Raw genomic sequence first — 57,671 nt, 5'->3', positions numbered from 1 at the left:
ATCATCTCTGGCTGATCATTCTCTTTAACTAAAGTTTCAACATTGTGCACCGCCCCTCTCAAGGTACCATAAAGTCCATCTTTGGCATGTAGGCCAATCTCTCTTTGTAGGTTAACTATCTCAACAAAAATGTTTTGATATTCATGCACACTGCTGTCAAAACTATCCAACGCATTGGTCGGAATGTTGTAATCGTTAAACGTCGACTTAAGCCCATCCATTAGGTTGTATACGTCCTCGGCATTAGTCTTGTGATTGTCGAGGTAACTCAAATCAAGACGTGAAAAAAAGTCTTTTTCTTCTTTACGTAAGCTTAAAACTTCCTTTTCAAGCTCTATGACGCTCTGCGCTGCGTGAGACAGATCATCCAAGGTACTGGCCGAATACTGCTGCAGCGCAAACATCGCAATCACAGAAGAGATGGAGATGGCTGCACTTGCGAGTAATTTATGACGGATGAGCATAAAAAGATCCTTAGATTTGTTCAGGTGCATTTACCCGCTTTAAGGCAAATAGCAAAATATTTTTGAGGTGCCAATAATCATTATAGTAACTATCGGCCAAACCATTAGTTGTATTAACTATTTTTATTGTAATAACTGAGATGATCCAGACGATATCAACCACTAAGCCAGCCTTGTACGAGAGAATATAAATTCAATTTTCAATTGCACTTACCATTGTATACAATATCCCGCAAAAACAAGGAGGATACATGCACACTCTTCACGCCAAAGATGTCAATACAGCGTTAGATTTCCCAAGCTTGATAGACGCCCTACAAGAGGCGTTTGCTAAACCAGCCGGAACGCCACAACGGCAGGTATTTCCACTAGACCAGAATGGCATGCACAGTGACGCCTTTGCCGTGTTGCCAGCATGGAATGACAAAACCATTGCCGTAAAAGCCTTTACGTATTTTCCTGACAACCCCAAAAAATCACCACAATTGGCAAGTTTATACTCAAAAATTCTTATTTTTAATCGCCTAACAGGTGAACCACAAGCCTTAGTTGACGGTACCAGTGTGACCTATTGGCGTACTGCTGCGGTTTCGGCGCTCGGTGCAAAATACCTTGCCCGCGAAAACGCTCAACATCTACTGGTTTTCGGCACGGGTAACTTGGCCACCTATATGGCTCTTGCTCATGCCACGGTACGTCCTATCACTACTATCACCGTCTGGGGACGTGACCCCAATAAGGCCCAGAACACGGTCAATGCGATTAAAAAGGTTCGCCCTGAGTTGGAAATAAATGTGTGTGACAACATTGAGCAGTGCGTACGCAGTGCAGATATCATAAGTTGCGCAACTGGCTCACCGACACCGCTATTTCCTGCTGAATGGGTCAAAAGTGGCACCCATGTCGACCTAATCGGTAACCATAATCACGACCGACGTGAATGCGATACAGCACTCATTACTGATAATGAGGTTTACGTTGACTCAAAGCTCAATGTCTTTGCCGAAGCAGGCGAACTGCTGATACCAGTAGATGAAGGGGTGTTCAGCCTAGATCGTGTAAAAGGTGAGCTCTCGCAACTGTGTAGTGGCACGATTCGTGGCAGACAAACGGATAGCCAAATCACCGTATTTAAGACAGTAGGCACTGCCCTTGCCGATCTTGTCGGTGCACAGCTAGTATTTGAAAAACATAATAGTTAACCGACTAACCAAACGATGAGAGAAGGAAGTATCAACCACGACTCCTTCTCTGCTTCTCTGCTTCTCTGCTTCTCTGCTTCTCTGCTTCTCTGCTTCTCTGCTTCTCTGCTTCTCTGCTTCTCTGCTTCTCGCCTCAAGCTAACGAAAATTGCCTCGTTAGCACCAACTGTTATACCTTTGAGAAAAATATTTTTAATACCGCTTTAAACCAATTCGATACTTGCCTATGTCTAATAGGTATCTCATCGCTGACAGGGAAAATAAGTTGAGCGCATCAATACCATTATCATCAACGCGGAAAAAACTTGATGCGACCTTGGTTGAGCTAGCTAAACAGGGTGACAAAATCGCCTTTCGCGAACTCTATCAACAACATCATCAACGGGTATACGCACTCTGTTTCCGGCTTGCTGGTCAAAAAGAGTTAGCCGAAGAGGCCACCCAAGATACATTTGTACGTGTATGGCAAAAGTTACCTCAGTTTAAAGGAGAGAGTCAGTTCACTACTTGGCTTCATAGCTTAACGGTCAACCAAGCCCTGAACTGCATCAACAAACATAAGCGTTTTTGGGATCGTTTTTTACCAGAACAGCTTCATGCAGACAGTGGAGCTAGCGTTATAGACTATGACGGGTTAGATAAGTTGATCATTAGGCTCCCTGAGCGGGCACGCATAATCTTTGTGCTTTATGCGCTAGAGGGATACCAGCACGATGAGATAGCTAAACGCCTTAATATTGCTTCGGGTACCAGCAAGGCGCAGTACCACAGAGCAAAAAAGTTGCTACAGGAGATGATCTAATGGCCAACAATAGCAATCAACTGGCGCAGTTAATCGACGACGTGCCCAAAGAAATGGCGCCAGCAGAAGACCTGTGGCCCGGGATCGCACGACGACTCGATGCACCGGCGGCCTCGAAACCGAACCAACTATGGCGACCTTTTGCATTAGCGAGTCTTTTGCTTCTTGCCTTAGTGATAGGTAAACCCTTTTCAACACAAGAAACAGCAGTCCCAAATCACGACGCGCTATTAGCAACTTTAGCGGGAATTAACACACAACATCAGCAGCAAGTCACCGAGCTGGCACAGCAAGCAACTCATGTCGACTGGCAAATAAGCCCTTATGGGCAACCGGTAGAAAATGGCATCAAACAACTGAAAGATGCCGCTAAACAGATCTACCAAAACTTACAACTAAATCCGACAGATAAGCAACTGTGGCAGCTATGGCTATGGACACAGCAAAGAGAAATAGAACTAATTAAACAGGGGCAAAACCTCCCTGTCATTCAACACAAAGCAGGAGAGATAATATGAACCTACCCCTTAAGAAATCCCTATTGGTCACCACATTTGTGGCGCTCAGTCCTATTGCCATGGCCGCACAATCGATTGACAAGCGCATCGACGTTGACGATACACTCAAATTAAATCTTCAAGTGCATCGCGGTGAAGTCACCATTAAACCTTGGGATAATGCTGAAATTCAGATCACTGGCACTCTAGACGAGCTTAGCGAAGGTTTACTGCTGGAAAAGCAGGGAAGCTCAGTCACCATCGAGGACAAAATGCCTCGTCAATACTCGGGTAACAACAAAGATGGATCTAAATTGACCATCATGGTGCCAAAAAGCCTTAAGCTTAACGCCGACAGTGTTTCAGCAAGTTATACCGTGAACGGACTTAATGGCGATATCAGCATTCAATCTGTTAGCGGTGATATAAAAGCGACACAGCTTCAGCAAGATATCACTTTAATCACGGTATCGGGTGACATTGTGACCGCCCAACTAGATGGAAAAACACGTCTTGAAACTGTCTCAGGCAATATCAATGACCAACAGAGTCTTGGAAAGGTAAGCTATAAATTGGTTAGCGGCGATCTTAGCGCCAATAGCCAAGCGAGTGAGGCCTCTATAGAGACAGTATCAGGCTCAGCCAGCGTGCAGTTTGTCGAGGTGAACCGTTTCAATGGTCAAAGTGTGAGTGGTGACTTAATCCTGTCTTTTAACCGCTTATCATCAAAAGCCAACATTGACAGTGTCAGTGGAGATATTAGCCTCACCCTGCCAAATGATATGGACGCTAGATTCACAGTCAATGGCGGCCCAGGTGGCGATATCGACAACTCGTTAACCCAAGATAAGCCACAAAAATCAAAATATACCGCAAGTCGTTCACTCGACTTCCAAATGGGTAATGGAAGTGCCGATATAGCCCTAGGTACCATCAGCGGTACCATCAGCTTAAAGCAGAATTAGTGTTTAAGTTAGCGCCAATTTAGCCCTATCAGACTGAGTGCTCTGTGCCTCTCTCTGATGGGCACAATCAACTAAAAACTCAACAAACCCTGCGGCAACAGGGCTCAAACTAATGCCTTTTAAATAAACCACGCTAAAATTGGCTGTCAGTTTTGCCATATCATCGACCAATAAACTCACCAAGCTACCATCATCTAACTGCTGGCGAACCGCAAGTTCTGGTGTAATAGCCACCATGTCGCAGCTCAGCATCGACGTCTTAATTGGCTGAAACTGATCAAACTTGACCAAGCCAGCAAAGTCATGGCGGTCCTTGTCAAACAGGTCACCAAACTGTCGCTGAATGCTTGGCGGCATGGAGCGCGGCATCGCCAATGGATACTCGCGTAATGACTGCAAGGTGATTCCTGACATCTCGGCTAACGGATGATTGGCTCTGACAAAAAACTGCACATCAAATTCAGGCAATGGTATTACCGATAGTTCATCACGCTTATCGAAATCAGTGGCTCGGGTCTCAGCGATAAACATTGATAGAGCGCCATTGACCAAACGGTCATACAACATACTCGGGGACTCGACGATGAGGTCAATATTAATGTGAGGATAGAGGCGGATAAAATTGCCCACCGCAGGGCCTAATAATGCATTGGATGGAATAGGGCTGGCACCAATGATGATATCCCCCGCATCTAGGCCATTGAGCGAGCGAATACCTTTATTAAGTAAGTCGACATCATCGATAATTTTTTGTCCATGACGCACCACCAGCTCACCAAAAGGCGTCAGTGATACAGACTTAGAGTTTCGCTCTAACAATTTAACCCCTAGGCGCTCCTCCATCTTTTGAATACTACGAGAGAGCGATGGCTGCGCCAGATTTAACTGTGTCGCGGCGCGATGAAAATGCTTCAGTTTGGCCAACACTAGAAAATGCCTTAAATGCCTTAACTCCACAGAATCTCCCTCTACAAATTGTTTGCTAATTAATGGTTAGCTTATAAGAACCAACTCAATGAACACCAATGACCTTTCCGTATTTAAGAAATGTAAAAATCGAATATCACTCAGGTGATAGTTGGCCCCTAATTAATATCGCCCGACCAAAAGTTAACAATTTGTATCCGCGCAACATGTCTCAACAACTAAAAAATGAAGAACTTAACTGCCTAAACTGAATCGTCGCCCAACAGTGCCACCTTTAAAGCAAATGAATAACATGCATTCATATCAACAACTTATAAAGACCACCTTGTGTTCCTCGCTTTGAAAAAACGGATGATAATCGGTCAGACGCCGCTTTGCTAATGCAAAAAATGCATCAAATGATGACCAATTTCGCATTGGCCTAATGTTGCGCAAATGTTTAAAAATCGTACCCGACAGGAATACAAGCTGAGTTCGCCTGCACAAGAACAATAACTATCAGGAGATTGACTGTGAAATTTAATACGATTTCGATAGCCATCACGAGTGCCCTCTACGGTGCGTTAGCGATGTCGAGCGCACATGCCATCGACGAAGCACGCATAAAAAGCATTAACATCATGGAGCTTTATCAAGCTCAACAAGAAGCGAAAACTAAGGTTGGAATCCTTACATCCACCCCACTTAGACGCGGAGAGATGCGCAACATTCATTTCTCCCCAAAGCAGGCGAAAGATAAGTTTGAAGTAGAAAAAGATCTTGTCGGCACACATACCTACATTATCAGATTACACGGTAACTCAGTGGCGACCTACGAGGGCGATATCCCAGGGTTACAAGCGACTAAAGCAAGCAGCAATAACAAAAACAGTAAACTCTTCACTGCCGGAAAACCCACAGGGGCAAGTCGGAGTGCGATTAACGCCTACACCAACCACCTATTATCGACGCAGCAAAATCTGATTCAAAAAGCAGGCTTACAACCCAAGCAACAATTTACCCTAGCGGCTAATGCCATCACAGTGGAGATGACCCAAGCAGAGGCGATACAGGTTGCGGCAATGTCAGAAGTTGCCTACGTACAACGCTCAAAAATGTATCAATTGCATACCGATGTTGGACCAGAGCACGTGGGTGCCATAGGCGTATGGGATGGTACTAAAACCGCTGACGGCAATGCTTACTTAGGTGAAGGCATGGTCGTGGGGATCATAGACACTGGGGTAAACACAGATCACCCCTCATTTGCCGCCTTGGGTGGAGATGGGTTTGCACATACCAACCCATTAGGCAAAGACAACTACTTAGGTGATTGCGCTTTAGAGGAGTTTGCCAATCGTTGTAATGACAAATTAATCGGTGTCTACACTCACAAGGATATTACCGCTGAGTATGTGGATGAGTGGGGCAATCCTCTTGCACCGGAGTTTGGCGAAGACTTTCAGGGCCATGGCAGCCATGTAGCCAGTACCGTTGCCGGTAATATTCTGCATGATGTTGATGTGGTAGGTTCACAACTGGGCGGTGGAGCTGGTAACCCAATTGGCGTCAAAATGCCTACCATCTCAGGGGTTGCACCACACGCTAACATCATCTCCTATCAGGTCTGCATGGTCAGTGGGGGCTGCTCTGGGGCTGCCATGCTATTTGCTATCGAGCAAGCCATTAAAGATGGTGTCGATGTCATCAACATGTCCATCGGCGGCAGCGAAAGCTTCCCTTGGGACGATGCCTTTGAAATGGCCTTTTTGTCTGCTCGTGAAGCAGGGGTTGCCGTTGCATTATCAGCGGGCAATTCTGGCGAGGCATATGGCACTGACTCACTCTATACGGTTGATCACACCTCTCCTTGGGTACTAAACGTCGCTGCAACGACCCATGCCCGCTCAATCGTTATCGAAGATAAAGCGCTTGATGAGTTTATTGGTGGTGACGATGCCCTGCGTCCAGACAGACTTGATGCTGCCGGTATCTCAGAAGCCTTTAGCGGCGTATTTGTTCTTGCTGCGGATCACGGTGATGCACGCTGTAATAGCTCATTCCCAGACGGAACTTTTGATGCGACCCATATTGTCGTTTGTGAACGTGGTGATATTGCTCGGGTTGAAAAAGCAGCCAATGTCGCAGCAGGGGGGGCAGGCGGTTTTGTCCTTTATAATACTTGGAGTGAAGGGGATCAAGTCTCAAACGATACCTACGCGATTCCTGGTGTACACATCACTGCTACTCAGTGGTACGGTAATTGGCAGACTAAGGGCTTACAACCATGGCTAGCTTCAGGCAGCGCTCTTGAAGGTACTATCACCGCCTCCAATGCTAAGCGCGTCATTAATCCTGACGATGCTGACTGGCTAGCCAACTTCTCATCTCGCGGGCCATCTAGCACTGTCGAGGAGATTTTCTCTCCGGGTATCGCAGCACCTGGTGTCGACATTTTTGCGGCATGGAATGATGAGAACCCACTGAATTCACAGGCAGATACCCGTAACTACAATGCCATTAGTGGCACATCAATGGCGAGCCCACACGTTGCAGGTATAATGGCTCTTGTTCGTCAAGCCAATCCCATGTGGAGTGCATCCGAGGTGCAGTCGGCACTGCAGATGACCGCTGACAGCAAGGCGATTAAAGCAACTCATCCCTATGATAAAAAAGTTGAGGTGGCAGGCCCTTACCGAGCAGGACATGGTCTGGCCAATGTAGAGCGCGCTATTAATAGTGGCTTAGTGATGAATGAAACGGCTGATAACTTCCGCCGTGCTAACCCACAAAATGGGGGCCAAGTCCGAGAGCTAAACTTGCCTCAGTTGATCAACAAAGATTGTGGCTTGAGCTGCAGCTGGATCCGTACCGTTAAAGCAACGCGCGATGGTACCTGGACGGTTAACACTAACTACAATGACCGTGATCCACTTTATTGGAACTTCACCTTAGACCCAACCGCCAAGGTCACGGTAACGCCAGCTAACTTTACCCTAAAAGCAGGAGAAAGCATTGACTTAACCGTTACAAGCCTGTTCAAAGAATCAGACATGGCTTGGTATGACGGTACAGTGCAAACCGCTGTTGGTGAAATCGAGTTTGTCGCTCAAGATGCGTCGATTCCTTCTGCCCATTGGCCTTTCTTGGCGACCTATAAAGGCAAAACCTTACCTAACACAATCAATATCACCGCCCACGACGATCAATCTAAATATTTGATTGCCGATGTCCCCTTTGGCGCACCAGGGTCAAGCCTGAACGGCGTTGCTTATACCCCCGTCGAGGCAACAATTTCAGAGATCTCTCTGCCGCGCATGCCATTTGGTGTGTCAATGATGGATGAAGAGTTCTATTGGGATCTAACCCAGCCAAACATCAAAACACTCAAAGTTGATGTGCCGGAAAATACCGCGGTGTTTCGCGCCGAGCTACTTGGTCGCATCGACTCTGAAATCGATCATCCATTAAATCCATACCTTGATACAAATATCTATATCTTCAAGGATTTCAATAACGATGGTCGTCTACATCAGTCTGAAGCCATTTGTGGTTCAATGTTGGGACAAACTACAAAAGGCGAATACTGTGCCTTAGAAAACCCTGAAGCGGGTGAATATACCATCATGGTCATCAGCGCCTATCCACTATTCCCATGGGAAAATGTCGATACCGTTGAACTGGCTCACGTGGTGATCCCTAAGGAGCAAACCTCTGCAGTAAGTTTGAACTTTGAAGATACTAGCGCACTTAACTCAACCTTAACCATCGACTGGGATATGGAGATGGAACAGGGTAAGCGTTACTACTCAGCCGCTGCAATATCAGCGGGTGATAACGCCGAAGGCTCACTCGCATTAGTGCCTTTACATATCACTCGTGGCGTCAATAGTGTCTCAATTAATAGCTCACAGGATGCCGCACGGGTTGGCGATATCATAGATGTCGATGTGGTGATTCAACCTAACCTATCAGGCAGTGATCGTAATATTGAACTGAGTGCAAGCCTCTCTGCTGGCTTAAAGTTAGTTCCAGGTTCTCTCTCGCCACTTGATGGACTCATAGAAACGGCTAACGGCTTCACCATCAGCAAGGTGCAGCATAATACTTCAGGTCTCGATACTAACTACAAGGTCACCACCAACCTTGATGATGCCATGTGTCGTACACCCGTTGATATCGACTATCCCGATGGCACGCCTGTCGATGGCGGCTATTTAGACCTAGCTAAATTCGGGTTCAATGTCTCTTGGGGAAGTTTCTTTGAAGTCAACGAATGGGGCTGGGGTAACTGGGTACATGATACCGAAATCCCATTGATGACAGGTACGATGGCACCGTTCGATAACGCCGATTACTTCACCACCGACTCGATTATCTTGAGCTCGAAAGGTTGGTTACAACTCGATGTACTGCAATATAACCCATGGGACTTTGTGCCAATGGATATGTACCTAGAACTGCCCACCAATGAGTACTCTACGCCGCCAGACTTTATCGTTGCCCCCTTCTGGGGTGGGCTCGATTCCACCGACCCAATGGCTATGTTTGCTCCTCAAAAGTGGAACCTAGCTAAATACGAGCCAAACTGGGATATTGAACAAGAGAAAGGCGTCACGCTTGCCTTCGCCGATGATTACACCATCATCGAGTGGAACAAAGCCGCCACGCACGATAAGAGCTGGGATGAAAACTGGAATACGCTTATCACACCACGTGAAGACAGCTACGACTTCCAAGTATTCTTGAAAGCCAATACCAGCCATAAACCTGGTGAATTTGAAATCGTCATGGCCTATGACAATATCAACTTTGCCAGTGAAGCAGGTGAAGGTTCAATAGGTGTGCGTGGCTATAATGGTCCTCGTGGTACTTATGGCCCACTTAAAGGTCATACAGGTCAAAGCTATGCCTTTAATGACCTAACCGACAAGGTGTCAAACAACTTAGTGGTCTGCTACGACATCTCAGGTCCAAGCGACAGCATGGTTGTCGTTAACATGTTGGCAGAAGTTACCCATGACGCGTTAGGGGTTAACCAAGTCATTAATGTCAGCGGCGATGTGGAAGGTATTGCTCACGCCAATGCCGAACAGATCATTAGTGTTGCCTCAAACATCATCATCTCTGATATCAGCGATAAGATGGTTGAGGAAAACATGAAGCTTGAAGGTATCGTGGTCAACTACGCCGACAATGATGGCGGCCTATCAGCCAACACTATCACTGTCAGCGGCGACAACATCACTGCCATTATCAATGGTCATGAGTCGGGCTCTACCTTTGATATTACACCAGCCGCTGATTTCTGGGGCGAAACCATGGTGACAGTCACGGTGTCAGATAACTTGTTCCCTAACGACAAAAGCTCAACAAGCTTTATGCTGACCGTTAACTCTGATGGGGTTGAACCAACACCACCAGCACCTGAAAACCCGATTGCACCGGTAGAACCAGCATCTGATTCAGGTGGTAGCTTAGGTTGGCTAGCGCTAGGTTTATTAGGGTTGTTTGCTGGAGGACGTCGTAAACTTCATTAGTAAAATGCTTTAGTCGAGAACGTTTCGACCTTGTCAATGGGCCCTCAATGAGGGCCTTTTTTATCGATGTCAATAATCACTTATACTAGCTCAGTCTCAAGACTTAGCATATCGACACGTTGCAGCAAGAAACGGATAAAAGTATTGATCGATTGGCTAACTTGGCAGCCTGCTAGGCTGACCACACTAAATCTAGCTTCAAACTCTGGCATCGACTGCGGTACCAACTGAATCAAAGTTCCCCTTTTTAACTCTTCTCGCACAGCGATTTCTGGTGTTAGGGCGATAAGATCGGAGTCAAACATGGCGCCTTTAATGGCATGAAACTGATCAAAACGCACCAATCCAGCAAAATCATCTCGTGCCAGCATAAACAAATCTTCAAACTGCTCTGCCACTTTACAAGGTAAATGCCTTGGTACTGCTAAGGGATAATCACGAAACGAAGGCAGAAACAGTCGCGGCAATTGCGCTAATGGATGACTCGGGCGTGCACAGAAAATAACTCGAAATGGTGCCATATCAATGGTTGTGAAAAGCTGATTCTGCGCTAAGTCGGTACTTCTGGTCTCTGCAACAAACAGGTCCAACTCGCCCTGGAGCAATTGCTGAGATAGATCTTCCCAATGAGTCACGCGTAAATCGACACTCATAGAAGGAAAGGCGTGTAAAAACTGCCCCATAATTGGCCCAACGATACTGTTTGAAGGGATCGGACTTGCACCGATTTTTATCTCCAATTGATTCACGCCGTGAAATAGATCCAAATCTTTTTGTAGGGCATCGTCCTGTTGTAAGATCTGTTGGCAATGTACCAACACTAATAACCCTAGCTTCGTAATAGCGATGTTTTTGGAATCGCGATCAAATAGCTTCCCCCCCACTAACTGCTCTAAACGTTGAATGCCTCTAGTTAGAGAAGGTTGTGTAACATTTAGCTTATCTGCTGTGCGACTAAAGTGCTGCAACTCAGCCAACACAACAAAGTACCTCATATAACGAATATTCATTAAAACCTTCAAAATATTAATTAGTGTCAATCGGCAATTTTTAGTATGAGCAATGAGTAATTAGACACTTGATGAATCCATAAACAAGGGTCACCCCACACATTACCAACACGTAAAAATAACAATATCACCCCAACAAAAACAACTATGAATCAGTTTGTATCAATCATTACAAATATCAAACCAAATTAAGAACCAAATAAATCCAATTTACTTACAATTAATATCTTTTAAATGTCAAATCATTGTTTATATAGAATTTTATTTTCACACCCTCAAACACCCCATAACCTAAACGCATTGTTCAATACGGTTAGGTAATTAGATCGCTTCGTCGATAAAAGATAATAATGGCACTGAAGGGTGTCTTTGAACGGTAATAAAATCACAAAGAACATTGAGGAAATAAAAACAATGAAACTAAAAAAAGTACATATAATGACCCTGGCGGCCATTTATGCCGGTGCTGCAGGAGCAAGTGCTGACAGCACCAATGCAGATGTTTTATATTCTGCGAATATTAAGCCAATCGTGATCACCGATGCGATAAAAAAATATAACGACAATAAGTACAAAGATCGTGTGTCAGGTGAAGTCGTTGCTGAAACCCGAAATAGTAATGGCCGAAATGTGCATCGTGCTATTTCAAGTACGGATCAAAAAGTCCCTTTTGTTTATGAAGATAATATTTCTGGTGAACAAACCTATATTATTCAATTAGCAGATAAGCCAGTTTCATTATATCAAGGCGGGGTGGCCGGATTAAATGCTACGACTCCTCGAGCCAGTAAAATCCCGGCGGCATTAAGCCCACAGCTGCATGATAAAGTTGATATCAATAGTACCGATGTACAATCATATCGTAGTTACCTTAGTGAAAAACAAGCTAGCGTAAGCTCGCAAATTACCAGCTTGGTAGGTAACACTAAAACCATTGCTAACTATCAACTTGCCTTTAACGGTATGTCGATGCGTATGACCCAAGACCAAGCAGCACGAGTCGCTGATTTGGATGGTGTTGTTAGCGTAACTCGTGAAATCATCTATCAGTTACAAACTGATGTTGGCCCACAACATATTGGTGCTGACAAGTTTTGGACCGGTGAAGTTACTGGTGAAGCGTTTACCGGTAAAGGTATTGTTGTAGGCGTGCTCGATACCGGGATTAACACCGACCATGAATCGTTTGCAGCACAAGGCGATGATGGCTACGTACATCAATTACCAGCACGATATGATGGTTACATTGGTGATTGTGAGCTAGAAGAGTTTGCCAGCATGTGTAATGACAAGCTTATTGGTGTGCGCTCTTACCCTGTGATTACCGATTCTTATAGCGATGAAAGTTTTCAACCTGATAAAGGCTGGTGGGAAATCGAAGGCCCATTAAGACCTGCTAATGGCGAAGATTACAACGGCCATGGTTCACATACTGCTTCAACCGCTGCCGGTAATATCATATTAGATAGTACCTATATGGTACCTGATGTTGGTGTAACCAGTGACGGCAAACCAACGGACTTAATGTTACCGCGTATTTCAGGTGTCGCGCCGCACGCTAACGTCATTATGTACCAAGTGTGTCACCCAGGTGACGGCAGCTTTAATAATTATACAGGCTGCCCTGGTTCTGCATTACTTGCGGGGATTGAAGATGCAGTCGCCGATGGCGTAGATGTGATTAACTACTCAATTGGTACCGCTTATGGTGCTTTCCCATGGGAAGACCCAATGGAGATGGCCTTTTTAGCCGCTCGTGAAGCCGGTATTTCGGTATCAGCCTCAGCGGGTAACTCTTTTGACCCTTCTGAAGCAAATGTACGCCGCGGCGCAATTGATCACTTATCCCCTTGGGTGACTTCGGTTGCAGCAACCACTCATACACGTGAGTTTAGTGTTGAAGGGAAAATGATCACTGATGCCACAGGTGGCGAACAAGAGCTACCAGAACTTGTTGGCGGCGGGATTACCGAAGGTTACACAGGCCCTGTGGTTGAGGCGAAAGCTTACGGCTGGGAATATGAAAAATGTAATGAAGCCTTCCCAGCCGGCTTTTTTGATAACTCTCCTGAAGGCATTCCATATGACACTGCGCCAATTGTAGTTTGTAAGCGTGGTGATATCGCTCGTGTACAAAAAGCCATTAACGTAGCCGAAGGCGGTGCAGGTGGTTTTATTTTACGTAACGCCAGCTCGAGTGAATCGGTTAATAACGACCCTTATGTGATCCCCGGTATTCACTTGCCTTATAGTGGTTATTATGGTGATGCTTCAACTAACTGGTTTGGTTTATCAAGTTGGTTATCTAAAGGCAGTGATCATCAGTTAACCATCACGGCTTCAAATGTGGTGACGACTGAACGTGTGCCTAATGCGTTAGCTGACTTCTCATCTCGTGGACATAACTTTGATAACCCTGAAGTCATGTCACCAAACCTTGCCGCTCCTGGTGTTGATATCTATGCAGCTTGGGCTGATGAAATGCCATTTTCTGGTGTTGGTATTCCAGGTGACTACAACACCATTAGTGGTACTTCAATGGCAGCACCTCATGTTGCAGGTGCAATGGCATTATTAAAGCAAGCACAGCCAAGTTGGACACCGGCACAAATTCAGTCAGCATTAATGATGACAGCGAATTTAGCTGAAGTGACTCGCACGGTTGAAACTTACCCCTTTGTTGATTTAGAGCCAGCAGGGTTTAGTGATGCAGGTAGTGGCGTGATTAACGTTGCTCGCGCATTTAAAGCGGGTTTAATCATGGACGAAACCGGTGATAATTACCGCGCGGCTAACCCTAAAAATGGCGGCACAGTGAACACCCTCAACGTGCCATATTTTTACAATGAAAGCTGCAGTGGCACTTGTACCATGATGCGTACATTCACTGCGACAGCTGATGGCAGTTGGACTGTGGATGCTGAGTCGCTGGCAATGGATGGCGCAGATATGCTGTCGCTTGAAGTGTCACCTAAGACATTTAGTCTTAGCAAAGGTGAAACACAAGCCATCATGCTAACGGCTAAAGTGTTAGAAGTGCAAGCTCCGGGTGCTGATTCATCATCTCTACGCTTATTAGGTGATGTGACCATTACCCCTGACAATACCGATATGCCAATGCAGCATTTACCGGTTAGCATTCGCTACAGTGGTACCAGTATGCCTGAAAATGTGCTCGGCAATATCCATCGTCAACAAGGGCATATTTTAACCCCTGAAATTAACACTGAAGAAATTCAAACCTTTAATAGCCGCGTTAATGGCTTAGTTAAAGCTGAACTTTTTGATGTGCAAATGCGACGCAGTGAAGTGCGTAACTTTGATTACAGCGCCCAAGAGCGTATCGATGATGGCCAAGTGGTCAAGTTTTTTGACGTACCAGAAGGCACTAAGCGCATTGTTTGGGAAGTGATAAAAGCCGACTACAACGCTTATGCATCAATCGATATTGGTTTAGACGTCAATAACGATGGTGAAATCCAGTGGAATGAAGAAGCCATTTGTTATTCTCGTATCAATAACAACGATTACTGCGCCATTAATAATCCAACTCCAGGGACATATTGGGCTTATGGTTCTAACTATAAGTATACTTATGAAGATGAGGCTAACCTTGCTGATAATATGATCTTCGCTTTAGCTATCATCGGTGATCAAGATGACGCTAATCTGACTGCCGTTGGCCCCGATTCATCAAATGGCATGGACCCTTACCGTGTACAGTTAAACTATGATTTAGCTGATGCTGTAGAGGGCGATGTTTACTATGGTTATGTGGGCATAGGTAGCGACAGCTATAACGATGATAACTTAGGTTATATCCCAGTACAGCTTATTCATAAGGGTAGCGATACCGAAATTGAAGCCAGCCATACTAGCGCCAAAGTGGGTGATATCGTTGAGTTTGAAGTCAGCCTAGCACCTAACTTGCTAGGTGGTGAGCGTCAGTTAACCCTAAGTACTGAACTCGCTGCAGGCTTCCAGTTAATTGAAGACAGCATTCAGGTTGCTGGCTTAGCGCAATACAGTGACAACATGACAATTGATGGTAATACCATTGCCTTTAATACTGTGCAACCTTCATCATTAGATACCCCTCGTCACTATGTGTTTACCACGAGTTTAGAGGATGCGACGTGTCGTATTCCTGCGCAAATGCAGGGCGCGAGTGACACCTTTGTGGATGTACCAAGTGAGTTTGGTTTCTCAGATTTAGGTATTACTGGCTACTCTAACCAATATTTGAGTATTCCAATGTCAGCGAACGGCTTACCTCATGTACCTTTATACGGTGCAGAGCAAGACATGCTGCATGACTTACTCGAAATCTCACCATTTGGTTATGTGAAATTTGACGAAATGCCAGATTTCTATAATTACCATTATGAGTTTAATGATGCCTTCCAAACCTTCCCTGACACTATTGTTGCCCCATTGTGGCGTGGTGATGTGATGATGCCAGAAGTGGCATTCCGAGAAGATCTTGGCATGGCAACTAACCGAGTTTACGGCGCGGTCATTGATGACTACTACGTGTTCCAGTGGAAAGGTGGTGCAGAGTTTTACAACCGCTTTACCGGTAACCGTAACCCAGATGCATCTGCTTACTTTGATGTTGAAACCATTATCTCAACTAAGTTAGATTTTGCCCCTGGCGCTCATGAAGTCATGTTTGGCTATCAAGCGATTCAAACGGCTAATGCTCATTTTGGCTCAATTGGTCTACATGGTTATTACGGTGAGCGTGGCACCTACCAGCCTGTCGGTGGTTGGTACAATGATGGCTTTGCCTACAATAACGTTGATGAAAAAGTGGCTGAGGGCATGCTGGTTTGTGCTGATTATCAAGGCCCTGAAAGTTCTGCATTAACAGTTAGCTTCTCTGCCCGCGTCTCGGCAGCAGCTGTAGGAATGGATAATGCCGTTACGGTAAATAGCCAATATGCGGATTCAGAGTTAGTGACGGTATCGCATACGGTTTCATCGCCAAGCAACATTCAGGTGGCTGGTATTGCTGACCACAGCATTGATGAAAACACCTCAATCACTTTAGATGTTATTTATGCAGATCGTAAAGCCACTGCAAACGGCATTATGGTGGCTGGTGATAACATCACTGCGGTAGTTGAAGGCGATAGCATTACGATTACCCCAGATGCCGATTGGTTTGGTGAAACTATGGTATCGGTAACTGTGCATGATATGGCCTACCCATCGGATGCAGCCTCTACCAGCTTCATGCTAACAGTAAGCTCTGATGGGATTGAAAATGGTTGTACCGATTCAAGTGCAACGAACTATGATGCCAACGCCAATACCGATGATGGTTCATGTACCTTCCCGGCGCCACCAGTGGAAGATAATACCTCTTCAAGTGGCGGTAGCTTAGGTTGGCTAGCGCTAGGTTTATTAGGGTTGTTTGCTGGAGGACGTCGTAAACTTCATTAGTAAAATGCTTTAGTCGAGAACGTTTCGACCTTGTCAATGGGCCCTCAATGAGGGCCTTTTTTTATTTAACCATCACTTCAACGTCAATACAGTGACTATTAAACTCAGGTCAAACATCACTCAGTAATCATCTCGCGGTGATGTCCTTCTGTTGACGCAGTAATACCATACTGAAACAGACAAAAAAGCCTTCATAAAGAAGGCTTTTAATAACTAACAGTAAATAGTTTCAATTAAGAAATTACTTTTCCATCGCGTGGCAATCAGCACACTCTGTAATGGTTAGTTCTGGAGTATGCATCTCCATATCGATAGTGTGCGCGTCGTTAATGCCATGGCAATCAGCACAGGTCGCAAGCGTCGCTTCAGACTCTGTATGCATTGTTAAATCGATAGTCTCATGACAATCGGTACAATCAACGGCCGCGGCAGAACCAGCAAAAAGTAAAGCAGTTGCTAAAGTCGCTAAGTACTTCATAAAAACTCCTGAGTCAGCGGTATGGACTCACTGACGAAATAGTAAAAGTGAATGTTGCTACCCTATACTTGTTCACGATAAGAGCCTTTAGCTCCCACCACGACCGCAAAAATAAAGCCAGCTACGAATCTATGTGACTAGATTTGACCACAAAGATTAATTGAAACTTAAAAGCGCGAAATGGTGAGCGAAATTGCCGCCAACATCAAACTTTATATCTGCTGTTTGTGACAAACCTCATAACATGGCGTCGGGACGAAGCGAACCATTTGAGCTAAATCGCACTCAATAAAAAAGCTGCCTGAAGGCAGCTTTTTTTATTTGGCTTACTCTAATGGCTTAGAATGATGTCCGCTTATAACGACGATACTCAGCGGTCCAGAAATTATCTTCAATCGCTTGGCGCAACAACTCATCACTACATGGCAATGCATGGCCTTGCTCAACAGCCACTTTAGCGACCGCAAACGCGATATGCTTACTCACCTCATGAATATCTTCAAGTGATGGCAGTAACGAGCCCTCGCCCTCTTTTGCCAAAGGCGAACACTCTGCTAAGGCTCGACTTGACGCCATTAACATCTCGTCACTGACACGGTTAGCACCTGAGGCGAGCACACCGAGGCCGATACCAGGGAAGATATAACTGTTATTGCACTGAGCAATTTCAAAGGTTTGCTCTTCTATCACCACAGGCTCAAACGGGCTCCCCGTGGCAACTAATGCCTCACCTTTAGTCCAATGCAGAATATCTTTTGGTGTAGCTTCGACGCGGCTAGTCGGGTTTGATAGTGGGAAAATTATTGGACGTGCGCAATGAGTATGCATCGCCTTAATGATCTCTTCGCTAAATAAACCAGGGGCGCCCGATACACCGATTAATACTGTCGGTTTACCGTTGTTCATGACATCTAATAGTGAGATGTTTTCATTGTCAGTATGCCAAGCATTTACTTCTGCCGCTTTCTGAGCCAAATTATGCTGGAATGGCAATAGATTAGGCATATTGTCTTGTAACAATCCCCAACGATCAACCATAAACACTTGCTGGCGCGCTTGTGCATCACTGATCCCTTCTGACACCATCTGTGCCACAATCGCTTCAGCAATACCGCACCCAGCACTCCCTGCACCTAAAAACGCAATACGCTGTTGGCAAAGTTGCGTATTAGCAGCCTTACAGGCAGCAAGCAGTGAGCCAACAGTGACGGCTGCAGTGCCTTGAATGTCGTCATTAAAACAGCAATATTGATCTTTATACCGCTCAAGGAGTGGCATCGCATTCTTTTGAGCAAAGTCTTCAAACTGAATTAAGGCATCGGGCCAACGACGATGTACCGCTTGCATAAAGGCTTCGACAAATTCAGCATACTCTTCACCACCTACACGCTGATTACGCCAGCCCATATACATAGGATCTTCCAGCAGATGCGGATTGTCGGTGCCCACATCCAAGGTAATAGGCAATGTGTACGCGGGGCTAATACCACCACAACTGGTGTAAAGTGAAAGCTTACCAATGGGGATCCCCATGCCACCAATACCCTGATCGCCCAGTCCCAAGATACGTTCGCCGTCGGTGACCACAATAATCTTCACCTTTTGACGGGTTGAGTTATTTAAGATGTCATCAATGCGGTCTTTATTCGGGTATGAGATAAACAGCCCGCGATTACGGCGGTAGTTCTTCGAGAAACGCTCACAAGCTAAGCCCACGGTAGGCGTGTAGATAATAGGCATCATCTCGGTAATATGGTTCTGCACCAAACGATAATAAAGCGTTTCGTTAGTGTCTTGAATATTTCTAAGATAGATGTGCCTATCGAGATCATTACCAAAGTTCTTGTATTGGTCATAGGCACGTGAAGCCTGCTCCTCAATGGTTTCAATCACATGAGGCAGTAGACCTTCAAGGTTAAAAAAGATCCGCTCTTCTTCAGTAAAGGCACTGCCTTTATTAATCAAGGGAGCCTCTAGAATGGCTGGACCGGCAAAAGGAAGATATAGCGGGCGTTTATTATCGTCCATTGGTAACCTTTTCTCTGTTTTTGTAATGGTTGAAGTGGCTGTCGCTTTAATTTGGCAAGATTACCACAAAGTGTGATCTTTGTTGTCTTTTCGGCGATCATTTTTTGATTAACTTCACGTGCCAGCTGTTTTAAACAACGTAAAAAACACCAAAAAAAAGCACAGCCTAAGCTGTGCTTTCAATCGCTATTTTGGGTTTACTTTCCACGATGTTGAATCGACAACCCTGTTAAGAAGTTGCGTAAAACTTGGTCACCACACTCTTTAAAGTGCTTATGGCCAGGCTTTCTAAACAAAGCACCCAGCTCAGATTTACTCATATTGAAATCGGCCAACGCCAAGGCGCTTAAGATATCGTCTTCACGTAGCTCGAGTGCGACTCTCAGCTTTTTGAAGATCAAGTTATTGTTTAATTGTGATACTGGCTCAGGGATCTCTGCGCCCTCTTTCAAACCACGCTTCTCTATGATTAATCCATCAAGAAAAAGACATAATGTCTTATCATTACAAGGCTTATAGCCCTCTTCAGCCTCTTTCTTTAGCAGATCGAGTAGAGTGTCTAGCTCCATCTCATGCTTTACTTTAGCAAAAATCTTAATCATCTTTGCGTTTTTGTAATCAAATACAAAACGGATGCGGCGTAATATATCGTTGTTAATCATAACTTAATTTCTTCACTTAACGGATCCCGCGGCGGCGTGATCATCTTTGGCCGACATTATAGCTGAGTTTTCTCTCAACTAAGGGTTTATTTTCTCAGCGATGTGAGACGAAATAAGTTGCTCACGCAAAGTATTGCGCAACTTATCATGCAGGCCAAACACCCTATCCATGTCATCAAGTGGCCAGGAGACATTTTCCATCACCACTAAGTAAGTCTGGCTTTCTGGGTAACTCAGGCTGAGGGACTGATATCCCGGCAAATAACCAGAATGGCTATATTCAGCAATAGATTGTTCACTGATTTGCACCCCGTAACCATAATAGAGATCCTCCCAGCGGTGCCCGCGCTTTATACCTGGCGTAATCATCTGTTGATAACTCCTTGCAGAAAGCAACTTGCCATCATGAAGAGCTTGCAAATACTCCACTAATCCTGCAGCGGAGCCAAGCATTCCACCACCGGGCAGTAAGGCATTACTGATCTCGTATTTTATCGGCTCTAAGACACCATCCCCTTGCATAGCAAACCCAGGGGCTAACATTGCCGCGTTGCCGGACAACTTCACACGCTCTATTGCACCTAAACTTGCCCTAATTCCAGTGAGGCTATGTGTGTCAAGATACTGATTGACCCGCTGTGCAAAGGGTTGCTGGTATTGATAAGCAAGTACTTGGGCCAACACCTCATATCCTAAGTTTGAATATTGAAACTGGCTACCTGGCGTAAAGCGATTATTTTGGCCAATTGGCGCTATGCCGGAACTGTGATTAAGCAGCTGGCGGATAGTGATATCTGGGTGGTAGAGCGACTGCTTAGCCTGTGCTAAGTAATCATTTAGCGGCTTATTTAGCGCCAATACCCCCTCATCAACGGCGTTAAGCACCACTGCAGCGGTGATCATTTTCGACTGTGACGCAAGCAAAAACGGACTAGCGCTGCTCAACGCTTTTTGCCCTTCAGTTGTCTGTTGATATTCATAAATGGGTTTGCCACCTTGTACCAACAATATCACCCCATAAAAAGGCCGGTCGTTGGTCACGATGAGCTTATCGAAAGCGCGCGTCAGCACCTCCACATTGATAGAGAATTGAGTAACCCTCGAATTTTCATTGGCACTAGCAAACAGCGGTAAGGCGCACACCAACATACAGGTGAATCGCCACCGTTTATCTAAGAACAACATCTATTTATATCCCTATATTTACCACCAAAAGCGACTAATTACCCATTTTCCAGTAAACAAATACCAGTGCAAAACCTAATAAATACGCCATACCGAACCAAGACAGAGCCCGCATTTTTACTCCATAACGGTCGGCTGATGGCAATGTCTCTGCCGTCATTAAACGGTAATTAAGCCAGGCAAAAATGATGGTGGTCATAAAGGCGAGCGTCATGACAAACTGCAGCAAAGGCAACAAGGCCCCCTTGAAAAACAGAATAATCGCCAACCCTAATAGACACACCAGCAGCATAATGCCACTGAGCAATCGGCTTTGAGCCGTGTTTGTATCATGACGCAATAACTGCCAACCCAAGGCTAATGTCCGGCTGTAGCCATCAATCACTGTGACCGTGGTACTGAAGATGCATAATAGTGCGACGGTACCAATCAGGTAGCGGCTCTGCTCACCAAGCACTTGGCTATAAAGGGTGATCAACTGATCAGCAAACTTAGCGCCAGAGGGAGAAAAGTGTTCGCCACTACCATGCATCACTAATGCACCGAGTGACAGAAACACCACCGCTAAAATAGCAGTCGTGACATAACCTAAATTAAAATCAAATAGTGCTTGTGCTTTGGTGACGGTTTGCTGCTTTTGTTTTTCAAGTAGCCACAATGAGTTCCAACAACTGACCTCAATCGGCGCTGGCATCCATCCCATCATCGCCACTAAAAAGCCAACATGCGCCCATTGCCACGGTGAGGGTGACACAAACCCTGGCGGTAAAATAGCTGGTGCATTAAACGCTAGCGCCGCGGCAATCAGGGTTGAAATGGTGAGTAGTAACATAATCACCTTGGTCACCTTATCCAACAGACGATAGTGACCTAATATCAGCAATAACAAACTAGACAACAATACAATCAGTGCTAACAATTCAATAGGTAAAGGAACGAATAAGGTTAACATCGCTGCCGTTAACATGGCGACACCCGCAGTGCTGGCGACAGCAGCTATACTGTTTAGCAGGGTAAACAACACTAAATAGCCACGGCCTTGCTTAAGGTAACCATGCAATAGACTCTCACCTGTCGCGGCGGTGTAACGGGCGCCGGCAGCAAAAAACGGATACTTAAGTAAATTAACCGCCAAAATAACCCACGCTAGCTGCCAACCAAATTCAGCCCCAGCGCGCGTTGATGCAACCAAATGTGAAGCACCTATCGCCGCAGCGGCCATCAATAAACCAGGACCAGTTGCTTTAAAAATAAGATTCATTTTCAGCCAAACTGTTGGCAAGGATGCGGTATCTTGCAAACCATTACTCACTTTTACAATCCCTTATGATTTTGTTGCTAAGCGGTTTTCTATACGCTTTAATGTTTCACTGATCTCTTTTAAACACGTCAATGTTTCATCAGGTGTTGGCATACTCTCTTGCACCGTCTGCTCTGTTAAGGCACTTTTTTGCGCCAACACCTGCGCACGAAACTGCTCAACGTCCTCAACCCCTTGCAAATTAATCAGTGCCCCAGCGCCCGATTGCCCTGCGGTTTCAATGGTTAACTTATGGATATTAAAGAAACGCATCAATGGTCCTTGAATAAGCGCCATGTCGGTAATTTTATCTAATGGAACGGTATTTTCCGTACGGGTAAAAATCCCTTTTCTTACGATGAGTTTTTTAGTGGTTAACTCAGCGCTCATATTGTCGATGTATCGCTTGGTTGCCCACAAACCAACGGGAAACCATACCAGCAGCAAGGGGATGCCCACTATGGTGATACACAAGAGTATTGCTCCAGATACCAGCCAGTAGAGTCCGAGATTTGTCTTAAACTCTGCTTGCAACAGCTGCTTATCTTCCATAATTATCGCTCCTAATACTTACCCAATTATCTACTTCAAACTCATCACTATACAGATTAATCAACCAAAATCATGAGTTTGTTGTTCATAACATGTAGTTATAAAAGGTGTTGACTTTGTTATATAAGAGATTACTTTAGTAACGTTGTGATAACAACGGGTGGCAGTAGTTTGCGGTAGTCACTGAACTAAAATTATAAATAATACATTAGGGACAATCATGAAAAGACCTCAATACTGGCGTAGCGCATGCGCTATCGCTGTGACTATCGCGCTAACTCCTCCTGCCTATGCCGCCGACACCGATGATGAACAGAAAGTTGAGCGAATTGAAGTAACAGGCTCACGTATTAAGCGTACCGATATCGAAGGACCTTCACCGATCCAGTCGATCAGTAAAGATGATATCGCCAACATGGGCTTTGATAACCTACAACAATTACTTGAAAAGATGCCCGCCAACGGAGCTGGCGCATTTTCAACTAGAGGTAACAGTCAAGACTCTACCGCCAATGGTGGTGCATCCATCAGTCTTCGAGGTCTAGGCCCTGATGCAACGCTGGTGTTAATCAATGGACGACGCGTCGGTACCAGTGCATTTGCCGAAGGCATTACCAACTCGTTTGTCGATATTAATAATATTCCCGTTTCTGCCATTGAGCGCATCGACATTCTAAAAGATGGCGCATCAGCCATCTATGGTTCGGATGCGATTGCAGGGGTAGTTAATATCGTTCTCAAGAAAGATATCGAAGGTATCGAAGTTAATTTAGGCTACGGTGATGCGTCAGGGTCTGGCTATGATGAAACCACTGCTAGCTTAGTTTGGGGCGTAAAATCAGACAAAGGCAGCGCCTCAATTATTCTCGATTACTTTAAAAACAATACATTGGCAGCCAGTGAAATGGGCCGCTTCGGTACCGCAAATCAATCACCTTATGGTGGCGAAGACTTCCGTTCATCACGGGGTTTCCCTGGCTACTTCTATGTAGACGGCGTTAAGACCATCGACCCAGATTGCCCACCAGAAAATGCCACGGCAAGCGGTAGTTGTCTGTTTGATTACGGCCCCTATAACTTAACAATTCCAGCCGCTGAACGAGTTGGTGCTATTGGTCAGTTTGACTATCACTTTAATGATGAACTAAGTGCTTTCCTTGAAGTGTCTGTGCAGCACAACACCTCCGAAGCTGGCGGTGCACCAACGCCATTAGATGAAGATGCAGGGCTGACAGTTCCGGGTTCTCACCCAAATAACCCTTGGGATAAAGATATTGAAATAGGTCGTTACCGCACCGTGGACGCGGGCCCACGTCGCTGGGACATTGAATCAGACTCCATGCGCTTAGTTGCAGGTCTTCGCGGTGCCATCAACGAATGGGACTGGGAAGTCTCGGCGCAAAAAGGTCGCAGTGAGTCCACCCAGTCTGGCGATCGCACGCAAGGTTGGGTAAGAACTGATTACATGCAGGCAGAAATCGACGCCGGTAACTACAACCCATTCGGTGGTACGACTAATCCGCAGGATGTTATCGACCGCATTACCACCAGCCTGGTAAGACAAGGTGTCTCCAACATCACCTCCTATGATGCCAGCATCACAGGTCAAGCTTTCACCATTGGCGATCGTGATATCATGATGGCAGCGGGCGCTGAGTACCGGGAAGAGGATGTTAGCGATATCCCAGATGAGCAGTTCCAACGCGGTCTAATCTTTGGTACCGAAGCCGTTTCAGCCGCAGCAGCCCGAGACCAATATGCAGCCTATGTCGAATTTTCAATTCCGATGACTGATAATTTCGAGTTACAACTTGCAGGCCGTTATGACCACTACAGTGATTTTGGCTCTACCACTAACCCAAAAATCGCTTTCCTTTGGGGCATGACCGATGCGCTAACAGCTCGAGGTTCATGGTCTACAGGTTTTAGAGCTCCCTCTTTGGCACAAATAGGCCTAGGCCCATCGAGAGAAAGCACGTTCTTTATTGACACTTATCGTTGTGCTGCTGACGGCGTAGATTGTACCGCATTGGATTACAACACTGAGTTTGCCGGCAACGCAGGCCTTGACGCTGAAGAGTCAGAAACGTGGAACCTGGGTATGATCTGGGCACCAAGCCAACAGTTTGATATCGGCTTTGATGTCTACAGCATTACCCAAGACAACAAAATTGATAAGCAACCACTTGGTGATATCTATACTGCCAATTGTGACAATCAAAACAGCACTGTCTGTGAACGTTTAGCACCGCAAACAGGCCAAGCATTAGGGCCTATCAGTGTTATTCACTCAAGCTTTATTAACCTGAGCTCACAAGAGGTTCAAGGTGTTGATCTCTCAGCCCATTATGGCTTGGAACTCGACAGCTTTGGTGACATTAAGTTTGGATTGGAATACAGCTATTTGCATAGCTTTGAAAAAGACAACATGGATTACACTGGCGAATACAAGTTCCCGCAGCATCGTTGGTTAGCAACAACTAACTGGCAGAAAGACAACTTCGCAGCCAATGTCAATTTCAGCTATATCGGTGAATTTGAAGACACGCCTGATATCGATTTTGATGGTGTACTCGACTTTGAAGATAATCAGTCTCGCATGATCGAGTCACAACTGCTCGTCGACATGTCTGGATCATACCGTTTCAACGATACCTTTAAACTTACTTTAGGGGTTAATAACGTGTTTGATACCGACCCATCATTCGCTATCGGCGATGGCGACTCGGATCTCTACGGTTATGTAATTTCTGTTCATAACCCTATGGGCCGCTATATCTACACTAAGCTCTCGATGAACTTCTAATTTTTAGGCTTTGTTAAGCAACACCTAGTAACAAAAATGGCATCCTATGGATGCCATTTTTTCGACTACAATCAATCATCCGTTGTGTAGCGGACGTTGTTTTAAGGGAATAATAGATGATCACTTTATATGGAACGCCAAGAAGTCGCGCGCTGCGTGTGTCTTGGCTGTTAGAAGAGCTAGGCATTGATTGGACCTTTTCATTTATCAACTTTTCGAAGGGGGATAATCGCAGCGACAGTTTCTTAGCACTCAACCCAAGCGGTAAAATTCCGGTGATATCGGATGATGACTTAGTGCTCACAGAATCTGCAGCCATCTGCCAATACCTTGCAGAAAAATATGGTGAAGGACGCTTTTTACCCTCAGCTGGTACAACCAACGCTGGTCATTATCATCAGTGGGTAAGTTTTATTATTTGCGAATTAGAACAACCGTTATGGACCATGGGCAAGCACAAGTTTGCCCTGCCGGATGAGCAACGTCAGCCCTGTATTTTACCGGTAGCTAAATGGGAGTTTGATAAAGCTGCCGCCCTCGCTGAAGCCATGATGCCCAACACGCCCTACTTACTCGGTGACGAACTCTCTGTCGCCGATATTCTATTAGCACATACACTCATGTGGGCTACGGTATTTGAACAAACCCTACCACCAAAACTGACCGCTTTTAGAGACAGACTACAAACCCGGCCAGCACTCGCAAAAGCACTGGCCAAAACTGAAGCTATCGCTGCTCAAGATACTCCATAATCAACAAGATAAGTTCATTGCAGTGGCAGTAGATTTTTGATTGCCACTGCCATTCTTCAAATAGATCAATAAGGTATTGCCCTTAAGGTCAAAATCAACGTCGCCAACCCAATCAAGCTTCTCTATCAGTTTCAGCTCATAACGTCCCATTGACATAGGGCATTGCAGATAGAAATAGTGATAGGCTTTGCCAAAGGCACCAGGGTCCGCTGTTGTCATATAGAGTGTATGTTCACCAAATGTTTTGACCCTCTGTTCTTGGTCACCACTCTTTGCAAACGTCAATGACATAAACACCCCCATAGCAAGCAGCACAACTTGAGCCATCGCCAACAGGTACCCAAGGGCTGCAGCGACGCTAACTGCCCAGCGCTGTGTCATGGGCAAAGACCAAATGCCGTATCTCTTATCCAGCAGATAGAGGCCAGCAACCACTGCAATTAATTTTAGTAATAATAAAGGTATTGTCAGCGCATTCATTAAAGCGGGGCTATAAAAGTCCCCCCCGAAAAACCCCGGTAGCACACTGTGCAACAGCGGTAGAATGATGAGTAATGCAATGGTGACTAACAACTTAACATCCTGTTTTATCATAGATTCGCCCTGTATATCCTTATGCTTCCCATTAAATTTCCCCCTCGCTAATCGTCACTGCGAGACAATGTAGCCATCAAGGTGCTATGAGAATAAACGTACCACAATCGCCATTTAAGCTTAACGCTCTGCTCATAAAAGATATTTAAACAAAAAAGGAAGCCACTGGCTTCCTTTTTTCTCAATATATTCATTTACTCAGCCATTAAATCTGAGTGGCCGCCCATTTCGCGCGACTTTCGCGGCTCTCTTTTAGGCCTGCTGTTTCACGGTAAGCTTTATAGGCTTCAACATCTAATGCGACTAAGGTGACATCCACCTCAAGCACTAATTTGCACTCTTTCTTAATGCGCCATGCTGCTGTGTTGTACAATTCGGTCAAAGGCAACGCACTTAAAAATTCAGGATTGTAAGCGGTATAGATAGCTTGAGTCGGGTAAACAACAAAGCTTAGGGTGCGCTTAGGTTCTTTACTGAATAGCTCTTCAATACCATCACAGGTATTGAGTACCTGCATCTCAATGGTTTCATCAAGCTCAAGTAGTTTTTTTGCCGCCAATCCTGAGACATCTGCCTCCCCGGCTTCCCACGCCAGTACTTGCTCTTCCGTTGACTTTGATAGGTCTGCAACCTGCGCCGCACTTAACCCAAGTGAGTGTCTTAGGTACTTTATTTCAATTGCATTTAATTCTGCTTTCTTTGACATTGTCTTTTCCAATTCGATAATAATTCTTATGAGCCTAGGCGTTGATCCAAACTTCTTCAGCCCACTGCCAGAATGACTCCCAGCACTCTTCATCCAGTTCCCCGTCACGCCAAAGCATCACTTGCCCTTCTTGGTCAATGCAGTAAAAGTCGTCGCCCATCTGACAGATAGCGATATACTCCCGCGGCAGGCCGATAGACCAGGCATAAGAGGTCACTTCAGAGAGATAAGTATGCGAGTGTGGATCACTGGCGGTCACCGGCTCTAAACTGCCATGAATTACATCACTGGCAAATAACAGATACTCTTTCAACTCTGATGGCAGAGGGATCAGGATCTCCTCCTCCACTTCCACAAGCTGCTCGAACGTTGGCAGCTCTAATGGTACAGGAACGGTTTCGCTTAATTCCTGTAGTTGCTCGATGAGGTCATGCATGGTGTGTTCACTGCTAAAATGGCTATTGGGCGCAAGTATATCGCCTTTACTTTAATTTTGTTAGCGTGCTATGCCGCTGCCTCGATAAGATTAGCGCCATCAATACGCTTATAATACAACCACGCTTTGTGATACAACTTATGTGAAGATTGACGTAGCTGAGTTATTTTAGCCAACTCAATGTCATTCAGTGCTCGATTTTGCTGCTTAGCTGCCGTTTCGATAGCTTGCACCGCCTCATATACCAGATGCTCATCGCCACTCTTAATCTCGGCAATCGCTTTAAGATGAAGCTGTACCTCGGCAATCATGTCTGTTTTAGGCAGCTGAACCAACAGATTTAGGTCACGATAACCAGAGGCCTTAGGTGCCGCGAAACGGTTTTTAACCTGCACTATGTTGGCTTGCTCTGACAATGACTCAAAGGCCATCATCACACTGTGAATATCGTCCGCAACAATAGTGGCTCTGGCAAGGTCGGTGATGCGGCTAGCATCGCCATCAAATTTGGTCGCCACTTTTTGCGCAGCGCGCTCATAACTTTTAATGCCAGGAAGCTGCAGTTCATATTGCTGCTGAGCGTTTAGCTTACTCAACATATTTCCTAACTCTTCTTGGGCGTTGTGAGCATTGGCATACAGCTGGTCGAAATCTGCAATGGGTTGGTGAATAGCTTGGCTGGGAGTGCTACTTAATGCCTGTAAACCTGCAAGGTTTTTATTGAATGCACGACGCTCGGCAAAATGACGACTGTCTTTAACCTCATTAGGGGAATCGAAGGTGGTCGCAAATCCACTGCGGGTTGACAGTAACAACAGAAATATAAAAAAGGTGCGAAACAATCTATTCATAACCATCCTCGGTAATTCATCAGCCTTGAGTTTTTTACCTATCGATAGTTAATCTAGCCCGCCATCACTTAACCAATGCTGAATGGCATATGAAGAATCGTTCATCAAAGAAATCGTTAATCTATACCCATAAAAAAAGAGCGCCTTTTGCGCTCTTTTTAGTACAACTATCAGTGTTTACATTACCAGATTTTTACACGCTTCTCAGGCGCAATGTACATGGCATCACCCTCTTTCACGTCAAATGTGGTGTAGAACTCAGGCATGTTTGACAGTGCACCGAGTGAACGGAACTTAGCAGGTGAATGCGGGTCTGTGGCTACACGGTTACGCATAGATTCTTCTTTTATCTTAGCGCGCCAGATCTGGGTGAAGCCAATAAAGAATCGCTCATCGCCAGTTAAACCGTCGATAACAGGGGCTTCTTGACCATTCAATGACATTTTGTAAGCTTTGTAGGCAATTGTTACACCAGAAAGATCACCGATGTTTTCACCAAGAGTCAGTTCACCATTGACGTTTAGATCGTCAAACACCGCATAACCATTGTACTGGTCAACTAAAGCTTTACCACGAGCAGCAAACTCTTTTAGGTCTTGCTCAGTCCACCAGTCACGCATGTTACCTTCACCATCAAACTTCGCACCTTGATCGTCAAAACCGTGGCCCATTTCATGACCGATCACCGCACCAATACCGCCGTAGTTAACCGCATCATCCGCTTCCATATTAAAGAATGGAGGCTGTAAGATTGCCGCTGGGAATACAATTTCATTCATGGTTGGATTGTAGTAAGCGTTCACGGTTTGTGGCGTCATGTGCCACTCCCACTTACGGATTGGTGAACCTAACTTCTCAAGCTCTTTTGCATGAGATAGTTCGCTGGCACGCATGCCGTTGCCCACTAAGTCATCGGCCTTAATAACCAACTTATCGTAATCTTCCCAGCGATCTGGGTAACCGATTTTAGGATCAAACTTAGCCAGCTTATCTTTAGCAGCCACTTTAGTGTCAGGGCTCATCCAAGATAGGTTTTCGATGCTTACACCGTAAGCGCCACGCAGATTCTCAACAAGTCCTTGCATACGCTGCTTAGCTTCTGGCGTGAAATGACGCTTCACATACACCTTACCAACAACTTCGCCTAGTAAACTGTTCACCGCACCAACACCGCGCTTCCAACGAGGCTGTTGTTCAGCTTGACCATTAAGGGTCTTTGAGAAGAACTCAAAGTTCTCAGCATCCAATTCTGAACTTAAGTTACCCGCGAAGTGAGTTAGCGTATTCCACTTCATGTAGGTTTTCCACGTCGCTAAATCATTAGCTTTAAGCACTTCATTGAAGCCTTCAATAAAGCTTGGCTGGTTGATAATAATATCAGTTTGCTTATCGGCGCCTAATGTCTTTAGGTAGCCCGCCCAGTTAACATCTGGTGCAAGCTTAACAAGATCTGCAACTTGGTATAGATTATAGGTCTTAGTGCTATCGCGGCTTTCAACCACATCCCAATGACGGCTAGCAATCGCGGTTTCTAATGCTAGCACTTGCTCAGCACTCGCCTTAGCATTGTCAAAACCCGCTAAGGTAAACATCTTCTCAATATGAGCAACGAAAGCTTTGCGGATGTTAACGAAGCGCTCATCTTCATTAAAGTAATAATCTTTTTCAGGCAAGCTTAGACCATATTGCCAGATATGCGTCGCGTAACGACTAGAGTCTTTCGCATCGACATTGATATAAAACGCTAACGGCGTACCGCCACCAATAATCTGACTATGGGCGAAGTATTCAACCAACTCATCTTTATTTTGTAGCGCAGCAATCTTATCTAATTCGCCCTGAATAGGCTTAATACCAAGTTTGTTTAACGTTTCGGTATCCATGAATGAGCGATAAAGATCGGCAACTTTTTGCTCGTCACTGCCAGGTGTTAAGTTTGGCGTGGCAGCCACTTCTTCGATGATCGCTTTAACATCGTCACGAGACTTTTCACGTAAATCATAAAAAGCACCAGTGCTGGTGCGATCACTTGGGATTTCGGTGTTCTTAATCCAAGTGCCGTTTACGTAGTCATAGAAATCGTCTTGCGGACGAACTGACTTATCAAAATTAGCAAAGTCGATACCTGAACTAAGCGCTTTTTCTACAGCAACAGCCGCTTCAGTTTTAGCCGTTTCTGGCGCTTTAACTTCTGCTTGATCACTATTACAAGCGCTAAGGCCGACGATTAGGGAGGCGCATAAACCTCCAACAAGAACTTTCTTCATGTGAATTCCTTTTAAAATGCTTAGTTAATTTATTGTTTTATTTAGCAATGCTACTGTCATGGTAAAACCAAAGTGGTGCAATATCTGCCTTAGGATACGTATGTTAATGTTTTTAGACCGATGTAAACAAGTCTATCGCCGTCAGAAGCTGGAATTATCGATGCTTGATATGTAAGTAAAGGTTTCCTAACCTCCAACCCCTTAGCCTACTTCACTCCTTTAAAGTGCCTTAATCATCTTCGCCGGATTCCCCACAACAAGGGTTCTTGCAGCCACATCTTTCGTGACCACAGCGCCCGCACCAACCACGGCTTCATCACCAATGCTCACCCCAGGTAAAATGATGGCACCGCCTCCAATCCACACTCGTTCGCCAACATGAATTGCCAGCGCAGTTTCAATACCCTGACAACGCTGAGCGGCATTAAGTGGGTGACTCGCTGTATAAAACTGCACATTCGGTCCGATCATGGTTTGTGCCCCAACGGTTATCGGCGCATTATCTTGCAAGGTCACGTTGGCATTAATAAACACCCCCTTGGCAAGATAAAGGTTAATACCATAGCTGATAAAAAATGGGCTTTTAATTATCGCATTACCGGAAACATTAGGTAGCAGCAATGAATCAGTCTTGCCAGCAATATTCAACTGGTGATTGTAAGCCTGCTGCTGTTGCCAAAAATGCAGTAGCTCACTGTCGAGGCAGTTATACTCCTCACCACTGATCATCTTAATGAAATTTTTATTGTGACGAACGGGTTCCGTTATTGGCATACTATTCTCCTTATCTAACAGGATAATCGCTGAATAAGTAGGATTTTACTACGCAAAGACTTTCCCTTTGTGAACGCTGGCTTCATAATGACCGCCTTGAAAGTCAATAACTGAGTTAACCTGTGCGTTTAGACAAATTTATCTGTGAATCAACCGCGCTTACCCGCTCTCTCGCCAAAAAAGCACTGCATCGAGGTGACATTACCTGTGATGGTGAAGTGATCAAAAACTCGAGTTTTAAAGTCACGGATAAACATACTATTTGTCTCGATGGCCAGCAGCTATCCGTGATAGGTCCACGTTTCATTATGCTTAATAAACCAGTCGACACCATCTGCTCGACTATTGATGAACAATACCCATCGGTTTTAGGCCTGCTAGATGTCCCTAAAACTGACGAGTTACACATCGCAGGACGTCTCGACGTAGACACAACAGGATTAGTACTTATCACTAGCGATGGCCAGTGGTCACATAAAATAACCTCACCTAAGAAAGAGTGCGGTAAGCGCTATCTTGTGCAGCTTGCCGATCCAATCGACAATGCGCTCATTGATACTTTCGCTCAGGGCGTGGCTCTGCGAAGTGAAGAGGGGTTAACCAAACCGGCAGTGCTGGAAATCATCGACTCACACCAAGCACGACTGACTATTACCGAAGGTAAATATCATCAGGTCAAACGTATGTTTGCTGCGGTAGGTAATAAGGTCGTGGGACTACATCGCGAATCTATTGGCGAGATAGAATTAGATAATGACTTAACCCCAGGGCAATGGCGCTATCTCACCACCAAAGAGATTAAGTCAATATAAGGCTTATTTAAGCCAGATAGAAAAGAGCCATAGGACTGGCTCTTTTTTTATCCCTCAATCACACTCTTGATACTATTGAGCAAAGCTCTATCTGTGCGTGCTTTTTTCAGCTTCTTTGCGCTCTCTTTCAATGATGCATCAGACAAACGCGTGAATATATTGTTGTACTCGTTTTCATCGATCGCCTCATCGCTATCAGCAAGCTCTGCGATATCTTGGGCGACGCGGCTAAGCTGCAACCAAGCATTGGCAATATAGAAACCATGAAAATCCGCTTGAGGTAACAAAGCCATGGCACTGGCAGGCAGAGCCTCCCACGCGGTGATAAATTTCTCATCACTATCTTCTAAAAGTTCATTGCACAGATTTGCATAGGCTTCAAGCAGGTTAGCAGGCACTTTATCCATTGGGATTACACTGTTACAAACATTTAGCGCCACCAGCTCTGCACGTTGTTTATAGTCAGAATTCATTTAAGTCTTACTCCACATAAATTAATCAACCGCAGTATACGGCATTAGTGTCTAGCGGCTAATACTGCCCCTAACGGCTGTACTCATTGCAACGTCCAGCGCCATAAGGGTTGCCTTTATACTCGCCCCCAATACAAATTGCAAAAAATGCGCGCCGCTTACCTTAATCCCCACAACAGAACAACAATTAACCATCAAGGCTAAAAAATGCACTTTTAACTGTCAAATTACTGACATCTGTATAAAATAGTTACAAATTAAAACAATATGCTATGGTTAAGTGGTCAGTTAGCTGGGTCTTGAACGTCAAAAATGATAATAAAAACAAATAAGAACTCACTATTTTTCAGCCTTAGGCTATTGGGCCTCTACTTGCTACTGCTTGTTCCCTACAGCCATGCTGAAACCGTCTCAGATGATGCATTAAGCAACGAGCAGATATTCAACGCGCTGGACAGCGGTGCCATCGGCGACGTAGCAACCATTGATCAATATTTAGCTCAACTCAAAAATAGTATCACTGTCGATGACCTTCAGGACTACCTGAGATTACAGCGCGCAATCTGCTGGAATAGCTTCGACATAGAGAAGCGTGAAAAGATAAGCGAGGCGATTGAGTTCGCAAACTTAAAGCTCACCTCTGATATTGTGGCCAACTCCCCCATTACCGTCACCGACCTTAAGTTATGCCGAGCATTTATGTACCAGATGGCGGGTGACGTCAACCTCGCCATTAAAGAATACGATCAGATCATTGCAGAAAGCTATCTATTAGAGTCACCTCGATTAATTGCTGACTCACGCTCTTTACGTGGTGCGCTCTACTCTTTCCAAGGTAACTTTGCACAGGCGTTAGAAGATCTCATTACCGCTCAAAACCTTTATGAGTCACTTAACCTCGAACACTGGGCGCTCTATAATTTATCTGACTTAGCCACCAGTTACCGCCGCTTTGGCGATCCACAAACTGCTATCAAGTATTACAATAAACTTATCGATAAGTTTATTAGTACAAACGATACAGATAGCGCCAATGGTATGAAAACTGAAATAGGCTTCGCCCTTGAAGAGCTCGGAGAGGATGAAGCAGCGCTAGCCATGCATTTAGAAAGTTACCTCTACTGGAAAAAAAGTATCGGCCTTAAAGGCAGTGCTCATACCGCTATAAATGTCGCAGGAGCCTTGATTAAACTTGGGCGCATTAAAGAAGCGGGGCAATACCTCAATGATGCCGAGCAGTTTATCGACCCCTCATTGGGAGCATCCTACAGCTTCATGCGCCTCTATCAAGCTCAAGTCGCTGTTGAACAGGGGCAGTTCGATACTTCACTTGCCTTTCTCGATGCAGCCAAACAAGCCTTTATACACATAAAGAACGCCCGTGGATTAGAGTGGCTGTATCAAATAGAAAGCGATATTTACGCAAACCAACAAGATTGGCAACAGGCTTTCAACGCGCTAAAAAGTTATATTGCTAACCATAAGCAGCTCGATAACACTCAGCAAACGACTCGCACCACCGAGATGCGGACTCGTTTTAATACTGAGCAGATTGAGCGAGAAAACCAGCAACTTATTGAACTGCAAAAAATAAAAGAGAACGAACTCTACATTTTAAAGCAAAACAAGTACTTACAAATGCTAGTAATCATTCTTGGTTGTATTATCATGGTGATTCTCTCTATCTTCACGTATAAGCAATCACAAAAGTCGAAACTCCTATCGATACTGGCATTGACGGATCATCTCACTCAGCTACCTAATCGTCGCTATACCTATAGCAAAGGTGACGGCTACTTTAAATCCAAAGACAGTAACGAGCAGCCATTGTCATTGATCCTCTTTGATGCCGATCACTTCAAGAAGGTGAATGATCAATACGGTCATGATATTGGTGATAAAGTGCTTATCGCCTTGGCAAACATCAGTAATGGTTTAATGAGAAAACAAGATTTAGTGGGCCGCGTCGGTGGTGAAGAGTTTTTGGTTATCTTGCCCGGCACGACGGCAGAACAAGCCCTCAATATTGCACAACGCCTAGTAACAACCATTGAAAGTGGCGGTTTTGAAGATATTTATCCTAACTTTAAATTGACCATCAGTGCGGGAGTTGCGACCTACATAGCTGATAAAGACTTTAATATGCTGCTTAAACGTGCCGACAAGGCGCTTTACCAAGCAAAATCGGCTGGACGTAACTGCGCCATATTAAGCACTGAAAATGCACGCTAATCTATGCTAGTTAGCGTGACAATTTCTCTATTCATTTCAAGCTCGGCAAACCATTTATGGTAAAGCTTACCGAGCTTACCGCTTTTTTTATAAGCCGCTAGCCCTTGATGCCACTGCTCGATAGTAGCTTTAGGTGTTCCCACCGAAAACGCGAAATAGAGATCAATCTCCGCCAACTCTAATACGGGCCTAACACTATCAAAACTCATATCGACTTCATCTAATAGGGTCGCCACAGCCAAGTCCGCCTGACACCAAAAGCGCACACGATTGTGACTGAGCTGTTTCGCTGATTGTTGTGGAAAACTGGCCACCAGCATCTGCTTAATCCCCGCCTTCTTTAAAATTGATTCGCTCAACGAGTTACGATAGACGCCAACAACACCGTGTTCATCGATCTGTTTAATATTAGCGAGCTTGATATCGTCATCGGCTTTGGCATATAAAAAAATACGACTCGTTGCAATTGGGCCGACAAAGTCGAACAGGTGCCTACGTTCTGGGGTTGGAGAGGTAGCAAACAGCATGACATTGGGCTCAGATGATGCCACCGAGTAAGCTCTTGCCCACGGCAACACTTCAATCTGCCCACCTAAGCTAAATTCATCAGCAAGAGCTTGCACCAACTCCACGGCATAGCCTTTGGCAATACCGTCCTCTTGATAACTCATGGGCGCCCAATCTTCAGTCAGCAAACGTAGTTCCGTCGTCGCATTAGCGACAAAAGAACAAAGAAGCAAAAGGAGCGCTGAGAAAACACGATGTTTCAAAAAATTCCCTGACCTATAAATGCGAGTAATTTGATAATGAGTGCTTTGGCTACTTTTCACAACTTTATCCCACCACTAGACTAAAAAAACAGAGTTTGCCGATACCAAGGTGCTCAAACAATTCAAACCGTATAGGCACCTCTATTTGTCTCACAACACTAAACTGCTATCATAAATGGGTTAATTACCTTGTCTGAATACTATGTCTATACCGTCGCCAATGCACCAAATGCTCAGTCAGCAACAACTCGCTAAGCTAGCCCAACAAATTAAAACATGGGGGAAAGCCTTGGGCTTTGCACAAATTGGCATTTGCGATACCGACCTATCAACGGAAGAGGGGAAATTACAAACTTGGTTAGATAATGGCTACCATGGTGAAATGAACTACATGGCAGCCCACGGCATGATGCGCGCTCGCCCCAATGAGCTTCACCCTGGGACAACTCGGGTAATTTCTGCCCGCATGGATTACCTCCCACCTGAAGCCGGTTTTGCCACCAATTTAAGCGACCCTAACCTGGCCTACATCTCACGTTACGCAGGCGGACGTGACTACCATAAGATGATCCGTAATCGTCTAAAAAAATTGGGACAACAGATAGAAGCTGAGCTTATCGAACTGGGCTTCGCCTCCCCCAACTTTCGCCCATTTGTCGATTCAGCACCGATACTTGAGCGCCCATTGGCCGATAAAGCAGGTTTAGGATGGACGGGTAAACATAGCCTTTTACTCAATCAAGACGCTGGTAGTTGGTTTTTCTTAGGCGAGCTGCTTATCGACGTACCACTCCCCGTCGATATACCGATACAAGAAGAGTGTAATACCTGCGTCGCGTGCATAAAGTCTTGTCCAACCAATGCGATTGTCGAACCTTATGTTGTCGACGGTAGACGCTGCATCTCATACCTAACCATTGAACTTCAAGGCGCTATCCCTGATGAGTTTAGGGCCTTAATAGGCAACCGTATTTACGGCTGTGATGACTGCCAGCTCGTTTGTCCGGTTAATAGTCAAGCACCGATAACCCAAGAAAACGATTTTCATACACGCGATATCTTAAAACAGCCACAGCTCACCACACTGTTTGCATGGTCTGAAGCCGAATTTTTAAGCTATACAGAAGGCAGCGCCATTCGACGTATTGGCCATAAAAGATGGTTACGTAACATAGCTGTGGCCTTAGGTAATGCACCCCATTCGCCAGCCATCATTGACGCGCTACTCAAGCGTCGCAGCAGTGAAGAGGTCGATGAGATGGTCGTCGAACATATTGATTGGGCGTTAACCCAGCAGCAAAGCTCTTGCGCCGCGATTAGTCGTAAAACGGCGCGAGTGATCCGCGCCGTTGAAAAAGGTCTTCCTAGGGATGCATAGGAGCCGCTCACTTTTCGAGCATGTTTTGTACGAATTCAGTGGTTTTAGTCAGGGCTATCTAAGGTAAAGCCCACTTTAACCGTCACCTGCCAATGAGCAATAAGCCCTTCTTCTAAATGGCCGCGTGTTTCTACCACTTGAAACCAGCGTAAATGGTGCAAGGATTGACTGGCTGACGCGATGGCATTCTTTATCGCTTCATCTGAGCTAATGGGCGAAGAACCAACGAGTTCGATGATCTTATAGGTGTGACTCATAGCAATGACCTCTTATACCAATACTTTCATTTGAGTATAGAAAGGAAACCTAACTTTGCCCTATTTGTTCATAGCTCATAGCAAAGGATAGAGAGTCAAAAGCCAGTGCTTGGCACTGGCTTTTCCCTCTTGAACGCGGCGGCTAGAAACGGTAACTGGCCGTCAAACGTACCGCACGGCCAGTGCCTGAATAGTAACCACCGTAATAGACCGCACTTGCGTATTGCTCATCAAACAGATTATCTACCCGCAGGCTAGCCAACCATGCATCACGGGTATAATTAAGTGCTAGGTTAGATAACAGATATGACTCAACTTTTGGATTGTAGTTTCCGTTATCACCACCTTCATAGCGCGAGCCAGTATACAGACCTTCGGCAAATAACTGCCAATGCTGAGCAAAATCAACGCTCAGGTAACCGCGCCCTGTATGCTCTGCAACCCAAGGTAACACCTTACCGTCATTAGCGCCTTCGGTGTACTTAGCATCGATGTAGTGATACTCAAGGCCGACCTGTGTTGAGGTGGTGATCTGCCAGTCCCAATCGGCACTCGCCCCATAACGACGAGATGCATCGGCATTCATGTTAGCTCCACCTTCTGGTGACCACACATAGACAATCTCATCTTCAAGATCTAAGCGATAGGCACTAATGCGCAATGTCTGGCGACTCAGCGTCCAATCCCATCCCGCTTCATAGGAGCGACCTGTCTGTGGATTAAGTCCTTTAACCTCAGGTAAGGTATAAGCTTGTTCATCCACTTTGGCAAAGCGGAAATTATCATCCGCCCGCAGATAGAACCGCTGTGACTTGCTCGGACGATAGTTGATGCCTAACTCAAAGGCACTAGCACTGTTATCGAGTTTATCGCCTTCGGGATAAAGCACTACATCAGTGAGATCATCTTGCACATCACTATAACGCCCACCCACCACATAACTCAGGCTTTGCGTCAGTGGCACATCAGCCTGTACATAAGCACTGAGCAAACGCTGGGTGTTATTGCGCGTGATATAAGCAAGATCATAATCCGCTTTACCCTGGCTAAAATCAGCCCCTGCAACAAGGTTGATGTCACCATTTTCCGTGGAAAACGTTGCCACTGCCTTAGGGTTAAATTCTAATAATGATCGTGTTATCTTGCCCTCATTGCCCCAGCTAATAGAGTTCACATCGGTATCAGCGTAATTAAGATCCGCTGACAGTAACCATTGGCGATTAAGCTGATGTTGGTACCCCGCTCTTACGGCGCTGGTCATCTCATGTTGAATGTCATCAGGATAAAATAAGTTAGCTTGGCGCGGGTTATCGTCAAACTGCTCTTTGGTTAAGGCACCCGCTAACTCACGCTCATTATCATAATAGCTCGTCTCAACGAAGAAACGATCGCCACCATCTTGATACTGCAGGCGCCCTAAAATGGATGCGGTTTGATTGGCATTATGATCGCGGTAGTTGTCACCTTGGTTATAACTGGCTGCTGCATACAGTCGCCATTTGTCATTGATAGCGACAGAAACATCACCCTGACCTTCATAGGTGTCAAAACTCCCGGCAGACACTTGCACACTGCCACCTGTGCTATTAGGCGCCTTAGTGATAATATTAATCACGCCACCGACAGCCTGATCGCCATACAATACACCGGCACTGCCCGACAAAATCTCAACGCGTTCAATTTGATTAAGTGGAATCGAATTAATGCTAGGCGCCGCAATATCGATATTGTTCAGTCGGCGACCATCAATCAAAATCAAGGTGTTATTTGCCGCTTGATCGGCGCTAAAGCCCCGCATAGCAAACACAGCACCAGAGTTTGAATCAGAGAACTGAATCCCGCTTTGACCGCGCAATACATCTGTTAACGTCGTGGCACCACTCATCTCAATCGCAGCAGCATCAATAACATTAACATTGGCAGCAATATTCAGTGGGGTTGATTCATTTCGACCGATAACCGTGATGGTTTCATCAATCTCAATCGCATTGTGGAGGGTTTGTTCAGCCGCATGAAGTGGGGCTGATACCGATAAGATTGCACCGAGTAATACGGCGATTTTTGTAGGTTGTGTACCCATTTACCTTTAACTCCTAAAAGGAAAACGGGGCAAAAGGTCACGACAACATTAAGGCTATTAAAGCCTTGCACTGTCGCATTTCGAGATCTGCCCGCCGAAATCTCAAAATCATCTAAAGGGCCGGTCTCCGGACTGAGGATAGGCATAGCGGCAAGAGCCTTATGCGACAAGATTGGATTTTTTTAACGCTTAAACTCAAGCGCACCCAACTTTCACCTTTCACCGTTGCGGGGGCAGTGCCAGATTTTCACAGGCTTCCCGATTATCCCAAATTAGGTCATTAACACCTAAGGGCACCACAAAAGATTGACTAGAATTTGTTGAACCTTACATCAGGGTTATTCAAGTTATTCAAACTTACATTAACATCAGCGCAAAGAACGCGGGCATTATAGACGTCTACACGTATAAATGTCTAACACCAATATACGGAGCAATAGATAGTTGCGAATATCAGTCAGCTCAATCTATAACACACAGGCTAACGTAGGGTCTTGATATCCGATACCATTTTTACTGGCGGCTCAATTGACAATGACAACTGGGTGGTCGGCGACAGTAACGCTTCACCGCGGGCCGACTGATGCAGTAAAAACAGGTCTTCACTGCCTGATATCACGGTATAGTGACCAATTTCACCCATACCGACTCCTTGACCACTCTTGCCTTTGTGGGTATGCGGCATTTTAGAGCAAGTCAGCATGGCGCTAAAACTCTCTTTGCCCTCAATTTGCGTCGCACCGAGCTTGTTGTACTGCATCTCCCCTTCGCAAACTTGTTGATAGTTGGCGGCGAAAGTATCTAAAAACTCTTCAGGTTCAATTCCATCAGCCATTCCCTTAAAGCCTTGAATGCAATAGAGCGATGACCAACTGGTTAGCATTTCTTGCTGAGGGACAAACTCGGCAGAAAACATGTTGCCACTCTGCTCGCTGTAGGCCAGTCGCCAATCAGTTGGAAAGTGCAAACCAAGTTGTTGCTTAAAGATAGTCAGTTGGTGAGCCGTTGAGGAAGCCGGTAGCGGTTCTGATGCATTGCTCATATTCGTCGTACATAATAAGGCACAACCCATACATGCTATGAATCCATGATATCGAAAAAAGTCCATTTCTACATATCCTTATGATGCGTTTGGTGACAACGACAAAACCGACTAAATCACTTTATTTAATTTGGTTGAAACCAGCAACTTCAACCTATCTGCAGTAGATAATACTACAAAGTCGGCGCTGAACATTTATCTATTTTTAAAAAATAATGTTCCAAACAGGTTGCATTATTAAATTACAAATGTAATCTTAAAGTTAAATTACAATTGTAATCATTAGATGGACAGCGGAATGAAAGAGATAAGTAATGCTGAACTTGCGGTGCTAAACGTTCTTTGGAAAACCTCGCCTATTGGGGCAACTGAGGTTATCGCTGAACTTGCTCATCGTCAGCAAATGCACGAGAAAACAGTCAAAACCTTACTTAACCGTCTTGTAAAGAAATCCGCCATTGGCTTTGAAAAACAAGGGCGTGCCTACCTTTACTATCCGCTTATTGCCCAAAGTGACTACCAACTTAAAGAGAGCCAGTCGTTTATCGAGCGTGTTTTTGCTGGCAAGGTGGCACCACTTGTTGCCGGATTTGCCAAAGAAAACAAGCTTAGTGCAGAAGATATTGCCGAGCTCAAGGCCCTAATCGACAATTGGGAAGAGGAGAAGTAGTCATGCTTAGTTATCTGCTAGAACTCGCGCTCCTTCCTAGCCTGCTTTGTGCCATTTTTTTACTTTCACACTCGGTGCTTCTCAACCGCATTGGTGCCCATAATACTTATGCAATGTGGATAGGGATCCCGCTACTCTTACTTGGCTCAGTGCTAGGCAAGCATATCCCACAATTGATCAGTGCAGAGCCCCTTGCGGTACTGCAACACTACAAGGTGATAGCAAGCGATGCTATCGGCCAAACCTCGACTCTACTCTCAAGCGAAATACTTGTAACGATATGGGGCTTAGGCTCAGCGGCATTAATATCGCTGTTATTTTCTCAAGCCACTAGCCTAAGGCGTCTAGTGGCCAATAGCCATATCATCGCGTTACCAGACGTTGAGGCCAGCATCCGAGTTAAAACCCATATCGATATCCACTCACCTATGTTGGTGGGTCTAATTAATCCCGTTATTTTAGTACCACACAGTTTTAAACAGTTGCAGCCCGCTCAACAGCAAGCGATCGTCGATCATGAGCAGTTTCATCATCGCCGTTATGACATCTTAGCCAATCTGCTTGCTTACCTGCTGGTCACTTTGTTTTGGTTTAATCCGCTTAGCTGGCTAGCTTACCGACGCTTTCGCGATGACCAAGAACTGGCCTGTGATGCCCAAGTCACCCAAACCATGACAACCCCCGAAAAAATTGCTTATAGCCAAACGCTATTAGCTTACTCTCAGCAAGCTCAAATGGGCATGCTACACACACACTATGGAAATAAAACCATCCTCAAGGAGCGGATCATGCAAATGAAAAAGCAACATGGAAAAAGCACATTAGCCATACTCGGACTCACTATGGCGCTGGGTCTCTCAGGCGCACTCATTAACCAAACTGCCAACGCGGGTGATAAACACACGCTTGCACAGCAAAAAGATAGCGTTCATCCAGTAATGCGTATCGAACCCCGTTATCCAATTAAAGCAGCTCAAGATGGGGTTGAGGGCTATGTTCAGCTGCAATTTGATATCAGCAAAAAGGGAAAGGTGAGCAAGGTCTCTGTCATTAAGTCCTCACCCACAGGTGTGTTTGATGCAGAAGCCATAAAGGCGTTAGAACAGTGGACCTACAAACCATCGGCGAAAGGCATGCAAGACGCACAAGTGCAGCTAGATTTTATGCTAGCGCCACCCAAAGCAGAGATAGAGCGCGTAATGGTTACCGCAGAAAAATAGTAAACTAGAATAGTTTGCACCATATTGAAAAGGGGCCGCGATGCTCTTTTTCTGTTACTCGCATACCACGAGCTTCCCTTGCCAGCGCCACTTCCCTACAAGCTGCAACGCCCCACAGAACGTTTGTCTCATCTGTGAAAAGATTCTCTTAATGTTTACTGCGTAAGAACCTATAATAAACAACCAGTAAGCAACACTGTTGCAACAGGCTGTGTCACATTAAGCCGCTTCATCAAATTTCAAACGGAATGACCTGTGTTTAAAAAATTGCTCAAGATGCAAAGCTCCACACAAATGATAGTCGCCATGTTCATCGGATTTGGGGTCGGGTTATTTTTCGGTGAGTCCGTCGGTTGGCTAAGTGGCATTGGGACCAGCGTCATCCTGTTGATGCAGATGACCGTACTCCCCTATATTTTTGTCTCTTTGGTCGGTGGTATAGGCAAACTCAAACGCAGCACAGCTAGTCTTATTTTCAGCCGTGCCGGCGTTATCATGTTACTGCTGTGGCTACTTGCTTTAGTGCTGGTCGCCTTGATGCCACTGTCGTTTCCCTTTGTTGAAACCGCCTCATTTTTTAGTACCAGTATTATCGAACCTACCGCGCCAATTGATTACTTTAAGCTCTACATCCCCTCTAACCCATTCGAGTCGATGGCGTCTGGCTACGTGCCTGCCATGGTGGTGTTTAGTATTGCGATGGGGCTTGCCTTGATTGGTATGGAGGGGGAAAACAAACACCATATTGTCACTGTCATGCACACCTTTGGCGAGATTTTTTCCAAAATAACTCAAGCATTGGTCAAGGTACTGCCTATCGGTATCTTTGCGATGTCAGCCTCTGCGGCAGGCACCATGGGTGTCGATGAATTTGCCAGTATGCAGGTCTACCTCATCAGCTATTTTGCCCTATGTTTGTTACTGGCATTCTGGATTCTGCCTTGGATTATTGCCTCCTTCACGCCCGTGACGTTTGCCCAAGCACTCCGTATTTCAAAATCAAGTGTGGTCACCGCCTTTGCCACAGGCAACATTTTTATCGTGATCCCAGTAATCGTTGAAGAGTGTAAGCAGATAATGCGCGAACATGACAGCCTCAGCGATGACGCCGAAACTCTAATCGAAATTTTGGTCCCTATCGCGTTTACGTTCCCTAATATTGGCAAACTCACGGTGATCTTATTTGTGTTATTTGCTGGATGGTTTAATGGCACCCCCGTTGAGCTAAGCGCAATTCCCTCGCTGTCGGTCAGTGGTTTGCTGTCGTTATTTGGCAGTGTATATGTTGCAATTCCCTTTATGCTCGACCTAGTTCACCTCCCCCAAGACCTGTTCCAACTGTTTGTGATGTCAGGTTTTATCACAGGAAAGTTCAACTCTATTGCCGCCGTAATGAACCTGTTTGCCCTGACTCTGCTAACCGTGGCTTTATTTGAAAAACGCCTTAGCTTACGGCCACCTCAATTGATAAAAATGAGCCTTGGTGTGGCAGGTAGCGTTCTACTAACCATAGTCATCTGCCGTATTGGTATGGGATTATTTATCCATAGCCCTGAGATCACCAGCGGCGTTATTGCTAATATGCAAGTCGCAGACAAAGTGCCAACTCTAGTCAAAAAGCAGTTCCCTGTTGTCGGACAAACCCCTAGCAGCCCTATAGCAACGATTAAGATGATCCGCGAACGTGGCGTGCTTAAGGTCGGTTACATCCCAAGCAATGTGCCTTTTAGTTACTACAATAACGCTGGTCAACTCGTGGGGTTTGACAGTGCAATGGCCAGTAAGCTAGCAGAAGATTTAGGGGTCAAAGTGGAGTTTATTCCCTTCGATAAAGATCAATTATCTGCGGCGCTAAAAGCGGGCTTCTTTGATGTAGCAATGTCGGGGCTTGCCATGGACATAGCACAAATGGATAAGCTTTCTTATACCGAGCCAGTGCTCAAACTCAACCTAGCCATCGCCACCAAGGATCATAACGTCACCAGTTTTAAGAGTGCCCAGTCAATTATGGAGATGCAAAACACCACCATCGCCTATGTTGAGCACAGCGATATCATTAAGGAAGCAAAGGCTTTTTATCCCAATCTCAAGTTTGTCCAAATCGATGGCTATAAAAACTTCTTTAGGCAAAAAGGTGATAAATATGATGCGGTTGTGATCAGCGCAGAAGCGGGATCGGCCTGGAGTTTGTTCTTTCCCGGCTATGGCATCGCTATCTTAGAAAACAAAGTGCAATACCCCGTTGCCTATGCTGTGGCTCAAGATAATCAATCACTACTTAATTACATCAATAACTGGCAAAAACTGCGCAAAGTCGATGGGCACCAAGACCGACTGTATGACTATTGGATGCTAGGAAAAGGCGCTAGCGAGGTCAAACCTCGCTGGTCTATCATTCGCGATGTACTGCATTGGGTTGAGTAAAGCCGTAACAAGATTTAGTGTTATTGAGCGTCTTTCAATAACACTGAACTAACGATTCAACGCGGCGCCTAGCGGAGCAAAATAGTCAATTAAACGGCTAAAAATCTCAACACGATGCCTCTCACTCGGATAACCGCCAGCATGGGCCAACTTGGAGTCCAAGGTTTCATTAACCAAATAGGGGTTGCTTATATCGCTGTAAGACTCAATACAGGCCTCAAATGCACGTGCCATTAGCTCAGTAGGTTTAGAGAAGTATTGCCGTCCAAACTGTCTATCTAATGCAACGGCACGCGTCACAAACTCATGGCAATCCTCACTATCCGCGCTCAACAATGTTGTTGCAAATACCTGTGACAAACGCCTGTTTAACGGATGCTCAATAAGTTGACTGTCGCTTAACCAAGCACTGCTGGCAAACGCCGCGCCCCCTGGTTTAATATGAAAAGCTTTCGGGGCAATGTAATGGTCAAACGCATGCCAAAACTCATGCGCAAGCGCGCCCGCTCCCGCATTTTTCGCAAGTGCCAACTCCCGATGTGCGGGGATATAGTGGGCTTGTACCCCCTGCTGTCCCCCAGTGCCAAAGGCCAAATTTAAGGTTTGTCTCAACCCAAGAGCATGAGGGGGGCACTGTAAAATACAGGCAAGATCGGCCAGAGCATCGAAAATTAGATTGGCAGCTTTGTGTTTTTCCACCTCTTCAACCCAACTGCCAATGCGAATATGATTGATGCCAAAAGTATGTTTGATATCGGCAAAGCTGACCTGTTCACCAAGGCGGTAGTCTGGTCCACTGCGTTTATAGTCTCGTCGTTTTAACACGTCAGCCCCACCTCCTTATCCATACTCATCTGGGTAACAAACACTTTGCGCAGCTAGCCCATTGTTCAACTTGTGGCATCAGTCGTTGTCACCGTTTTACGCATTATCCATGATTTTACCTTTTCGGTTCAATTGTCGTTCAGCTTTGCTGACGTATACTTGTCAGCAATTCGAAGCATAGATGGGAGCAACACAATGAGACTATTTACCTTATGGACCGTTATCGTCATGATGAGCACCCTAGTTGTCGCGTTATCGGGAACCATTCATTGGCCGATGCTAGCCACTATTTTTGCAGCCATGAGTTTAGGGCTTTTAATCATGGTAAATATTGGCAAAATAGCCGATCAGCATTTTGTCGATTTTTGCTCTCCCCATTAATCGCCCCTAGCCCACAGAGCTCAACGAATCACAAGTATAAAAAAGCCGTCAAAAAGACGGCTTTTTATCATTTAATCGTTATCAATCACCCGTGTTTAGTTAGCGATTTTCAGCTCGGCTCTCTCATCAACAAGGTTCATATCAAAATCAAACTCATCGACACGAATCGCACGTTCACGCTTAAGGTTGTAGTCCAACAACTGCTTGTGCTCACCATTAGAGATAACCTTAGCTGCAAATGCATTATCAAGGGTTAGTGCGAACTTCACACCCGCCTTAAACTCGCGTGCTTTAAGGCCTTTCTTCACTTTTGCGAGTAATGGCAAACAAGCGATTTTAGCCAAATACGCTTGCTCATTAATATAGTTACCATCACCCGCTACCGGCTTAACTAAATGGGTTAACTGACGTTTAAACTCTGTATTGAGCTGCGCTTGGTGGGCAAGCTCTCTAACCAGATCATCATTCACCTTCTTCATCTTAGGTGAATAAGTCACAGTGATCAGTTTCATAAACTGACGAGTCGGTGCCGACGGGAAGTTGTCGAGAAAATCCAGCAAGGCTTTTTCTGCATTACACAAAGCCCAGCGGGTTGCATAGTGGAAATAAGGCGTCGCTTGGCTACGCTGCTCGGCAGAGACTTTTTGCTCATAGTAGCGAATCGATGCCATTGCGGCATACAGGTAACTCATCACGTCACCCAAACGGGCAGATAACATCTCTGCCTGCTTGAGCTTGCCACCCAAAACTAATAAAGAGAAATCAGCATAAACGGCCAGTTTAGAGGCTAGCTTATGCACTGACTTTTCGTAATCAACCACTTCTGGTAGGGTCGACTTAGCGCCCGCAGTAAAAGGTAACAAGCCTAAACGGAAAGCACGCAAGCTGTTGCCAACGCTGTAACCCACGGTTTGTCTAAAGATACGATTAAAGGTCTTATCCGCATCTTTCTCATCGCTATGAATCGACTCCACCATATTTTGCAGGTACGGATGGCAACGCATCACACCTTGACCAAAAATCATTAAGTTACGGGTCAGAATGTTAGCCCCTTCAACCGTAATCGCAATAGGCTGTGCCACATAGCCAGAGGCTAAGGTGTTTTGTGGACCACGCTGAATCGCCTTGCCCGCTTGAATATCCATCGCAGAATTGAGTACATCACGTCCAATTTCTGTCATGTGATACTTGGCGATAGCCGTAACAACAGAAGGCTTTAATCCTAGGCCTAGCCCTTCGGTCGTTAACACGCGCATCGCTTCTTGCAGGTAGGTTTTACCCGCAATATCGGCTAACTTTTCTTGAATACCTTCAAATTTACCAATCGATAAACCAAACTGCTCACGCACGGCAGCATATTCAGCAGATGACTTAAAAGAGGCTTGGCTTACAGATACGCCTAACGCGGGCAGTGAGATACCGCGGCCCGCACCTAGACACGCAACCAACATCTGCCAACCGCGACCAATGTTTTTCTGACCACCAATGATAAAGTCCATCGGAATAAACACGTTTTCACCACGAGTCGTTCCGTTATAGAAACGGCATCCCATTGGATCATGGCGATTACCCAGTTGCACACCTGAATGAGCCTTAGGGATCAATGCACAGGTAATACCTAACTGCTCTTTACCGCCTAGCAAGCCTTGTGGGTCTTCTACTTTAAACGCTAAGCCCAATACCGACGCGATAGGCGCAAGCGTAATATAGCGCTTGTCCCATGTGACAGATAAACCAAGCACTTGTTCACCTTGGTACTCTCCCATGGTCACAGTGCCGATATCTGGAATACCGCCCGCATCTGAACCCGCTTCAGGGCTAGTTAGTGCAAAGCAAGGGATCTCTAAACCGTTAGCCAGACGTGGCAGCCAGAAGTCACGCTGCTCATCAGTACCGTAATGCATTAACAGTTCGCCAGGGCCTAATGAGTTAGGCACCATCACAGTCACGGCCACAGCAGAACTTTTAGCAGCAATCGTGGCAACAATCGTTGAATTAGCATACGGGCTAAATTCTAGGCCGCCGTATGATTTAGGGATAATCAACGAAAAGAATTTATTCTCTTTTAAGAAAGTCAGAATATTCTCTGGCAGGTGCAGCGCATTTTGCAGCTCAAAATCATCAACCATTTCAATCAAGGTTTGCACAGGACCATCAAGGAAGGCTTGCTCTTCTGCAGATAAGGTCGCCCCCGGCACTGCACGCAATGCATCAAAGTCAGGAATACCTTGGTAAATGGAACCTTCTAGCCAAACATCACCGGCATCGAGTGCTTCTTGTTCTGTGGTAGAAATACTCGGTAGTACTTTTTTAAATGTTGTTCTAATACTCATCTTTCAGACTCATCCGACCAGGAAACTTATGTGCATTACGTCACAAAAAATGAATTAGATCAAACATTCTAAGCATAAAAAAACGCGTTATTTTACAGTTACAAACCAATTTCAAAATTATCTATATGCTTTTCATAAAGTTACACGTGTACGCTCAAATAAAAAATTTAAACAAGCGTTTCATATTATTGTTTGAAAAAAAGCGTTATCTCATTTTTCTAGCGAAGAAATGTGGCCTGCAAAATGACAAATATTGAGTATTGGCACTATTTCATTATTGGAAAAATGCGTTTCTATATTTGCTAAATTAGCACTACTTATTATGTGGATATACGCTTAAATTATCAGCACGAATATACCCTGCAAAATGGGATGATTTCTCCCTTATGAGTGGGCACCAAGACCCAAAGGACCCGATCATAAGATCCCATGCAGCTAGCTAATAAGAGAACGCTACATGAAGATTGCATTGTTCATCCCTTGCCTAGTTAATCAAATGATGCCTCACGTCGGCATCGCTACTGTTGAGCTACTCGAAAAGCTTGGTCACCAAGTCATTTTGCCAAAAGGACAAACTTGCTGTGGTCAGCCAATGACTAACTCAGGTTGTTTTGATGAAGCTAAAAAAACTACTCTGAAACTACTCAACGCATTTAAAGGTGTTGAGTGTGATGCCATCGTCTGTCCAGCGGCCTCATGCCTAGTTGCTGCCAAAGAAAATTTCCATGAGTTTGATGCAAGCCCTGAAGCTCAGGCGGTTATCGATAAGCTGTATGAACTGACCGAATTTCTCCATGATGTGGCGCCAATTGCTGCATTCAACAAACCGTTTAATCACAAAATCAGTCTACAACTAAGCTGCCATGGCATTCGTATGCTCGACCTAGCCACACCGAGCGAGCAGATGGGACCGCGTACCAACAAAGTGGAAGCCGTACTTAAAGCTATCCCGAGTATTGAAATCGTCTACCCAGGTCGTTACGACGAGTGCTGTGGATTCGGTGGCACCTTTGCCGTCGATGAAGGTGCGGTGTCAGCCAAAATGGGCAAAGACAAGGCTCAAGCACATGCGGAAACCGGCGCAAAATATGCGGTGGGCTTTGATCCCTCATGCTTGCTTCACTTAGACGGCATGATGAGACGCCAGAAGCTGCCGATCGAAACCTTACACATTGCCCAAGTCATCAACGCTGCACTCTAGGAGAAACATATGTCTACGAATCATTCATCAGCCATAGGCTCAGCAGTGCATGCAAAAAAAGCAGAAATATTTTGCCGCGACGAAGCACGCGTAGATTGGCATTCCAAAGCACTTTGGATGCTACGTGAAAAGCGTGATCGCGCCGCAGCGAGCCTACCAGAATGGGAACAACTGCGTCAGTTAGGTTCAGAGCTAAAACTGCATACCCTGACTAATTTAGGCCACTATCTAGAAGAGTTTGAAAAGAACTGCCTCGACAATGGCATTTTGGTGCATTGGGCTAAAGATGGCGTTGAGCATAACCAGATCGTCCACAAAATCTTAGCGGCTAAACAAGTGAAAAAGCTGGTTAAGTCAAAATCGATGTTGACCGAAGAGTGCCACCTCAACCCATACCTTGAGAGCCAAGGTATTGAGGTGATCGATACCGACTTAGGCGAACGCATTATCCAGCTCGCTGGCATGCCGCCATCGCACATTGTAGTGCCCGCTATCCACATGAAGAAAGAGGAAGTGGGCGACCTATTCCATGAGCAACTTGGCACAGAAAAAGGCGCGTCCGATCCGCTCTACCTGACCCGCGCCGCCCGCGCTCACCTACGCGAGCAGTTCCTCTCTGCAGATGCTGCTATGACAGGTGTGAATATGGCCATTGCCAACAAAGGCGCAGTGGTGGTGTGTACCAACGAAGGTAATGCAGATATGGGGGCTAACTTACCTAAACTGCAACTGCACTCCATGGGGATAGACAAAATTGTCCCTGACTTAGACAGTGCCGCGGTATTATTGAGAACCTTAGCACGTAACGCTACTGGCCAGCCAATTACCACCTATAGCTCGTTCTATCGTGGTCCTCAGACCGATGGTGAAATGCACATTATCATCGTTGATAATGGTCGTACCGAGATGCTGCAAGACAAGATTTTAGCCGAATCACTCAAGTGTATCCGCTGCGGTGGGTGTCTCAATACCTGCCCAGTCTATCGACGTTCGGGTGGTTACAGCTACAACTACACCATCCCAGGCCCTATCGGTATTGCTGTCGGTGCACAAAATGATGACACCAATTCAATTCCATGGGCCTGTACACTCTGCGGCAGCTGTTCATACGTTTGCCCAACTAAAGTCCCGCTGGATAAGATCATCCATCACCACCGTCGTCTCAAGGCACAAGCCGGTAAACTGCCGTATGGCAAACGCAGTTACATGCCACTTGTGGGTAACTTCATGGCCAGCGAAACCATGCTCAACTGCTCCATGAGTGTCGCGCGCACAGCACTAAGAGTATTACCAGGTTCGATACTTAAGCCTTTCTCTGGAGCGTGGGGCAAATACCGCGAGTTACCAGTAGCCCCCAGCTCCAGTTTCGAAACTTGGTTCAACAAAAATAGAGGTCAATAAGATGTCGAGTAAACAATCTATCTTAAACGCGCTTAAAAAAGTGGCTGTTGAACCCCAGGCGCTTCCCACATTTGATGTTGCTCCGCGCATTGATGATGTCATTGCTCAGTTTGAAACTAATCTAAATACGGTTGCTGGCACATTGCACAAAACCGGAGGCGTCGAGGCTCTGCAAGCCCATATTGATGAGTTAACTGCTCAGGGCAAACAAGTGATCTCGACAACCGATGGCATAAAGGGTAATCGTGCAGTCCCCGGGACTGCTCATCAACTGCGCGATATCGATTACGCAGTCATTCCTGGTGATTTAGCCGTAGCTGAAAATGGCGCGATATGGGTTAACAATAAAAATTTGGGCCATCGGGTCACGCCTTTTATCTGTGAGAACCTATTTTTAGTGATTAAGGCTGACACTGTGGTAGCTAACCTCCATGAGGCAATTAATCAAATCGGTTTGGAACAAGGGGAGTTTGGTGTGTTCATCGCTGGCCCTTCAAAAACCGCCGACATTGAGCAGGCCTTAGTCGTGGGTGCTCATGGTGCTTGTAGTTTAAACGTTTACTTAATCTAGTCCGGTCAAATTCAACCCTTTTAGCAGCCTCTATCTGCCTGATGCCACCGTCTATGCGGTGGCTTTTTTTTGCTAGTCGTCCAATAAACCCGATGCGTATTCACACATAAAATCAATAAACAGTTTCACCTTCAAGGGTTGTTGACTACGTTGATGGTAGAGCAGAGAGATCCTGCGTTGCTCTCCGTGCCATTGAGGCAAAACTTTGACCAGTTGGCCTGTAGCTAGTTGTGGCCGAGCAAACAGTTCTGGCCCATACAAAATACCGCCATCATCCACTGTCGCCTTAATCGCGCCATACAGATCGCCCAGTGTCAGCTTAGCTGGCCCCTCGTAATAGAAACTCTCGCCGCTAGTATGCTTCATTGACCAATTAAACAGTGGCCAAACCTTAATCAGCGCGTGTTGATTAAGCTGATCAGGGTGAGACAAATCGCCCGCTGCGCCTAAATAGCCAGGCGATGCAAACAGGCCATAATGGAGTACACCCAGTGATTTTGACACCCAAGATGAGTCGGGTTGAGCGCCGCCAACAATTGCGACATCGACACCTTCGTCAATCAGATCTATGGTGCTATTGTTTTGCGTTATATGTATTTGAATGTCTGGGTATTTCTTAGAGAAAGCGTTAATCACCTCCATGAAAATCATCGAAATAATGGACACGGGAGCCGCAATTCTTAACGTTCCCTCAGGCTTTTCAATGCGCGTATCACAGCAGCTATCAAAATGCGCCACCGCATCCTGATAACGACCAAACAACTCACTGCCTTCCTCGGTTAGCCGCAGCTTCCGCGTACTACGCATGATGAGCTGGGTATCTAAAATCCCCTCAAGCTTAGTCAATTTGCGACTCACGGTTGCAATAGGGATCCCTAGCTCTTTAGCAACTTGAGAAAAACCACCAGTATTTACAAGATGAACAAACAGATGGATAAGCTCCAGTTCAGTGCCTAGACCACGCGCCATTTAAGCTAACCCCATACCAGTGATAAAAAAGAGAGTGAAATTATAGCAAAGCCGTCCGTCTCAAACAGGTCCACCTCACCATTAAGCCTGCGCTCAATCAATAAATCGCTAATTAACTTATGTAGTCCATAGACAAGGCTAACTTTTCGCTATCGGCATAACAGGCCCAGCGACCATTATTGCCAGTAACGACACAGTCTCCCCAACAGTTATTAGCAATGGTAATAATCACAACCAACCTTACCCCCTTAATTTAGCAATGGTTAACGCGCGAGTTTTTTAGCTAAAAACTGGACATGGTTAAATTTACATCGCAATATAAATGTGACGCAGATCACATCAAATTATAAGAAAGGAAGAAGGCAAATAATGAATAAAATAATCCCTACGGCGACCCTATTACTCTCATCAATACTTTCCAGTGCAGCTTACGCCCACTTCACCACCGTCGAATGTAACGACTGCTCTGTGGCAGCCGCGCATCAGCAAGCAACTCAAACCATCGTTGAGCAAGATAAAGATGTTATCTATGTTGTTGACTTTGTGAACAATAGCGTTAATAAGTTCCAGCAAAATGGCGATACAGTCACGGCAACAGCCATGACACTGTCAGAAAAGATTCGCATCAATAATCACTATGAACATCAACGCGCATATCTGCGGTCAGCCAACTAAAAGAGAAGGGTCTTCGCGATGAAGACCCTTTGCGATTAAACATAGCTTGTTGCCTGCTCAGCTGAACACAAAGTAATAGAGGTAGCCCGCACCGATAGCCATACCTAGTATTACCGTTAAAAAGGCCATTATCATCTGGTGCTTAAATATCGATTTCAATAAGATCACTTCGGTTAGGCTCGCGCCAGCACTGCCAATAATCAAGGCCATCACAGCACCTAAGCCCATCCCTTTGGCTGCAAGTGCAGCGCTTAATGGAATGACAGCTTCAGCTCGAATATAAAGAGGAATACCTATGACTGCAGCAATTGGGACAGCAAAAGGATTACTATCACTCGCCACTCGGGCAATAAATTCCGTTGGCATAAAGCCATAGATTATTGAACCTAGCGCGATGCCCACCAGTAAATAGGGCAACACCTTTTTAAAGTCTTGCCAAGTTGATAACCAAATTTTCATCCATTTATTCGGTTTGGCTTTCCTGCCACCACACTGGCTGCCACATCTTGATGACTGAGTTGTCATATAAGCGTCAGCTTTTACATAACGCTCAAAACCGAACTTATCCAGCAGATATCCGGCCAACACAGACACCCCCATCGCAACAGCAAAGTAAAACAGCGTCACTTTTAGACCAAAGGTTACCGCAAAAAGCCCGATAATAACCGGATTAAGTAGCGGGCTGGCAAACAGAAATACCATCATAGTGCCAAAACCCGCTTTTGCTCTAAGCAAGCCTTTTAAGAAGGGGATCGTCGAACAGGAACAAAATGGCGTTATCGCCCCTAAGAACCCCGCAATCAAGTAGCCACGCCCCTTTTTCGAGCTTAGTATCTGCTCTATTTTGCTCGGTGGAATATAATACTGCAACACGCCTACCAGATAGCTAATGGCCAAAAATAACAACGTGAGCTCCACAGCTAAAAATAGGAACATGTTTAACGTGTCCTGTAACATCTCGGCAGTTATGTCCATCTTTCACCCTTAAAACTATATTTCCAGAATATTCGAAATATAAATCTAGCAACTATTCATGTCAATATATTTCTGTTATTCTCGAAATATAGAAATTAAGCACTAAAATGCAAAGGCAGTCATGGAACTTGAATTCGCAGCAAAAGCATTAAAAGAACTGGGCCACCCAACACGCCTGATGATATTTAAGCATTTAGTTAAACATGGCTATCAAGGATTACCTGTTGGAGAGATACAAGAAGCGTTATCCATTCCTGGCTCAACCCTGTCACACCACATCTCCAGCCTTGTCGCTGCGGGCTTAGTCACGCAGCGGCGCGATGGACGAATACTCTTTTGCGTGCCGCAATTTGAAACACTTCAAGGTGTGATCGATTTTCTTCAAGATGAGTGCTGTACCCAATAGCCAAATGTTCTCTTTCTGCCCCTCAACTAAAATCCGTTTGGGCGAGAGCGAACTGGCACAGTATAATGACCGCATTAAGGTCCAACATATTAGCCAAGAGGCATAACCAGATGGCAAGAACCGCAGCGGCGCTTCATATCCTCGTCAAGCACAAAGAGCAGGCAGAAGAGATCATTAAGCAACTTAATAAAGGGGCTAAATTCGACCTACTTGCTAAGAAACATTCGACCTGTCCGTCAGGCAAGAAAGGCGGTAGCTTAGGCGAGTTCAAAAAAGGGCAAATGGTACCCCCCTTCGATAAGGTCTGTTTTAGTGGTGAGCTAATCACGCCGCATCTGGTTAAAACCAAGTTCGGCTGGCACGTGGTTAAAGTGTTGTACAGAACATAAATCAACCAGCCCAATTGCTGACAATGGTTACGTGACGTGAATGGATTCACAAATGCCACGATGACATGGACGTCAAAATAGCGGTCATGCCATCAACGCCCGCAGCCGCATCTGTACCGAGTTATCACGCTCTTCGATTTGACCTTTCGGGATAAATCGGCCAATCAAAAGTTAAATCGTTTGTGGACAAAAATAAGCTGGCCTTCGAATGAAGGTGTTGGCATTTTTTTGTGGTTTAACATTTGGCAGTATTGGTTTTTATTTCGCTGACGGTAGCGTTGACTTTCATTGTTTTGAATTGCTTGCAGCAGGCCCCACGTGCAAACACATTTGTATGCCTCAGAAGGTCACAACTGTGTTCGCACCGAGTTTTCTATCTCTTCGATTTGACCTTGCTGCTACCACTTGGGCAATCACAAGTTAAATCGTTTCTGGACAAAAGTGTGTTTGCCTTGAAATGAAGGTGTTGGCATTTTTGGCTTGTAACATTTGACGAAGTTGTTTTTATTTATTGATGGTAGCGTTGACTTTCATTGTTTTGAATTGCTTGCAGCAGGCTATTCGTGCAGGTACTTCTGTGACACGCCGCAAGTACGTTCCCTGTAGGCTCTGCCGTGACATCCATGTCACGGAAGGCCACAGCCACACCTACACCGAGTTTTCATTCTCTTCGATTTAGCCTTATTAGTATGACTTAGGCAATCAGAAGTTAAATCGTTTTTGGACAATTCCGAGTTAAAGTCTTAACTCTAACCTGTCAGTTTCGGATAAAAATTTCTATGGGATAACGCCGCCAGCACGTGCGGCTTTGTAGTGAAGGCGAAGCCGCAACGGAAAAGCCGTCGCTGTGGCTGGCCTTGTTAAGAGGCTGGACCTTCAATTCGGAGCCAACCTTGCTGTTCACAATACTTTGCAAATTCTTGGTAATTTTCATTAATCCACATTTCGTCCGGGTGATCATGAAACCCCAAAATACCTACATTTCCATCTCTGATTTCAAAGTTGATGCAAACACGTATACCCTTTTGAGTAAGATTACCTTGATCTGAAAAGTCGGTAACAACGTGCTTATCCATTAGAACTACTGGATCAGAGGCTATTTCAATGGCACGCAAACTAATGCTGCGATAATTCTTGGGCAGAACAGAGATGAGCTTGAATGCATCTGCACGCTTCCAGAACATATTGCCTCTTAACGCTTCAATATGGGGCGCGCGCTGTTTGCGCGTCCCAGCCCAACTTGTTGGGCGAACATAATTGACTTGTTGAACGAAGCCGCTATGCGGCAGAAGAGATAAAAGGACTCTTTCCTTGCTCATCCTAAATACTTTCTAGTAGCGACCTGCCTTGGTCGTAACCCTAGGAGTATTGTCATGAACACATCCGAACAACAACGCTTTGATTTTCTTTATGAACAACATCTTACCAACTTAACACTGCAAGGCAAGCGACCCGCTACCATCGATGCCTATAGCCGAGCAGTTCGGCGTATTGCTGCTTACTTTGACTGTTGCCCTGATAACCTGAGCACCGACGATTTGAAGCGCTACTTTGCTCAACTGATAGCGTCCCACTCATGGAGCACGGTTAAGCTCGACCGTAACGGCCTACAGTTTTTCTATCGCCATGTGCTCTACCAACACTGGGAGTGGCTCAACATCGTCAAGCCGCCACAGGTAAAACGCTTGCCTGATATTCTTACGCCTTGTGAAGTCGCCATCGTTATCAGCCTCACCCGTCAGTTGCGATACCAGGTCTTTTTTCTAACCTTGTACGGTATGGGACTCCGCCTTGGTGAGGGCATATCTTTGCAAGTTGGGGATATCGATTCACAGTTAATGCAGGTGCATATCCGTAATGCTAAAGGGGGTAAAGATAGACTGGTGCCGTTGCCTAAACGTACTTTGCTAGCACTGCGGTATTACTGGCAAACCCATCGCCATCCGCGTTATCTATTCCCGG

Annotated in this window: 49 protein-coding genes and 1 riboswitch (1 of these 50 running past the window's edge); of the genes, 22 read left to right on the top strand and 27 right to left on the bottom strand. The window is 45.5% G+C overall.

Going from position 1 to position 57,671, the window contains the following annotated elements; genetic code table 11:
- Positions 1-464 carry the 5' portion of a methyl-accepting chemotaxis protein gene (locus tag BEL05_RS08320; RefSeq protein WP_069670873.1) on the bottom strand. It extends 1,399 nt beyond the left edge of the window, so 464 of the gene's 1,863 nt are visible here — the first part of the coding sequence; its start codon is at positions 462-464; the stop codon falls past the left edge of the window.
- A 251-nt stretch (positions 465-715) separates the two neighbouring features.
- Between BEL05_RS08320 and lhpI the strand changes: the two genes are divergently transcribed.
- The 4 genes from lhpI to BEL05_RS08300 all read left to right on the top strand — a co-directional run bounded on the left by lhpI (position 716) and on the right by BEL05_RS08300 (position 3,930).
- The gene (gene lhpI, locus BEL05_RS08315; protein WP_069670872.1) at positions 716-1,666 is read left to right on the top strand and encodes a bifunctional Delta(1)-pyrroline-2-carboxylate/Delta(1)-piperideine-2-carboxylate reductase; all 951 of its coding nucleotides are present in this window, start codon (positions 716-718) and stop codon (positions 1,664-1,666) included.
- Between the two features lie 265 nt (positions 1,667-1,931).
- The gene (locus BEL05_RS08310) at positions 1,932-2,468 is read left to right on the top strand and encodes an RNA polymerase sigma factor (protein ID WP_069670871.1); all 537 of its coding nucleotides are present in this window, start codon (positions 1,932-1,934) and stop codon (positions 2,466-2,468) included.
- Entirely contained in the window at positions 2,468-2,986 is a 519-nt protein-coding gene (locus BEL05_RS08305) for a hypothetical protein (protein ID WP_069670870.1), read from the top strand. Before BEL05_RS08310 ends, BEL05_RS08305 begins: the two co-directional genes overlap by 1 nt.
- Positions 2,983-3,930 carry a DUF4097 family beta strand repeat-containing protein gene (locus BEL05_RS08300; RefSeq protein WP_069670869.1) on the top strand — a complete coding sequence of 316 codons (948 nt, stop codon included), beginning with the start codon at positions 2,983-2,985 and terminating at the stop codon, positions 3,928-3,930. Before BEL05_RS08305 ends, BEL05_RS08300 begins: the two co-directional genes overlap by 4 nt.
- 3 nt (positions 3,931-3,933) lie before the next feature.
- Here the strand turns inward: BEL05_RS08300 and BEL05_RS08295 are convergent, their stop codons facing one another.
- Positions 3,934-4,887 (bottom strand): LysR family transcriptional regulator, encoded by a 954-nt coding sequence (locus BEL05_RS08295; RefSeq protein WP_069670868.1) that lies wholly within the window; start codon positions 4,885-4,887, stop codon positions 3,934-3,936.
- A gap of 482 nt (positions 4,888-5,369) precedes the next feature.
- Between BEL05_RS08295 and BEL05_RS08290 the strand changes: the two genes are divergently transcribed.
- Positions 5,370-10,376: a S8 family serine peptidase gene (locus BEL05_RS08290; protein WP_245686963.1), complete on the top strand. Its 5,007-nt coding sequence runs from the start codon at positions 5,370-5,372 to the stop codon at positions 10,374-10,376.
- A gap of 80 nt (positions 10,377-10,456) precedes the next feature.
- Here the strand turns inward: BEL05_RS08290 and BEL05_RS08285 are convergent, their stop codons facing one another.
- A complete protein-coding gene (locus BEL05_RS08285) occupies positions 10,457-11,386 on the bottom strand; it encodes a LysR family transcriptional regulator (RefSeq protein ID WP_069670867.1) in 930 nt (309 codons plus the stop codon).
- A gap of 414 nt (positions 11,387-11,800) precedes the next feature.
- On the opposite strand from BEL05_RS08285, the gene BEL05_RS21290 reads away from it, so the two are divergent.
- Positions 11,801-16,834 carry a S8 family peptidase gene (locus BEL05_RS21290; RefSeq protein ID WP_069670866.1) on the top strand — a complete coding sequence of 1,678 codons (5,034 nt, stop codon included), beginning with the start codon at positions 11,801-11,803 and terminating at the stop codon, positions 16,832-16,834.
- Positions 16,835-17,075: 241 nt separating this feature from the next.
- Here BEL05_RS21290 and BEL05_RS08275 read toward each other — a convergent pair whose 3' ends face one another.
- The 6 genes from BEL05_RS08275 to BEL05_RS08250 form a co-directional block, all read right to left on the bottom strand.
- Positions 17,076-17,312 carry a cytochrome c3 family protein gene (locus BEL05_RS08275; RefSeq protein WP_069670865.1) on the bottom strand — a complete coding sequence of 79 codons (237 nt, stop codon included), beginning with the start codon at positions 17,310-17,312 and terminating at the stop codon, positions 17,076-17,078.
- A 339-nt stretch (positions 17,313-17,651) separates the two neighbouring features.
- Positions 17,652-19,340 carry an NAD-dependent malic enzyme gene (locus tag BEL05_RS08270; RefSeq protein WP_069670864.1) on the bottom strand — a complete coding sequence of 563 codons (1,689 nt, stop codon included), beginning with the start codon at positions 19,338-19,340 and terminating at the stop codon, positions 17,652-17,654.
- 197 nt (positions 19,341-19,537) lie between these two features.
- On the bottom strand, positions 19,538-20,002 hold the full coding sequence (locus BEL05_RS08265; RefSeq protein WP_028764220.1) for a YehS family protein: 465 nt from the start codon (positions 20,000-20,002) through the stop codon (positions 19,538-19,540).
- Positions 20,003-20,080: 78 nt separating this feature from the next.
- Positions 20,081-21,187 (bottom strand): serine hydrolase domain-containing protein, encoded by a 1,107-nt coding sequence (locus BEL05_RS08260; protein ID WP_069670863.1) that lies wholly within the window; start codon positions 21,185-21,187, stop codon positions 20,081-20,083.
- Positions 21,188-21,221: 34 nt separating this feature from the next.
- On the bottom strand, positions 21,222-22,448 hold the full coding sequence (locus tag BEL05_RS08255) for an Nramp family divalent metal transporter (RefSeq protein WP_051413120.1): 1,227 nt from the start codon (positions 22,446-22,448) through the stop codon (positions 21,222-21,224).
- Positions 22,449-22,511: 63 nt separating this feature from the next.
- Positions 22,512-23,039 (bottom strand): PH domain-containing protein, encoded by a 528-nt coding sequence (locus BEL05_RS08250; RefSeq protein WP_069670862.1) that lies wholly within the window; start codon positions 23,037-23,039, stop codon positions 22,512-22,514.
- Positions 23,040-23,259: 220 nt separating this feature from the next.
- Here BEL05_RS08250 and BEL05_RS08245 point away from each other — a divergent pair, with 220 nt between their 5' ends.
- Together BEL05_RS08245 and BEL05_RS08240 are read left to right on the top strand one after the other, a co-directional pair.
- Complete coding sequence (locus tag BEL05_RS08245) at positions 23,260-25,845, top strand: TonB-dependent receptor (RefSeq protein ID WP_069670861.1); 2,586 nt, start codon at positions 23,260-23,262, stop codon at positions 25,843-25,845.
- Between the two features lie 116 nt (positions 25,846-25,961).
- A complete protein-coding gene (locus BEL05_RS08240) occupies positions 25,962-26,597 on the top strand; it encodes a glutathione S-transferase family protein (RefSeq protein WP_028764216.1) in 636 nt (211 codons plus the stop codon).
- Here BEL05_RS08240 and BEL05_RS08235 read toward each other — a convergent pair whose 3' ends face one another.
- From BEL05_RS08235 to BEL05_RS08210, 6 genes are all read right to left on the bottom strand, one after another.
- Positions 26,598-27,191: a hypothetical protein gene (locus BEL05_RS08235; RefSeq protein ID WP_069670860.1), complete on the bottom strand. Its 594-nt coding sequence runs from the start codon at positions 27,189-27,191 to the stop codon at positions 26,598-26,600.
- Between the two features lie 205 nt (positions 27,192-27,396).
- Positions 27,397-27,897 carry a DUF4447 family protein gene (locus tag BEL05_RS08230; RefSeq protein ID WP_028764214.1) on the bottom strand — a complete coding sequence of 167 codons (501 nt, stop codon included), beginning with the start codon at positions 27,895-27,897 and terminating at the stop codon, positions 27,397-27,399.
- Between the two features lie 34 nt (positions 27,898-27,931).
- Positions 27,932-28,333 carry an SMI1/KNR4 family protein gene (locus BEL05_RS08225; RefSeq protein WP_028764213.1) on the bottom strand — a complete coding sequence of 134 codons (402 nt, stop codon included), beginning with the start codon at positions 28,331-28,333 and terminating at the stop codon, positions 27,932-27,934.
- A 68-nt stretch (positions 28,334-28,401) separates the two neighbouring features.
- The gene (locus BEL05_RS08220) at positions 28,402-29,184 is read right to left on the bottom strand and encodes a RelA/SpoT domain-containing protein (RefSeq protein WP_069670859.1); all 783 of its coding nucleotides are present in this window, start codon (positions 29,182-29,184) and stop codon (positions 28,402-28,404) included.
- Between the two features lie 182 nt (positions 29,185-29,366).
- Positions 29,367-31,451 carry a M13 family metallopeptidase gene (locus BEL05_RS08215; protein WP_069670858.1) on the bottom strand — a complete coding sequence of 695 codons (2,085 nt, stop codon included), beginning with the start codon at positions 31,449-31,451 and terminating at the stop codon, positions 29,367-29,369.
- Between the two features lie 219 nt (positions 31,452-31,670).
- A complete protein-coding gene (locus BEL05_RS08210) occupies positions 31,671-32,225 on the bottom strand; it encodes a sugar O-acetyltransferase (RefSeq protein ID WP_069670857.1) in 555 nt (184 codons plus the stop codon).
- 122 nt (positions 32,226-32,347) lie between these two features.
- Between BEL05_RS08210 and rsuA the strand changes: the two genes are divergently transcribed.
- The gene (gene rsuA, locus BEL05_RS08205; protein WP_069670856.1) at positions 32,348-33,037 is read left to right on the top strand and encodes a 16S rRNA pseudouridine(516) synthase RsuA; all 690 of its coding nucleotides are present in this window, start codon (positions 32,348-32,350) and stop codon (positions 33,035-33,037) included.
- 47 nt (positions 33,038-33,084) lie between these two features.
- Here rsuA and BEL05_RS08200 read toward each other — a convergent pair whose 3' ends face one another.
- Positions 33,085-33,510 carry a DUF3069 domain-containing protein gene (locus BEL05_RS08200; protein ID WP_069670855.1) on the bottom strand — a complete coding sequence of 142 codons (426 nt, stop codon included), beginning with the start codon at positions 33,508-33,510 and terminating at the stop codon, positions 33,085-33,087.
- A 312-nt stretch (positions 33,511-33,822) separates the two neighbouring features.
- Here BEL05_RS08200 and BEL05_RS08195 point away from each other — a divergent pair, with 312 nt between their 5' ends.
- The gene (locus tag BEL05_RS08195) at positions 33,823-35,742 is read left to right on the top strand and encodes a tetratricopeptide repeat-containing diguanylate cyclase (RefSeq protein WP_069670854.1); all 1,920 of its coding nucleotides are present in this window, start codon (positions 33,823-33,825) and stop codon (positions 35,740-35,742) included.
- Here BEL05_RS08195 and BEL05_RS08190 read toward each other — a convergent pair.
- The gene (locus BEL05_RS08190; RefSeq protein WP_245686962.1) at positions 35,739-36,512 is read right to left on the bottom strand and encodes a substrate-binding periplasmic protein; all 774 of its coding nucleotides are present in this window, start codon (positions 36,510-36,512) and stop codon (positions 35,739-35,741) included. The genes BEL05_RS08195 and BEL05_RS08190 overlap by 4 nt on opposite strands.
- 202 nt (positions 36,513-36,714) lie before the next feature.
- Here BEL05_RS08190 and queG point away from each other — a divergent pair, with 202 nt between their 5' ends.
- Entirely contained in the window at positions 36,715-37,890 is a 1,176-nt protein-coding gene (gene queG, locus BEL05_RS08185; protein ID WP_051413115.1) for a tRNA epoxyqueuosine(34) reductase QueG, read from the top strand.
- A gap of 44 nt (positions 37,891-37,934) precedes the next feature.
- Here the strand turns inward: queG and BEL05_RS08180 are convergent, their stop codons facing one another.
- The 3 genes from BEL05_RS08180 to BEL05_RS08170 all read right to left on the bottom strand — a co-directional run bounded on the left by BEL05_RS08180 (position 37,935) and on the right by BEL05_RS08170 (position 41,335).
- Positions 37,935-38,147, bottom strand: coding sequence for a dodecin (locus BEL05_RS08180; protein ID WP_028764206.1), 213 nt, complete (start codon positions 38,145-38,147; stop codon positions 37,935-37,937).
- Positions 38,148-38,289: 142 nt separating this feature from the next.
- The gene (locus tag BEL05_RS08175; RefSeq protein ID WP_069670853.1) at positions 38,290-40,227 is read right to left on the bottom strand and encodes a TonB-dependent receptor; all 1,938 of its coding nucleotides are present in this window, start codon (positions 40,225-40,227) and stop codon (positions 38,290-38,292) included.
- A 99-nt stretch (positions 40,228-40,326) separates the two neighbouring features.
- A riboswitch (cobalamin riboswitch) is annotated at positions 40,327-40,543 on the bottom strand.
- Positions 40,544-40,708: 165 nt separating this feature from the next.
- Positions 40,709-41,335: a hypothetical protein gene (locus BEL05_RS08170; RefSeq protein WP_139151850.1), complete on the bottom strand. Its 627-nt coding sequence runs from the start codon at positions 41,333-41,335 to the stop codon at positions 40,709-40,711.
- 232 nt (positions 41,336-41,567) lie between these two features.
- Between BEL05_RS08170 and BEL05_RS08165 the strand changes: the two genes are divergently transcribed.
- From BEL05_RS08165 to BEL05_RS08155, 3 genes are all read left to right on the top strand, one after another.
- On the top strand, positions 41,568-41,939 hold the full coding sequence (locus BEL05_RS08165) for a BlaI/MecI/CopY family transcriptional regulator (protein WP_028764204.1): 372 nt from the start codon (positions 41,568-41,570) through the stop codon (positions 41,937-41,939).
- A 2-nt stretch (positions 41,940-41,941) separates the two neighbouring features.
- Positions 41,942-43,159: a M56 family metallopeptidase gene (locus BEL05_RS08160; RefSeq protein WP_069670852.1), complete on the top strand. Its 1,218-nt coding sequence runs from the start codon at positions 41,942-41,944 to the stop codon at positions 43,157-43,159.
- Between the two features lie 276 nt (positions 43,160-43,435).
- The gene (locus tag BEL05_RS08155; RefSeq protein ID WP_281179895.1) at positions 43,436-45,583 is read left to right on the top strand and encodes a cation:dicarboxylate symporter family transporter; all 2,148 of its coding nucleotides are present in this window, start codon (positions 43,436-43,438) and stop codon (positions 45,581-45,583) included.
- A gap of 48 nt (positions 45,584-45,631) precedes the next feature.
- Here BEL05_RS08155 and BEL05_RS08150 read toward each other — a convergent pair whose 3' ends face one another.
- Positions 45,632-46,408, bottom strand: a complete 777-nt coding sequence (locus BEL05_RS08150; RefSeq protein WP_069670850.1) for a CLCA_X family protein — start codon at positions 46,406-46,408, stop codon at positions 45,632-45,634.
- A 195-nt stretch (positions 46,409-46,603) separates the two neighbouring features.
- Here BEL05_RS08150 and BEL05_RS08145 point away from each other — a divergent pair, with 195 nt between their 5' ends.
- Entirely contained in the window at positions 46,604-46,789 is a 186-nt protein-coding gene (locus tag BEL05_RS08145; protein ID WP_069670849.1) for a hypothetical protein, read from the top strand.
- Between the two features lie 95 nt (positions 46,790-46,884).
- Here BEL05_RS08145 and BEL05_RS08140 read toward each other — a convergent pair whose 3' ends face one another.
- The gene (locus BEL05_RS08140; protein WP_069670848.1) at positions 46,885-49,122 is read right to left on the bottom strand and encodes an acyl-CoA dehydrogenase; all 2,238 of its coding nucleotides are present in this window, start codon (positions 49,120-49,122) and stop codon (positions 46,885-46,887) included.
- Positions 49,123-49,579: 457 nt separating this feature from the next.
- Between BEL05_RS08140 and BEL05_RS08135 the strand changes: the two genes are divergently transcribed.
- Genes BEL05_RS08135 through BEL05_RS08125 form a run of 3 tightly spaced genes read left to right on the top strand, consistent with a single transcriptional unit; the run spans position 49,580 to position 52,295 of the window.
- A complete protein-coding gene (locus tag BEL05_RS08135) occupies positions 49,580-50,323 on the top strand; it encodes a (Fe-S)-binding protein (RefSeq protein WP_028764198.1) in 744 nt (247 codons plus the stop codon).
- A gap of 9 nt (positions 50,324-50,332) precedes the next feature.
- Complete coding sequence (locus BEL05_RS08130; protein WP_069670847.1) at positions 50,333-51,724, top strand: lactate utilization protein B; 1,392 nt, start codon at positions 50,333-50,335, stop codon at positions 51,722-51,724.
- Position 51,725: 1 nt separating this feature from the next.
- Entirely contained in the window at positions 51,726-52,295 is a 570-nt protein-coding gene (locus tag BEL05_RS08125) for a LutC/YkgG family protein (protein WP_028764196.1), read from the top strand.
- A gap of 72 nt (positions 52,296-52,367) precedes the next feature.
- Here the strand turns inward: BEL05_RS08125 and BEL05_RS08120 are convergent, their stop codons facing one another.
- Together BEL05_RS08120 and BEL05_RS21285 are read right to left on the bottom strand one after the other, a co-directional pair.
- A complete protein-coding gene (locus BEL05_RS08120; protein WP_028764195.1) occupies positions 52,368-53,264 on the bottom strand; it encodes a LysR family transcriptional regulator in 897 nt (298 codons plus the stop codon).
- Positions 53,265-53,376: 112 nt separating this feature from the next.
- Positions 53,377-53,502 (bottom strand): hypothetical protein, encoded by a 126-nt coding sequence (locus BEL05_RS21285; protein ID WP_259655950.1) that lies wholly within the window; start codon positions 53,500-53,502, stop codon positions 53,377-53,379.
- A gap of 131 nt (positions 53,503-53,633) precedes the next feature.
- On the opposite strand from BEL05_RS21285, the gene BEL05_RS08115 reads away from it, so the two are divergent.
- Positions 53,634-53,939, top strand: a complete 306-nt coding sequence (locus tag BEL05_RS08115) for a hypothetical protein (RefSeq protein ID WP_069670846.1) — start codon at positions 53,634-53,636, stop codon at positions 53,937-53,939.
- Between the two features lie 57 nt (positions 53,940-53,996).
- On the opposite strand, the gene BEL05_RS08110 is transcribed toward BEL05_RS08115, so the two are convergent.
- Entirely contained in the window at positions 53,997-54,914 is a 918-nt protein-coding gene (locus BEL05_RS08110) for a permease (RefSeq protein ID WP_069670845.1), read from the bottom strand.
- 121 nt (positions 54,915-55,035) lie between these two features.
- On the opposite strand from BEL05_RS08110, the gene BEL05_RS08105 reads away from it, so the two are divergent.
- On the top strand, positions 55,036-55,320 hold the full coding sequence (locus BEL05_RS08105; protein ID WP_069670844.1) for an ArsR/SmtB family transcription factor: 285 nt from the start codon (positions 55,036-55,038) through the stop codon (positions 55,318-55,320).
- Positions 55,321-55,430: 110 nt separating this feature from the next.
- A complete protein-coding gene (gene ppiC / locus BEL05_RS08100) occupies positions 55,431-55,709 on the top strand; it encodes a peptidylprolyl isomerase PpiC (protein WP_028764191.1) in 279 nt (92 codons plus the stop codon).
- Positions 55,710-56,217: 508 nt separating this feature from the next.
- Here ppiC and BEL05_RS21280 read toward each other — a convergent pair.
- Complete coding sequence (locus tag BEL05_RS21280) at positions 56,218-56,349, bottom strand: hypothetical protein (RefSeq protein ID WP_259651127.1); 132 nt, start codon at positions 56,347-56,349, stop codon at positions 56,218-56,220.
- Between the two features lie 220 nt (positions 56,350-56,569).
- Entirely contained in the window at positions 56,570-57,028 is a 459-nt protein-coding gene (locus tag BEL05_RS08095) for a hypothetical protein (protein ID WP_069670843.1), read from the bottom strand.
- Positions 57,029-57,082: 54 nt separating this feature from the next.
- On the opposite strand from BEL05_RS08095, the gene BEL05_RS08090 reads away from it, so the two are divergent.
- On the top strand, positions 57,083-57,671 hold a 589-nt coding region (locus BEL05_RS08090; protein ID WP_069670842.1), incomplete at its 3' end, for a site-specific integrase.

The sequence above is a fragment of the Shewanella colwelliana genome, from assembly GCF_001735525.1.
GTDB classification, from domain to species: domain Bacteria; phylum Pseudomonadota; class Gammaproteobacteria; order Enterobacterales; family Shewanellaceae; genus Shewanella; species Shewanella colwelliana.
Note: the sequence above shows the minus strand (reverse complement) of the source record. Positions and strands in the feature narration are given on the sequence as shown.

Excerpts from the sequence above, each read along its gene's own strand:
- BEL05_RS08125 (WP_028764196.1), top strand. The coding sequence starts at position 51,726 with ATGTCGAGTAAACAATCTATCTTAAACGCGCTTAAAAAAGTGGCTGTT.
- BEL05_RS08270 (WP_069670864.1), bottom strand. The coding sequence starts at position 19,340 with ATGGACGATAATAAACGCCCGCTATATCTTCCTTTTGCCGGTCCAGCC.
- BEL05_RS08175 (WP_069670853.1), bottom strand. The coding sequence starts at position 40,227 with ATGGGTACACAACCTACAAAAATCGCCGTATTACTCGGTGCAATCTTA.
- BEL05_RS08095 (WP_069670843.1), bottom strand. The coding sequence starts at position 57,028 with ATGAGCAAGGAAAGAGTCCTTTTATCTCTTCTGCCGCATAGCGGCTTC.
- BEL05_RS08120 (WP_028764195.1), bottom strand. The coding sequence starts at position 53,264 with ATGGCGCGTGGTCTAGGCACTGAACTGGAGCTTATCCATCTGTTTGTT.
- BEL05_RS08285 (WP_069670867.1), bottom strand. The coding sequence starts at position 11,386 with ATGAATATTCGTTATATGAGGTACTTTGTTGTGTTGGCTGAGTTGCAG.
- BEL05_RS08230 (WP_028764214.1), bottom strand. The coding sequence starts at position 27,897 with ATGTCAAAGAAAGCAGAATTAAATGCAATTGAAATAAAGTACCTAAGA.
- BEL05_RS08300 (WP_069670869.1), top strand. The coding sequence starts at position 2,983 with ATGAACCTACCCCTTAAGAAATCCCTATTGGTCACCACATTTGTGGCG.
- BEL05_RS08165 (WP_028764204.1), top strand. The coding sequence starts at position 41,568 with ATGAAAGAGATAAGTAATGCTGAACTTGCGGTGCTAAACGTTCTTTGG.
- BEL05_RS08235 (WP_069670860.1), bottom strand. The coding sequence starts at position 27,191 with ATGATAAAACAGGATGTTAAGTTGTTAGTCACCATTGCATTACTCATC.
- queG (WP_051413115.1), top strand. The coding sequence starts at position 36,715 with ATGTCTATACCGTCGCCAATGCACCAAATGCTCAGTCAGCAACAACTC.
- BEL05_RS08265 (WP_028764220.1), bottom strand. The coding sequence starts at position 20,002 with ATGATTAACAACGATATATTACGCCGCATCCGTTTTGTATTTGATTAC.
- BEL05_RS21290 (WP_069670866.1), top strand. The coding sequence starts at position 11,801 with ATGAAACTAAAAAAAGTACATATAATGACCCTGGCGGCCATTTATGCC.
- BEL05_RS08220 (WP_069670859.1), bottom strand. The coding sequence starts at position 29,184 with ATGAATAGATTGTTTCGCACCTTTTTTATATTTCTGTTGTTACTGTCA.
- BEL05_RS08255 (WP_051413120.1), bottom strand. The coding sequence starts at position 22,448 with ATGAATCTTATTTTTAAAGCAACTGGTCCTGGTTTATTGATGGCCGCT.
- BEL05_RS08140 (WP_069670848.1), bottom strand. The coding sequence starts at position 49,122 with ATGAGTATTAGAACAACATTTAAAAAAGTACTACCGAGTATTTCTACC.
- BEL05_RS08155 (WP_281179895.1), top strand. The coding sequence starts at position 43,436 with ATGCAAAGCTCCACACAAATGATAGTCGCCATGTTCATCGGATTTGGG.
- BEL05_RS08145 (WP_069670849.1), top strand. The coding sequence starts at position 46,604 with ATGAGACTATTTACCTTATGGACCGTTATCGTCATGATGAGCACCCTA.
- BEL05_RS08275 (WP_069670865.1), bottom strand. The coding sequence starts at position 17,312 with ATGAAGTACTTAGCGACTTTAGCAACTGCTTTACTTTTTGCTGGTTCT.
- BEL05_RS08260 (WP_069670863.1), bottom strand. The coding sequence starts at position 21,187 with ATGTTGTTCTTAGATAAACGGTGGCGATTCACCTGTATGTTGGTGTGC.
- BEL05_RS08115 (WP_069670846.1), top strand. The coding sequence starts at position 53,634 with ATGAATAAAATAATCCCTACGGCGACCCTATTACTCTCATCAATACTT.
- BEL05_RS08110 (WP_069670845.1), bottom strand. The coding sequence starts at position 54,914 with ATGGACATAACTGCCGAGATGTTACAGGACACGTTAAACATGTTCCTA.
- BEL05_RS08200 (WP_069670855.1), bottom strand. The coding sequence starts at position 33,510 with ATGAATTCTGACTATAAACAACGTGCAGAGCTGGTGGCGCTAAATGTT.
- BEL05_RS08245 (WP_069670861.1), top strand. The coding sequence starts at position 23,260 with ATGAAAAGACCTCAATACTGGCGTAGCGCATGCGCTATCGCTGTGACT.
- BEL05_RS08195 (WP_069670854.1), top strand. The coding sequence starts at position 33,823 with ATGATAATAAAAACAAATAAGAACTCACTATTTTTCAGCCTTAGGCTA.
- BEL05_RS08210 (WP_069670857.1), bottom strand. The coding sequence starts at position 32,225 with ATGCCAATAACGGAACCCGTTCGTCACAATAAAAATTTCATTAAGATG.
- BEL05_RS08180 (WP_028764206.1), bottom strand. The coding sequence starts at position 38,147 with ATGAGTCACACCTATAAGATCATCGAACTCGTTGGTTCTTCGCCCATT.
- ppiC (WP_028764191.1), top strand. The coding sequence starts at position 55,431 with ATGGCAAGAACCGCAGCGGCGCTTCATATCCTCGTCAAGCACAAAGAG.
- BEL05_RS08160 (WP_069670852.1), top strand. The coding sequence starts at position 41,942 with ATGCTTAGTTATCTGCTAGAACTCGCGCTCCTTCCTAGCCTGCTTTGT.
- BEL05_RS08240 (WP_028764216.1), top strand. The coding sequence starts at position 25,962 with ATGATCACTTTATATGGAACGCCAAGAAGTCGCGCGCTGCGTGTGTCT.
- BEL05_RS08105 (WP_069670844.1), top strand. The coding sequence starts at position 55,036 with ATGGAACTTGAATTCGCAGCAAAAGCATTAAAAGAACTGGGCCACCCA.
- BEL05_RS08130 (WP_069670847.1), top strand. The coding sequence starts at position 50,333 with ATGTCTACGAATCATTCATCAGCCATAGGCTCAGCAGTGCATGCAAAA.
- BEL05_RS08250 (WP_069670862.1), bottom strand. The coding sequence starts at position 23,039 with ATGGAAGATAAGCAGCTGTTGCAAGCAGAGTTTAAGACAAATCTCGGA.
- BEL05_RS08135 (WP_028764198.1), top strand. The coding sequence starts at position 49,580 with ATGAAGATTGCATTGTTCATCCCTTGCCTAGTTAATCAAATGATGCCT.
- BEL05_RS08170 (WP_139151850.1), bottom strand. The coding sequence starts at position 41,335 with ATGGACTTTTTTCGATATCATGGATTCATAGCATGTATGGGTTGTGCC.
- BEL05_RS08305 (WP_069670870.1), top strand. The coding sequence starts at position 2,468 with ATGGCCAACAATAGCAATCAACTGGCGCAGTTAATCGACGACGTGCCC.
- lhpI (WP_069670872.1), top strand. The coding sequence starts at position 716 with ATGCACACTCTTCACGCCAAAGATGTCAATACAGCGTTAGATTTCCCA.
- BEL05_RS08215 (WP_069670858.1), bottom strand. The coding sequence starts at position 31,451 with ATGAAGAAAGTTCTTGTTGGAGGTTTATGCGCCTCCCTAATCGTCGGC.
- BEL05_RS08225 (WP_028764213.1), bottom strand. The coding sequence starts at position 28,333 with ATGCATGACCTCATCGAGCAACTACAGGAATTAAGCGAAACCGTTCCT.